The sequence below is a fragment of the Rhodococcus sp. ENV425 genome (genome assembly GCF_002887785.1).
Classification (GTDB): Bacteria; Actinomycetota; Actinomycetes; order Mycobacteriales; family Mycobacteriaceae; genus Rhodococcus; species Rhodococcus aetherivorans.
The window spans coordinates 41,578-87,274 of sequence record NZ_PCZU01000209.1; the positions used below are offsets into that span (position 1 = coordinate 41,578).

Genomic DNA, 45,697 nt, shown 5'->3' on the forward strand with positions numbered 1-45,697 from the left:
GCCGCCGACAGCTGAGCACCGTCGCCCGGCGGCAGATGCGGCTGATCCGTGCCGACCGCGGCTACCTCGTCTTCCTGTCACTGCTGCCGTTCATCCTCGGCGGGCTGTCGATCCTGGTGCCCGGCAGCGACGGATTCGGCCCACCGAGCCCGGGGGCGGAGCCCGGCGAGCTGGCGTTCATCCTCATCCTGCTGATCCTCGGCGCCTGCTTCATGGGCTCGTCGCTCACCGTCCGGGACCTCGTCGGTGAACGGATGATCTACCACCGCGAACGTGCCGCCGGGCTCGCGCCCTCGGCGTACCTGATCGCGAAGATCGTGGTGTTCTGCGCCGCCGCGATCGTGCAGTCGCTCGTGCTGGTCCTCGTCGTCCTCGTCGGCAAGGGCACCCCCGGGCCCGGCAGCGTGATCCCCTCCGGCAGCGTCGAACTCGTCGTCGACATCGCGCTGACCACGTGCGCCTGCGTGGTGGTCGGCCTGGCCCTGTCGGCCGTCGCCCGGTCCGGCGAACAGGTGATGCCGCTGCTCGTCGTGACGGTCATGGTGCAACTCGTGCTCAGCGGCGGCCTGATTCCCATCACCGGGCGCGCCGTGCTCGCCCAGCTGTCGTGGCTGTCGCCGTCGCGCTGGGGCTATGCCGCGACCGCCTCGACCGTCGACCTGCGTGCCAAGGACCCGACCGCCGAGGCCGACGTGCTGTGGCAGCACGCCCCGTCGTGGTGGCTGCTCTCCGCCGGAATGCTGCTCCTCCTCGGCATCGTCTACGCCACGTTCACCTACACCCGGTTGCGGCTGCGCGCCCGGTGAGCGCGATGCCGATGTCTCACACGAGGACGAGCGCGACGGCGACCGCGATGTCGAGGACGGCGCAGAACTCGGCGAAGGAACGGTCCACGGTGACCCGGAGCCGATGGTGGACGAGATCCCACACGCCGTGCAGGAACCATCCGGCCGCGACGATGTACCGGGCGACGTCCGGATCGACGGCGAGCGCGACCAGGCCGAGCGCCCCGAAGGCGACCATGCCGGCCGCCTGGACGAGGAAACGGCGGTCGCGCAGCCGGCCGCGCACCGCGCCCACGACGACCACGACCGCCGCCGCGGCGCCGATCAGCACCGTCGACGGCACGACGTCCAGCGCCCGCACCACGAACCACGCCGTGTAGGAGGCCGGGAACACCACCCACACCGCACGCGGGCGGTCGAGCACGGCCGTGACGAGATACAGGAACGGCAGCAGCATCATCATCTCGGTGAGGATCTCGACGCTCGCCTCGGCGGGCGTGCCGATCAGAGCGAACGCAAGAGCCGCCACCGTCGGCCAGCGCTGCGCCAGGAAGGCCGGCCCGGCCGAGCGGCGCGATGCGGGGCGGGCCGTGCTCACGGCCGTCGTGGTGTCCATGAGGTCTCCCGGGGGCAGTGGTGGGGGATGCCTCCACGATCGGCGGCCGGGGCCGGCCGGGCGAGACCCGGGCGCCGGACAGGTCCGGAAATTTGGGATCCCTGTCCGCCGGACACGTCGCGTCCGGGCCCGGCCCCGGTTACGGTCGACGGTGTGGACGAACGACTCGTGGTGGTCGTCGGCTACGACCGGGCGGAGCTGCTCGACATCGCCTGCGTGACGACCACGTTCGCGGCGGCGAACCGGTTCGGCGCGGTCCCGGCGTACCGGGTCGAGCTGGCCACCCCCGGCGGGGCCGCGATCGCCTGCGACACCGGGCTCGTGCTGGCCGGACAGCGACGGCTCGAGCGGCTCGTCGGAACGCTCGACACCCTCGTGGTCTCCGGTGGTTTCGGGCACATCGACATGGCCGACGACGCCCGGTTCGTCGGCCACGTGCGCCGCCTGGCGCGGGACAGCCGTCGGGTGGCGTCCGTGTGCACGGGCGCCTCCGTCCTCGCGGCCGCCGGTCTGCTCGACGGCCGTCGCGCCACCACCCACTGGGCGTTCGCCGATCGGCTCGCCGCGCGGTATCCGCAGGGGCAGGTGGATCCGTTGCCGATCTTCGTGCGCGACGGGCACGTCGCCACCGCCGCCGGCGTCACCAGCGCCCTGGACCTCGCCCTCGCGTTCGTCGAGGAGGACCACGGCCCCGACATGGCCCGCCGGGTCTCCCGGGCCCTCGTCACCTACCTGCAGCGGCCGGGCAACCAGGCGCAGATGAGCATGTTCACCACGGCCCCCGAACCGAAGGACCGCGGGATGCGGCGCCTCGTCGACCACATCACCACCCACCTCGACGGCGATCTGTCGGCCGCCGCGCTCGCCGCGCGCGCCGGGATGAGCGAACGGCACCTCACCCGGATGTTCCTGCACCACCTGCACGACACACCCGCCCGCTACGTCCGCCGGGTTCGGCTCGAGTCCGCCGCCGTCCTGCTCACCACCACGTCGCTGCCGGTCACGGCGGTCGCGGCGCGCTGCGGCTTCGGCACGGCCGAGACGCTGCGGCAGGCGTTCACCCGTCGCTACGGGGCGTCACCGGCGGCGTTCCGCGCCGGTCACTCGCGTACCGCGGCCCGGCACACCGGGGCCGGCTGAGCGGGTCTCAGGACAGGTACTCGGGGTCCGGGCAGGTCTTGTGCGACCAGTCCGACCCGAGGCGGCCCTGGTGCGAGTCCTCCGGGCACTCGCCGCTGCGCTCGCCCGCGCGCGCCAGGGACACCACGACGGATTTCGAGGTAGGGCAATTGCTCTGGCGTGCAGTCGAATCCAGCGGCACCAGCTCGTTGGTCTCGGGATAGTAGGCGGCCGCCGAGCCGCGCGGCGTGTCGTACTCGACGATCCGGAACGAGCGCGCGCACCGGACCCGCTCGTCGCCGTCCCACCGGGTGAACAGGTCGACCAGGTCGCCGTCGTCGAAGCCGAGGGCGGCGATGTCGTCGCGGTGCAGGAAGATCACCCGCCGCCCGCCCTCGATGCCGCGGTACCGGTCGCTCAGCCCGTAGACGGTGGTGTTGAACTGGTCGTGGCTCCGCAGGGTCTGCAGGATCACGTGCCCCGCGGGCACCTGCAGCACGTCGATCGGGGAGACCGCGAACTCGGCCCGCCCGGAGGCGGTGTGGAAGGAGCGCGAATCGCGCGGCGGATGCGGCAGGACGAAGCCGCCCGGCCGCCGCACGTTCACGTCGTAGCTCTCGCACCCGGGCACCACCCGCGAGATCAGGCCGCGGACGACGCCGTAGTCGTCGCGCATCGCCTTCCAGTCGAGGCCGTACCGGTCCCCCAGCGTGGCCTCGGCGATCCGGGAGACGACCTCGACCTCGGACTTCAGGTGCGCGCTCGCCGGCGGCAACGGTCCGCGGGACGCGTGGACCGAGCACGTGGAGTCCTCGACCGTCACGAACTGCGGGCCCGACGCCTGCACGTCCTGCTCGGTGCGGCCCTTGGCCGGCAGGATCAGCGCCGTCTCGCCGCACACGAGATGCGACCGGTTGATCTTGGTGGAGACCTGCACCGTCATCCGGGCCCTGCGCATCGCCGCCGCGGTGACGTGGGTGTCCGGCGCGGCCTGCACGAAGTTGCCCCCGAGCCCCATGAAGAAGCGGGCCCGGCCGTCGCGCAGGGCCCGGATGGAGTCGACGGTGTCGAAGCCGTTCTCGCGCGGCGGATCGAAGCCGAACTCCCGTTGCAGCGCATCGAGGAAGTGGGCCGGCGGCCGCTCCCAGATACCCATGGTGCGGTCGCCCTGCACGTTCGAATGCCCGCGCACGGGGAACAGACCCGCGCCCCGCTTGCCGATGTTGCCCTGCGCGAGGGCCAGGTTGGTGACCTCCTTGATGGTGGCCACCGCGTTGCGGTGCTGGGTCAGGCCCATCGCCCAGCAGAACACCGTTGCGCGCGAGTCGCGCAGCAGCGTCGCCGCCTCGGTGATCTGCTCCCGCGACAGCCCCGTGGCGGTGGTGACGACGTCCCAGTCGACGCCGGCGACGTGGTGGCGCCACTGCTCGAAACCGTGGGTGTGCCGTTCGATGAACTCGTGGTCGAGCGCGTCCCATTCCACGAGCAGCGAACCGAACGCCTGCAGCAGCGCGAGGTCGCCGTTCAGCGCGATCGGCAGGTGCAGGTCCGACAGGTCGGTGCCGCGGCCGACGACCCCGCGTGGGGTCTGCGGATTGCGGAAGTTGACCAGGCCCGCCTCGCGCAGCGGGTTGATCGACAGGATCGTGGCGCCGTTGCGTTTCGCCTTCTCGAGGGCGGTCAGCATGCGCGGATGGTTCGTCCCCGGATTCTGGCCCTGCAGGACGATGAGCTCCGCGTGGTACACGTCGTCGAGCGTGACGCTCGCCTTGCCGATGCCGATCGACTCCTGCAGCGCGATGCTGGTGGACTCGTGGCACATGTTGGAGCAGTCGGGCAGGTTGTTCGTGCCGAAGGCCCGGGCGAACAGCTGGTAGGCGAATGCCACCTCGTTCGAGGCGCGCCCGGAGGTGTAGAAGATCGCCTCGTCGGGGCTGTCGAGCGCCTCGAGTTCCGCACCGATCAGGGCGAACGCCTCGTCCCAGTCGATCGGCTCGTAGTGGGTGGCGCCGGGCCGCTTGATCATCGGATGCGTGATGCGGCCCTGCCGGCCGAGCCAGTGCTCGCTGTGCGAATCCAGGTCGGCGATGCTGTGTGCGGCGAAGAACTCGGGAGTGGCACGGCGCCGGGTCGCCTCCTCCGCCACCGCCTTCGCACCGTTCTCGCAGAACTCGGCGACCGATCGATGTCCCGGGTCCGGATCGGGCCACGCACAGCTCATGCAGTCGAAGCCCTCGGCCTGGTTCAGCCGCAACAGCGTCTGCGCCGTCCGGATCGGTCCCATCCGTTCGAGGGACCGCTTCAGCGACACCGCCACCGCGGTCGGGCCCGCGGCGTGATCCTCGGCGTCGTCGACCTCGAGGTCGCGCTCGTCGTAGTCCCGATCGTGTCTGCGCATCGCCGGCCCCTCGTCGTCCACACCGTGTCCGCGGTCGTCCACACCGTGTCCGCGCGCCCGGGTGCCCCGCGCACGCGTGTCGGTGCACTGCCTACCCGCGCGGCCCGCTCCCGAAACCGCGTTCACGAAGGTCGGCGGGCATCGCGGCAGCGTCGTACGGTGGCCCCATGAAGTGGTCGAAAGCCCTCGGAATCCCCGCCGCGGCGATGGCCGCGGTCGCCTCGTACGACCTGCTGCAGCGACGCCACGCGCTGCTGCGCAACTTCCCCGTCGTCGGGCACGGCCGCTACCTGCTCGAAGCGGTCGGTCCCGAGTTGCGGCAGTACATCACCACCGGCAACGACGAGGAGCGCCCCTTCACCCGCGATCAGCGTCGCTGGGTGTACGCGTCGTCGAAACTCGTGAACAACACCTTCGGTTTCGGCACCGACAACGACGTCGAATACACCGACGGTTACACGATCATCAAGCACCGCACGTTCTCCGAGACCCCGCCGTCGGCGGCGCCGCACGCCGGGGAGGAGCTGCGGATCCCGTCGGCGAAGATCCTCGGCGGGGCGCGCGGGCGGGCGAAGGCGTTCCGGCCGCAGTCGATCGTCAACATCTCGGCGATGAGCTTCGGCTCGCTGAGCGGGGCCGCCGTCTCGGCGCTCAACCGCGGTGCCGCCGCCAGCGGGTGCCTGCACAACACCGGCGAGGGCGGGCTGTCGCGCTACCACCGCAACGGGGCAGACCTGATCTTCCAGATCGGCACCGCGTACTTCGGCTGCCGCGACGAGGAGGGCCGGTTCGACCTGGCCCGGCTGAAGGCCGTCGTCGAGTCGGCGCCGGTGCGGGCGATCGAGATCAAACTGAGCCAGGGTGCCAAGCCCGGCCTCGGCGGCCTGCTGCCCGGAGCCAAGGTGACCCCCGAGATCGCCGAGATCCGCGGCATCCCGGAGGGTCGCGACTGTGTCAGCCCGTCGCGGCACACCACGTTCCACGACGTCGACAGCATGCTCGACTGGATCGAGCTGATCGCCCACGAGACCGGGTTGCCGGTCGGCATCAAGTCGGCGGTCGGCGACATGGCGTTCTGGCAGAACCTCGTCGACGCGATGTGCAACTCCGACCGCGGCGTCGACTTCGTGACGATCGACGGCGGCGAGGGTGGCACGGGCGCCGCGCCGCTCGTGTTCACGGACGCGGTCTCGCTGCCCTTCCGCAGCGGCTTCGCCCGGGTCTACAAGCTGTTCACGGAGGCGGGCCTCAGCGACGACGTGACGTTCATCGGCGCCGGCAAGCTCGGACTGCCCGACAACGCGGTGGTGGCGATGGCCCTGGGCTGCGACATGGTCAACATCGCGCGGGAGCCGATGCTCGCGATCGGCTGCATCCAGGCCCAGAAGTGCCACACCGACCGGTGTCCGACGGGCGTCGCCACCCAGAACCCGTGGCTCGAGCGGGGGCTCGACGTGGAGCTGAAGTCGGTGCGCGCCGCCAACTACATCCGGGCGCTGCGCCGGGACATCTTCAAGCTGGCCGAGGCGTGCGGCGTCGCGCATCCCGGTCTGATCACCCCGACCGACGTCGAGGTGGCGGACGGCAACCGCCGCGCGATCACGCTCGCGGAAATGTACGGCTACCAGCCCGGCTGGGGCCTGCCCGGCGCGTCGGACCGGGAAGAGATCACGCGGCTGATGCTCGGGGTCGCCGCGGCCGAGGGGGGCGAGGGCTCGCCCGGCGCGCGCACGGTGCCGTGACGCGGGTCGGGTCGCTGTCCAGAATCCGGACAGTTCGGGGCGCCGATCCCGCGTCACGCTGGAGCACGACCACTCGCGACACCGCGGAACCCGCCGGGAGGCAGATCGTGATCGACAAGATGTACGCCACGGTTCTCACCGTCGGCGGTGTCGTGTTCGCCGGCTGCCTGCTCCTCGGCGAGGCGATGGACGCGATGGGCGGCGGGGGCGGCGGTCGCGCCACCGGACTGCGCGCGCTTCCGGGCGACACCGCCGAACAGGCCGAGTGCCTCTGCTAGAGTCTGCCGCGTGTCCGCTACCGCCGTGCCTCGCGTCCGCCATGAACTGGCGCTGATCGCTGTCGGCGTGCGCGCGGTCGCCGACGTCGACTGTCGTCGCTGACTCCCGTCACCAACCCTTGCGGCATCGTTGCCGCCCCCGGTTGCCGAGGAGTCGCGTCGCCCCGTCCGGCGTGACATTCGTCGGCCCGACTCGTTCGGGTCCACGTCTCCACCACCTTCGTCCGTCCTGCGGAGCGTCTCCTCGAACCGGTGTGCCCGGGTCCTCCCCCGGTCTCGCACAGAGACACTCCTGCAGGAAAGGCATCACCTCATGAAGAGACGTTCGGGTCTGTTCGTCACCGCCCTCGCCGCCCTCGGCGCGACCGTGCTGACCGCGTGCTCCGGCGGATCCAGCGACACCGTGGGCGGAGGTGAGAGCAGCGGCGACGGCTCCGGCGGCACGATCAACCTGTACGCGTACGCCGTGCCGAAGCCCGGATTCGACAAGCTGATCCCCGCCTTCCAGGCCACCGAGGAGGGTGCGGACGTCGAGTTCCAGCAGTCCTACGGCGCCTCCGGCGATCAGTCCCGGAAGGTCAAGGACGGCGCCGAGGCGGACTTCGTCAACTTCTCCGTCGAGCCGGACATCACCCGTCTCGTCGACGCCGGGCTCGTCGAGGCCGATTGGAACTCCGGTCCGTACAACGGAATTCCCTTCGGTTCGGTGGTGACGATCGTGGTGCGCGAGGGCAACCCCAAGAACATCACCGACTGGGACGACCTGCTGCAGCCCGGCCTCGAGGTCGTCACGCCCAACCCGTTCAGTTCCGGCTCGGCCAAGTGGAACCTGCTCGCCCCCTACGCGGCGAAGAGCGACGGCGGCGCGAACCCGCAGGCGGGTCTGGACTACGTCACCACACTCGTGAACGAGCACGTCAAGATCCAGCCCAAGTCCGGTCGCGAGGCCACCGAGGCGTTCCTGCAGGGCTCCGGCGACGTGCTGCTCAGCTACGAGAACGAGGCGCTGTTCATCGAGCGCAACGGCGACCCTGTCGAGCACGTCACCCCGCCCACCACCTTCAAGATCGAGAATCCGGCTGCAGTGCTCACGAATTCGAAGAACGCCGAGAAGGCACGGGCGTTCGCGGACTTCCTCTACACCCCGCAGGCGCAGCGTCTGTGGGCGGAGGCGGGCTTCCGTCCCGTCGACCCCGCGGTGGCGGAGGAGTTCGCGGCCGACTTCCCGCAGCCGGCGAAGCTGTGGACGATCGCGGACCTGGGCGGCTGGAAGGCTGTCGACGAGCAGTTGTTCAAGGCCGAGACCGGCTCGATCGCCGTGATCTACGACAACGCCACGAAGTAGAGCCCGGACAGTGAGTATCACCGACAGCGCCACCGGGGTGGGATCGAGGCCGGCTCCCGCCCCGGCGACGCGCCGCCGCACTCCGCTGCGTGCAGCCACCGGCACGGTCGGACCGCTCGGCATCGGAGTGGCCGTGCTGTGGCTGTCCGTCATCGTTCTGTTGCCGCTCGCGGCGCTGGCCACCGAGGCGTTCGCCGACGGTCCGAGTGGCTTCTGGAACGCCGTCACCGCCCCGGCCGCGCTGGCGACGCTGCGGATCACCGTGGTCGTCTCCGCAATCGTCGCGGTCGTCAACGTGGTCATGGGCACCCTCATCGCGTGGGTACTGGTGCGCGACGAGTTCCCGGGCAAGAAGTTCGTCAATGCCCTGATCGACCTGCCCTTCGCGCTGCCCACCATCGTGGCGAGCATTGTGCTGCTGGCGCTGTACGGGCCGGAGAGCCCGATCGGTATCCATCTCAACGCCTCCCAGCCGGGGCTCGTCGTCGCGCTGGCATTCGTGACGCTGCCGTTCGTGGTGCGTTCGGTGCAGCCGGTGCTCCTCGAGGCGGACCGAGAGGTGGAAGAGGCCGCGGCGTCCCTCGGCGCGAACAACCTGACCATCTTCCGGTCCGTGGTACTGCCCGTGCTGACCCCGGCTGTCGTCAGCGGTGCCGGGCTCGCGTTCGCCCGTGCCCTCGGCGAATACGGATCGATCGTGCTCATCGGCGGCAACATCCCGTACGAGACCCAGGTGGCGTCGCAGTACATCCAGCAGCAGATCGAGATCGACCGCCCGGTGAACGCTGCCGCGGTGTCCGTGGCACTGCTGCTCATCGCCTTCGTCGTGCTGTTCGTGCTGCGCCTGGCAACGGGACGCAGCCTGCGCCGGGAGGAGGAGGACCGATGAAGGTCTCCCCGTGGACGCGAATCTCGCTGCGGACGATCGCACTCGGCTACCTGTTGGTCCTGTTGCTCGTTCCGATCGGGGTGATCCTCTACCGCACATTCGAGAACGGCGTGGGTGCGTTCCTCCAGTCGATCAGCACGCCCGCGGCGATCTCGGCGTTGAACCTGTCGCTGCTGATCGTCGCCATCGTGGTGCCCGTCAACGTCGTGTTCGGTGTCGTCGTCGCGCTTGCGCTCGTGCGCGGCCGGTTCCGCGGCCGCGGGCTGCTGCAAGCCGTGGTGGACCTGCCGTTCGCCGTCTCACCGATCGTCGTCGGTGTCGCCCTGATCATGCTGTGGGGTGCCGGCGGGTGGTTCGGAGGTGTCGAATCCCTCGGATTCAAGGTGATATTCGGGCTACCGGGCATGGTGATCGCCACGATCTTCGTCACCTTGCCGTTCGTCGTGCGCGAGGTCGAACCGGTGCTTCACGAGATCGGCCAGGAACAGGAGCAGGCCGCCGCGACACTCGGCGCGAACGGCTGGCAGACGTTCCGGCGCATCACCCTCCCCTCGATCCGGTGGGGCCTGACGTACGGCGTGGTCCTCACCGTCGCCCGCGCGCTCGGCGAGTTCGGGGCTGTCATCATGGTCTCGTCCGGCTTCCCCGGCGTGTCCCAGACCCTGACGTTGCTGGTGCACTCCCGCTACATCGACGACCACAACACCTTCGGCGCCTACTGCGCCGCGACCCTGCTCATGGCCATCGCCGTGATCGTGCTGCTGCTGATGACCCTGCTCGACCGCAAGAGGAGTACCAGATGATCACCGTCATGGGCGCACGAAAGAACTACGGCGACTTCGCGGCCCTCGACGACGTCGACATCGAGATCCCGTCCGGGTCGCTCACCGCGCTGCTCGGACCCTCGGGCTCCGGTAAGTCGACGCTGCTGCGGTCCATCGCCGGACTGGAAACCCTCGACGACGGCATCGTGCGCATCGGCGGCGACGACGTGACCGGCGTGACCCCGCAGAAGCGGGACATCGGTTTCGTCTTCCAGCACTACGCGGCGTTCAAGCACATGACCGTCCGCGAGAACGTCGCGTTCGGATTGAAGATCCGCAAGCGGCCCAAGACCGAAATCGGCCGCCGCGTCGACGAACTGCTCGGCATCGTCGGGCTCGACGGGTTCCAGCAACGCTATCCGGCACAGCTGTCCGGCGGCCAGCGCCAGCGCATGGCCCTGGCCCGCGCCCTCGCCGTCGATCCCAAGGTGCTGCTGCTCGACGAACCGTTCGGCGCGCTCGACGCCAAGGTGCGCGCCGACCTGCGCACGTGGCTGCGCCGCTTGCACGACGAGGTGCACGTGACCACCGTGCTGGTCACCCATGATCAGGAGGAGGCGCTCGACGTCGCCGACCGGATCGCCGTGATGAACCGGGGCCGCATCGAGCAGGTCGGAACCCCGCGGGACCTGTACGACCGGCCCGCGAACGACTTCGTGATGTCGTTCCTGGGCAATGTCTCCAGGCTCAACGGAAAGTTGGTGCGGCCGCACGACATCCGTCTCGGTCGCGAACCCGATCTCGCCCGCGCCCAGGACGCGGGCACCGCCGGGTCCGTGGGTGTCACCCGCGCGACGGTGGAGCGGGTCGTGCACCTCGGGTTCGAGGTCCGCGTCGAGCTGCGCAACGCCGCGACCGGTGAGGACTTCACCGCGCAGGTCACCCGCGGCGACGCACGCGCTCTCGGTCTCGCGCCCGGCGAGACCGTCTATGCGCGCGCGACCGAGGAACCGGCGCTGCCGGAGACGACGCGGGTGCCGATCGGCTAGAGCCACGCCCGCCCACCGGCGCCTCACTCGGCCGAATGTCACACAGGTTCAGTTGGATCGAACCCGTGTGACATTCGGCCATTCAGGCGTGCGGTATCACCCCGCGGACTGCTCGGGTCCTGCGGCGGGTTCGAATCACCCGGATCGGAATCCGTGACGAGCAGGACCCCGCCGGGCGACAGTGATCTCCACGCGCCCCGCCCGCTCGGTGTGCACGCCGATCACTCACCCGAGATCCGTGAAAGGTACTACCCGATGAACGCTTTCCCCGGTGGGTCGGCGTGAGCGCGCCGACCGGGATCCGTCCCGCGCCGGCGAGCACCGCCGAGCCCGACGACGCCGGGTTGGTCGTCGCCCCCGCCCGCCACCCGCTGCGCTGGCTGGTCGCCGCCCTCGCCCTCGTCCTGGTGGCGCAGTTCGTGCACGGCCTGGCTACCAACCCGGGCTGGGACTGGGCGACGTTCGCCCGGTACTTCACCGCACAGTCCGTGCTCTCGGCCCTGGTGGTGACCATCGAACTCACCGTGTGGGGAACGGTTCTCGGATTCGGGCTCGGCGTGCTGCTCGCCGTCGGCAGGCTGTCCAGGAATCCCGTCCTGCAGGTGATCTCCTGGGTGTACATCTGGGCGTTCCGATCCATCCCGCTCATCGTGCAGCTGCTGTTCTGGTTCAACATCGCGTACCTGTACCGAACGCTGTCGCTGGGTGTCCCGTTCGGACCGTCGTTCTTCGATTTCGAGGTCACCGGCGTGATCTCCGGCTTCACCGCCGCGGTGATCGGCCTGGCCCTGCATCAGGCGGCCTACTCGGCGGAGATCATCCGCGCCGGCATCATCTCCGTGGACCACGGCCAGATCGAGGCGGCGCAGGCCCTGGGCATCCCTCGTCGCCGGCAGTTCTTCAAGATCGTTCTGCCGCAGGCCATGCGATCGATCCTGCCCAACGCCGCCAACGAGGTCATCAGCCTGTTCAAGGGCACCTCGATCGTCTCCACGATGGCGATCGCCGAGCTGTTCTATCAGGTGCAGGTCGTCTTCGGCCGCAACGGCCGGGTCGTGCCCCTGCTCATGGTGGCCACCGTCTGGTACATCGTGCTCACCACCGCGTTGTCGATCGTCCAGTACTACGTGGAGCGGCACTACGCGCGCGGCTCGTCCCGCGCCCTCCCGCTCACCCCCTGGCAGAAGACCGTCGCCAAGTTCCGCGAGATCCGCGACTCGGGTATCGCCGCACCCCGGGGAGCCACCCGATGACCACGCCGGTCGATCCCACCCCGTACGCCGTCGACGTCCGGGGCGTGCACAAGTCGTTCGGATCCCTCGAGGTCCTCAGGGGTGTCGACCTGAAGGTCCGCAAGGGCGAGGTCACGGTGATCCTCGGCCCCTCCGGCTCCGGCAAGTCCACCCTGCTGCGCACCCTCAACCACCTCGAGAAGGTCGACCGCGGCACGGTCCGCATCGACGGCGAACTCGTCGGCTACCGCCGCCGGGGCAACAAGCTGCACGAGTTACGCGAGAGGGACATCCTCCGTCAACGGTCGCGCATCGGATTCGTGTTCCAGAACTTCAACCTCTTCCCGCACCTGACCGTGCTCGAGAACGTGATCGAGGCGCCGATCTCCGCGCAGCGCCGCGACCGCGCCGAGGTCGAGACGCTCGCCCGCGAACTGCTCGACCGGGTCGGCGTCGGCGACAAGATCCACGACTACCCCAAACAGCTGTCCGGTGGGCAGCAGCAGCGGGTCGCCATCGCCCGCGCCCTCGCGCTGCGCCCGGCCGTGATCCTGTTCGACGAGCCGACCTCCGCGCTCGACCCCGAACTGGTCGGCGAGGTGCTCGAGGTGATCCGCGACCTGGCCCGCGACGGTGCGACCCTGGTGATCGTCACCCACGAGATCGGCTTCGCGCGTGAGGTTGCCGACACCGTCGTGTTCATGGACGGCGGCGTCGTCGTCGAACAAGGTCCGCCCGCGCAGGTTCTCGACCGGCCCACCCAGGAGCGCACCCGCGCCTTCCTGTCCAAAGTCCTCTGAAGTCCTCCCGAAAGGCAATGATGTCCGCGTTGACCCGACGCACGAGGCTGGTCGCCTCGGCCCTGACCGCCGTCGCCCTGCTGTCGGTCGCCGCCTGCGGCACCGACGAGCCCGACGCGGCCGGCGCCGCCGGCTACAACCTCACCGCCGACCAGAACCGCATCACCACCGACCCCGTACCCGAGATCGCGGCCGAGGTCCCGCAGTCCATCCGCGACCGCGGCACCCTCATCGTCACGGGGTCTGCCGGCACCGCACCCCCGCTGCGGTTCTACGCCGACGACGACAAGACCATCATCGGCTCCGAGACCGACTTCGCGCATCTCCTCGGCGACGTTCTCGACCTCGACGTCGAGCTCACCGCCGCGGACTGGGCGCAGAACTTCGTGCGCGTCGACTCCGGTGAGGCGGACGTGTTCATCTCCAATGTCACCGTCACGGAGGAACGCAAGGAGAAGTACGACTTCTCCACCTACCGCCTCGACAACCTCGCCTTCGAGGTGAAGAAGGACAGCGGGATCGAGGTGAAGGACCCGAAGGATGTCGCGGGTCTGAAGGTCGGCGTGAGCTCCGGCACCAACCAGGAGGCGCTGCTCGTCGAGTGGAACGAGCAGAACGTCGCCGCGGGCCTCGAGCCCACCGAAATCCTCTACTTCCAGAACGCCACCGACTACTACCTCGCGCTCGGCTCCGGCCGCATCGACGCCTACTTCGGGCCCAATCCGTCCGCGTCGTTCCACGTCATCCAGGCCGGTGAGACCGAGATCGCCGGCACGTTCTCCGGCGCGGGCCCGGACCTGCAGGGCGAGATCGCGGTCCTGACCAAGAAGGACAACGGCCTGATCGAGGCGATCAACGCGGCGCTCAACCACGTCATCGAGAACGGCACCTACCAGCAGGTGCTCGACCGATGGGGTATCGCGAACGAGGCGGTCGAGACGTCGGTGATCAATCCTCCGGGCCTGCCGAAGAAGCAGTAACCGGACGACAGCCAGGGAGGGACAGCAATGAGCCGGGTGGAGCCCCGGGCCGACGTCGTGATCGTCGGGGGTGGCGTCATCGGATCGGCGGCGGCGTGGCGTCTGGCCACCCGCGGGAAGTCGGTGACCCTGCTCGAGCAGTTCGAGCCGGGTCATCGCCGCGGCGCCTCGCACGGCAGTTCCCGCATCTACCGGCAGGCCTACGACGGCGAGTTCTACACGGCGCTCGCCGGCCGTGCCCTGCCGCTCTGGCGGCACCTGCAGGACACCACGGGCACGGAGGTACTGACCCTCACCGGCGCGGTCGACCACGGACTGCCCGCCGTCGTCGAGTCGCGTGCCCGGTCGCTGGCCGCCCTCGGAATCCGGCACGAGGTCCTCGAGCCGTGCTCCGCGGAACGTCGTTGGCCCGGGATACGGTTCGACACAGCCGTCGTGCATCATCCCGAGGCGGGCCGGCTGCACGCCGACCGCGCGGTCGCCGCGTTCCAGGAGGCCGCGGCGCAGGCCGGGGCCGACGTGCGGCACGGGATCGTGGTCGAAAGCCTGCACAGCCACGGACACGGCGTCGACGTGGTCACCCCGGACGCGGTGGTGCGCGGCCGGCATGTCGTCGTCGCGGCCGGCGCATGGTCGCACCGGTTGCTCACCCGGGCTTCGGATCCGGCGCCCCGCCTCCCGGCGATGCGGACGACGCAGGAGCAGCCCGCGCACTTCGTTCCCGTCACGGGCCCCGACTGGCCGAGCTTCGTCCATCACCCCGGCGCGTTGCTCACGACAGCCGGCATCTACGGGCTCGGCTCCGAGGACGGCATCAAGATCGGCGAGCACGGCACCGGACCCGAAGTGACGCCCGAGACGAGAACCTTCCGGGCCGACCCCGCCGGCCTCGCGCGGCTCGCCGCCTACGCTGCCCGGTGGCTGCCCGGCGTCGACCCGGGCAGCGCCGTGGCCGACACCTGCCTGTACACCAGCACACCCGACAGCAACTTCGTCGTGGACCGCATCGGCGCCGTCGTCGTGGCCGCGGGCTTCTCCGGGCACGGCTTCAAGTTCGCCCCCGCAATCGGGGAGCTGATCGCGGGGCTCGTCGAAGGCACGGCCGTCGCGCCGGAGCCGTTCCGGTTCGGCACCCGCGAGGCGGTGACCGCGCGATGACCACCGCCCGCCGCATCCAGGTCTGCCCCGTGCGGCAGGACGACCCGCTGGCCGCCCCGCTGCTCACCGAACTCGCCGTCGAATACAGCACCCGCTACGAACGTCCGCTCGACGAGCAGATCCACCCCCTCCCCCCCCACCCGGCCGACGAGTTCGCCGAACCCGACGGGACGTTGCTGGTGCTCGTCGAGGACGGAGAACCCGTCGCCGGGGGCGCGTTCCGCCGTTACGACGCGACCACCGCAGAGCTCAAGCGCATCTGGACGTCGAAGGCGCACCGCCGCCGCGGACTCGGCAGACTCGTGCTGGAGGAACTCGAGGCCGAGGCGGCCCGGAGGGGGTACGCCCGCATCTACCTGACCACCGGGTGGCGTCAACCCGAGGCGGTCGCGCTGTACCTGGCCGCGGGATACACCGCCCTGTTCGATCCCGGCCGACCGGCCGAGGAGATCGGGCCGCACCCCTTCGAGAAGACGCTGATCCGGTTGCGGACGGACTGAACCGCGCCGAGCGGCTCGAAGCAGTGCACGAATCGGACATCCACAGCCGTCGCGACGCGTGCGGACGTCCGATTCTCATGTGGACTCTCCGCCGCCACGATCCTCCCGAAGACCCCCCACCAGGCCGCGGCGGCTTCCTGGATCGCTCCCACCGGTACGAGCGCGCGGAGGAGAACCTGACGCTCATCCGTCAACTCTGGGATTCGTGGCGTAGCGACGACATCGTCGCCGACAAGGCCGGCGGCCGGTTCCTGCGTCGACCCGACGCCGGCGCCTTCGAACACCACGGCAACCACTTCGACGTGCACGGCAGGTTCACGGTTCCGCGCAGCCCCCAGGGACGCCCGGTGATCCTCCAGGCCGGGGTGTCCCCGCAGGGCCGGGACTTCGCTGCCGCGAACGCCGACGCCATCTTCTCCCCGTACGGGAAGCTGCCCGAGGCCACGGAGTTCTACCGAGATGTCAAGGCCCGGGCGATCGCTGCCGGCCGCTCCGCCGACGACATCAAGATCCTGCCGTCGGCGAGCTTCGTGATCGGTGACACCGAGGCCGAGGCCGTCGAGAAGTACCACGCGATCCGTAACCAGCAGGTCACCGGGCAGACCGCCCTGATCCTGCTCGAGCAGATCTGGAATCGGGATCTGTCCGAATACGATCCGGAGGGCCCGCTGCCGGACATCGATCCCGACCCCGACGCCGAGCCGATCATCCAGGGACGGGCGTTCGTCCACCAGGACCGGTTCGAGACCGTCGCACGGCTCCGCGCGATCGCGGAGGAGAAGAAGCTGACGCTGCGAGAGGTCGTGATCGACCAGTTCGAGCGCGGACCCCTCGTCGGTACCGCGGCACGGATCGCCGAGCAGATCGACGCCTTCGTGCAGAACGACGGCTCGGACGGGTTCATCCTCGGTTCGCACCTCGTGCCTTGGGGGCTCGACGATTTCGTCGACGAGGTGGTGCCCCTGCTGCAGGACCGTGGTGTCCTCCGCGCCGAGTACACCGGAACCACGCTGCGGCACAACCTCGGGCTGCGGGTGCCGGCCGATCCGGTGGCGGTCGGCGGTTAACCCACCTCCCGCGTGACACTCACCGATCGGGCGCAGACGCCCCGGCAGACGACGTCGGTGGTGCCGGTCTGTGCGGCCGCCGGCTTCACCACCCTGCTCGATTCGTCGGTGCTGAACATCGGCCTTCCCGCCTTGCGGACCGGTCTCGACGCGGGCGTTTCGCAGGTGCAGTGGATCCTGGCCGCATACTCGCTGAGCTTCGGTCTTGCGCTGGTCCCGGCAGGCCGGCTCGGCGATGTGGCCGGCCGGCGGCGGCTGTTCCTCGCGGGCATGACCCTCTTCGCGGTCATGGGGGTGTGCGGAGCTGTCGCGTCCGACCCCTGGACGGTCGTCGCCGCACGGGCCGGTCAGGGGGTCGGGGCGGGCCTGATCAGCGCGCAGGTGCTCGGGATCCTGGCCGAGAACTACACCGGCCCGGCGCGCGCCCGGGCCCTGGCCGCCTACAGCACGGCCGGAGGCCTCGCCGGGCTGTGCGGTCCGCTCGTCGGTGGGCTGGTGCTCGGCGCTGCACCCGGGGACTACGGGTGGCGTGTTCTGCTGATTCTCAACGTGCCGTGCGCACTCGTCACACTCGTGCTCGCGGCCCGCCGCCTGCCCCCGGATCGGGGACGACCGTCGGCCCGCAGCGGGGTCGATGCCGGGGGCCTCGCGCTGCTCGCGGCGGCCACGACGCTGGTGATGGTGCCCGTGGTCTCCGAACCGGGTCCGGTGGGTGCGGTGTTCGCCGTCGGGGGAGCGGCGGTCTCACTCGCCACCTTCCTGTGGTGGGAACGCCGTGTCGCCGTGCGCGGCGGCAAGCCCGTGCTGCTTCCCGAACTGACCGGATCCGGCGGATACATCCTCGGCACCTTGGTCGCACTGTTCTGGTTCGGCGCGGTGCTGTCCCTGAACACCGTCGTGAGCCTGTACCTCATCGAGGGGCGCGGCTATGCCGCGGTCCAGGCCGCCGCCGTGCTGTCCGCCGCCGCCGCGGCGATGGCCGTCGCCTCGGCCGTGGGGTGGCGGGTCGTCGCGCGATACGGCCGGGTGACGGTCGTCGTGGCGGTGGCGGCCGAGATCGCCGTCGTCGGTGGCTACGCCGCCGCTGTGCGGCACGACGCCACGATGCCGGTGTTCGTGGCGCTGGCCGCTCTGTCGGGCCTCTCGGGTGGATTCGTGGATGCACCCAACCGGGCGCTGACGCTCGAGTCGTCCCCGGCGGGTGGTCACGGTGTCGCGGCCGGGTTCCTGCAACTGTCACAGCGGTTGTCCGCGACGGTCGCCCTCGCCGCGGTGTCCGGCCTGTATCTGTCGGCGCTGGCGACGGACGGGGACGACTTCGCCGGTGCCGCGTCGGCCGGCCTCGCGGTGTGCGCCGCCATGCTCGCGATGTCGCTGCTCTGTGCGCTCGCCGACCGGCGTCGTCGTGCCGGCGCCGGGTTTCGATCACGGTGAGCGAAAGGGTTCTCCGAACTCGTTCGCAACGCGTACGGTCACCGGGAACCATCCAGAGCGACCGAGAGACCCGGCTCGACGACGTCGCAGCAACCCCCTGCCGCAGGTGAGGGTGCTACCGCCGGGAACGATGGAGGAGAAGGCATGGCAGGCGAGGGGTTCGTGGGCGCGTGGGCGCGCCTGCACGTCGACCTGTGCCGTCAGTGCTCGGGCATCTGTCGCCCCCGATCCTGTCGCGCCTGAGCGGCGCAACCCAGTCGAAGAACTACGACCGTCTGCCCGGCCGGTGGCATCGCGAAGCGCGGTGCCATCGGCGCCTCACGAGATCATGGAGTTCCCCGGTGCCTGTTCCGTTCACCTCTGCCGCCCGACGTCGCGCCGTCGCGGGCGCCACCGCCGCAATCCTCGCCGGTGGGCTCGCCGCGTGCGGCGCCGACACGGCGGGCACCTCCTCCGGTGGCGGCACCCCGCAGCCCGGCGGCACCCTGCGCTACGGCCTGTCCCAGGCCCCCACGTGTGCCGATCCCGCGCAGGCCGGCAGCAACCAGACCATCTACGTCGCCCGTCAGATCGTCGACTCGCTCACCGATCAGGACCCCGGGACCGGTGAACTGAAGCCGTGGCTCGCCGAAAGCTGGGAGGTGAACGGGGACGCCTCGGCGTTCACGTTCCGGCTGAAGGACGGCGTGACATTCAGTGACGGCACCCCGTTCACCGCGGAGTCGGTGAAGAAGAACTTCGACGCGATCGTCCAGACCCTCACCGGCGCCAAGGCAGCGCTGGCGGCGAGCTACCTGTCGGGGTACACCGGCACCACGGTGCTCGATCCGCTCACTGCCCAGGTGTCCTTCGCCGGACCGAACGCGCAGTTCCTGCAGGCGTCGTCGACGCTGCAACTCGGCTTCCTGTCCGACAGGGACGTCGCGAAGTCCGCGGAGGAGCGCTGCGCCGGCGACCTGTCCGGCACCGGTCCCTTCGTCTACGAGGACTACCAGCAGGACAAGTCCGCCACGCTGGTCAAGCGCACCGGATATTCATGGGGATCCGACGTTTTCGCGCACGACGGCGAGGCCTACCTCGATCGCATCGAGTTCACGATCGTCCCGGAGTCCGGTGTACGCACCGGCAGCCTCGCATCCGGCCAGCTCGACGCGATCAGCGATGCGCTGCCGCAGGACGCTTCCCAGATCGAAGGCAGCGGCGGACGGATCCTCACCACGCCGAACCCGGGTGTCCCGTTCGGTTTCCAGCCGAACGTCACCCGTGGCGTCCTGACCGATCCGGCGGTGCGCGCCGCGATCGTGCCGGCCCTCGACCGCCAGGAACTCGTCGACACCGTCCTCGGCCCCGATTTCCGGCCCGCGACCAGCACCCTCGCCTCCCGCACCCCCGGCTACGCCGGACTTGACGACGTCACCTACGACCCGGCGAAGTCGAAGTCGATCCTCGACGCCGCCGGCTGGGTTCCCGGCCCGGACGGCATCCGCGTCAAGGACGGCAACCGCCTGTCCTTCTCGGTGCTGTTCAGTTCGGTGTTCGCCGGCAACCAGGCGATCCTCGAGCTCGTGCAGCAGCAGCTGCGCGAGGTCGGTATCGACCTGCAGCTCGACCTGGTCTCCACCCCGGAAGCCACTGCCCGGCAGGGCGCGAAGGACTTCGACGCCACCTACTACAACAGCACGCGCGCCGACGGCGACATCCTGCGCACCACGTTCGGACTCGACGGGCGCAACCTCAACAACCGCGGCCCGATCCCGGCGCTGGACGAGGTCCTGTCCGCGCAGCTGCGCACCACCGACCCGGCCGAACGCGGCGAGCTGATCGAGCAGGCACAGCAGCTCGTCCTCGACAACGGCCTGTGGCTGCCGACCGTGGAGCTGTCCCAGGCCATCGGTGCGGCGGGGGCGGTGCAGGACCTGAAGTTCGAGGCCTCCGCCCGGTTGCAGTTCTTCGACACCTGGCTGAGCGAGTAGACCATGGCCCGGTATCTCGGTTCCCGGCTCGTGCAGGCGCTGTTGGTGCTGTGGGCGGCGTTCACCGTCTCGTTCGGCGTGCTGTACCTGCTGCCGTCCGACCCGGTGAGCATCGCGGTCGACGGCGCCGGCAGCGGCACACCGGTGGATGCGGCCGCTGTCGCGCAACTGCAGGAGCGGTACGGGCTCGACCGGCCGCTGTGGGAGCAGTACCTCACTGCGTTGAGCAACGCCGTCCGGGGTGACTTCGGCATCTCGATCGTCACGGGACAACCCGTGACCGACGCGATCGCCGCCGCCGTACCCAGCACCCTGGCCCTGGCCGCGGTCGCCCTGGCGCTCGCCGTGCTCCTCGGCACCTCGATCGCGTTCGTCGCCACGTATACGCGTGCCCGGTGGCTGCGCAGCACGCTGTTCTCGCTGCCGCCGCTCGGTGTCGCGGTTCCGACCTTCTGGGTGGGACTTCTTCTGCTCCAGCTCTTCTCGTTCCGGATGAAGCTGCTTCCGGCATTCGGCGACCAGGGCATCGAGCATCTGGTGCTGCCCGCGATCACCCTCGCGCTTCCCACCGGTGCGGTGATCGCGCAGGTCCTCGCCGCGAGCCTGCAGACCACATGGCGGCAACCGTTCGTCGAAGCAGCTCGCGCCAAGGGCGCGTCCCGGTGGCGCCTCCAGACCCGGCACACACTGCGGCTGTCCAGCATCCCCGCATTCACCATCGCCGGGGTGACAGTCGGCAACCTGTTGGCGGGGTCCGTGGTCGTCGAGACGGTGTTCTCCCGCGCCGGTGTCGGTCGTCTGACCCAGACTTCGGTTCTGGCGCAGGATATTCCCGTCGTCCAGGGCATCGTGGTCTTCAGTGCGGTGATCTTCGTGCTCGTCAACCTCGCGGTGGACCTGGTCTATCCGCTCATCGATCCGCGCATCGCCGACGGCCGTCGCGGCGGCGGTTCGCCCTCGCATCCGACGCCCGCCGAGGTGACCACCGAACTCACCGGCTTCGCGGTGGAGGAGGAGAGGAAGGCTCATGTCTGACGTCCTGATCCGGGAACCGGTCGCCGCATCCGCGCAGGCCGCGGCCGGGCCACACGGACCGTCCCGGCTCCGGGGAGCGACGAGCGCCCTGCGCCGCTACGGGGTTCTCGTGGTCTCGACGACCGTGCTGCTCCTCGCCGTCGGCTTCGCCCTGTTCCCCTCGGTCTTCGCGTCCGGTGATCCGCTGCAGGGCGTCCCGGCCGACAAGTTGCAGGGGCCGTCCGCGGCGCACTGGTTCGGCACCGACAACATCGGGCGCGACGTGTACACCCGGGTCGTGCACGGTGCGGGTCTGTCCCTGACCGCGACGCTCGTCGCCGTCGGAATCGCTCTCGTCGTCGGCTCGCTCGTCGGGTTGCTCTCCGGTGCGGTCGGCGGAGCGGTCGACGGGCTACTCATGCGGGTCGTCGATGTTCTGCTGTCCATCCCCGCTCTGCTGCTGTCCCTGGCGCTCGTCACCGCGCTCGGATTCGGCACCATGAACGTGGCGATCGCGGTCGGCGTCGGGCTCGTCGCGAACTTCGCCCGCGTCATGCGGTCGGAGGTCCTGCGCGTGCGCCGCGCCCTGTACGTCGAGGCGGCGTTCGCATGCGGTGCCCGCTGGCACACCGTCCTGCGCCGGCACGTGCTGCGCAACTCGTACGCCCCCGTCGTCGCGCTCGCGGCGGTCGAGTTCGGCATGGCCGTGCTCGCTGTGTCGTCGCTGAGCTTCCTCGGCTTCGGCGCGGTGCCGCCCACCCCGGAGTGGGGATCGTTGATCTCCGAGGGCAGGAACTACCTGGCCACCGCCTGGTGGATGACGACGCTGCCCGGCCTGGTCATCGTGGCGGTCGTCCTGTCGGCGCATCGCCTCGGTCACGCCATCGAAGAACGGAGCACTCGATGACCGCGCCCCTGCTGGACGTACGCGACCTGCGGGTCGAGTACGGCAGCCGTCGCGACCCGGTCACCGCGGTGGACGGGGTCGGCTTCACGCTTTCCCGGGGTGAGGTCGTCGCGGTGGTCGGCGAGTCCGGTTCCGGCAAGTCGACGACCGCACACGCGATCCTGGGCCTGCTGTCGGGCAGCGGCCGGATCACCGGCGGCACCGTCACGTTCGACGGGCAGCGACTGGACACCCTGCCCGAACGCGCCTTCGAGAAGGTGCGCGGTGCCCGCATCGGACTCGTGCCCCAGGACCCCACCACGTCCCTGAACCCGGTCGTCCGCATCGGTGACCAGGTCGCCGAGGTCCTGCGTATCCACGGTCGCGCCGACCGGCGCACCGCGAAGATCGACGCGCGGCGCATCCTCGCGGAAGCCGGGCTCGACGATCCCGAACTCCGTGCCAGGCAGTACCCGCAGGACCTGTCCGGCGGGCAGCGGCAGCGCGTGCTCATAGGCATCGCGCTCGCATGCCGGCCGGACCTCGTCATCGCCGACGAGCCGACCAGCGCGCTCGACGTCACCGTGCAGCGGCGCATCCTCGACCACCTCGACAGCCGCATCGCCGAGACCGGTACCGCGGTCCTGCTCATCACCCACGACCTCGGCGTCGCTGCCGACCGCGCCGACCGCATCGTCGTGATGAGCCAGGGCCGGATCGTCGAGACCGGGCCGGCCCGGCAGATCCTCGAGAACCCCCGGCACGAGTACACCCGGGCGCTCGTCGCCGCCGCACCGAGCCTCGCCGGCGCCGCGGCCCGGCCCGGCCGCGGACCCGCGGAACCCCTGCTCACCGTGTCCGGGGTCTCGAGGACCTTCCGCATCGACCGGCGCACGTCGCTCGAGGCGGTTCGCGACGTCTCCTTCTCGGTTCCGCGCGGTCGCACTCTGTCCCTGGTCGGCGAGTCCGGTTCCGGCAAGTCCACGGTGTCCCGCATCGCGATCCGACTGGAATCCGCCACGTCCGGGCAGGTCCGGTTCGACGGGCGGGACATCACCGCGCTGCGCGGCCGGGACCTGCGCGAGCTCCGCCGCCGGGTGCAGATCGTCCACCAGAACCCCTATGCGGCCCTGAATCCCAAACTCCGCATCCGCGACGTCGTCGCCGAACCGCTCGAAGCCTTCGGCATCGGCACGAAAAGCGAGCGCGCCGAACGTGTTGCGGAGCTGCTCGGGCAGGTGGCGCTGAGCACGGCACACCTCGAGCGCAGACCCGCGGAACTGTCCGGCGGACAACGACAGCGCGTGGCGATCGCCCGCGCGCTCGCGCTGCACCCGGAACTCCTCGTGCTCGACGAGCCCGTCTCCGCGCTCGACGTGTCGGTCCAGGCGCAGATCCTCGACCTGCTCGCCCGCCTGCAGGACGAGCTGGGGCTGAGCTATCTGTTCATCTCCCACGATCTTGCCGTGGTCCGGCAGATCAGCGACACCGTCGCGGTGATGCGGTCCGGCGAAATCGTCGAATCCGGGACCACCGCACAGATTTTCGACAGACCACAGCACGAGTACACGAAACTGCTGCTCGATGCCATTCCAGGGAAGGTTCGGCATGCCCGATAGTTCACAGTTGTTGCTCGCCCTCGAATTCCGCGGAACCGGAACGCATCCGCATTCGTGGCGTCGCACGGATTCACGCGCGGAGGACGTGTTCACCGCCCGCTACTGGGCGGATCTCGTGGGCCGCGCGGATCGTGCCGGCGTCGACCTGGCCTTCCTCCCCGACTCGTTCGGCATCGACTCCGGTGCGGACACCGTGCGCGGCCGGCTCGAAGCGGTCGGCGTCGCCGCCCGGCTGTCCGCCGTCACCTCGCGGATCGGGCTGATCCCCACCGCGACGGTGACCCACACGGAACCGTTCCACGTGGCCAAGGCCGTGCAAACCCTCGACCACACCACGGCCGGCCGTGCGGGGTGGCAGGTCGCCGTCTCCGAGGGTGAGGACCGGGCCGCCCTGTTCGGCCGCAAGGGCACCCAGGACACCGGCTCACTGTGGACCGAGGCCGCCGAGGCCGCCGAGGTCGCGGCCCGCCTGTGGGACAGCTGGGAGGACGACGCCGAGATCCGCGACGTCGCCACCGGCCGGTTCGTCGACCGGGACAAGCTGCACTACATCGACTTCGTCGGCGAGCACTTCTCCGTCAAAGGTCCGTCGATCACGCCCCGGTCACCCCAGGGCCGGCCCCTCGTCGCGGTTGCGGCAGCGGACGAGCAGTCGTTCGACTTCGCCGCGGAGCGCGCCGATCTCGTGCGTATCGAGGCCGCCGACCTCGGGTCCGCCGCGAACCTGGCCGAACGCCTGCGCGCGCAGGCCGGTGATCGGCGACCGGCGGTGCTGCTCGACATCGACGTGCTGCTCGCCGCGGACGACGCCACCGCCGCCGCGGACCTGGCCCAGCTCGAGAACTGGGCCGGCGCTGCCTACACCCCGGAGTCGCTGTTCTACCGAGGCGGCCCGGCCGGGCTGCTCGCACTCCTCGGGGACGTGGACGGCCTGGACGGCGTTGTGCTACGTCCGCTGGCCCTCGCCGGCACGGTCGCGGCGCTCACCGAACGGGTCCTGCCGGTGTTGCGGCCGCAGGTCCCGACGTCCACCGGAACCCTGCGGGACCGTCTCGGCCTGCCGCGCCCCGCCAACCGCTACGCCACCGCCTGAGGAGGCCGATCACCATGCCGCAGAACACCGTTCGAAAGCAGATCCACCTGGCCGCGCACTTCCCGGGCGTCAACAACACGACCGTGTGGGCGGATCCCGAATCGAAGAGCCAGATCGACTTCGAGTCCTTCCTGCACCTGGCCCGGACCGCAGAACGCGGACTGTTCGACTTCTTCTTCCTGGCCGAGGGACTGCGGCTGCGCGAGCACCGCGGCCGCATCCACGATCTCGACGTCGTCGGCCGGCCCGACACCCTCACGGTTCTCGAGGCCCTCGCCGGTGCGACGACCCACCTCGGGCTCGCGGGCACGATCAACACCACCTTCAACGAGCCGTACGAACTGGCCAAGCAGTTCGCCACCCTCGACCATCTGTCCGACGGCCGCGCCGCGTGGAACCTCGTCACCTCCTCCGACGCCTTCACCGGCGAGAACTTCCGGCGTGGCGGCTATCTCGACCACTCGCAGCGCTACGTCCGCGCCCACGAGATCGTCGACGTCACCCGGCGGCTGTGGGACGGCTGGCGCCCCGGAGCACCGGTCGTCGACCGCGAAAACGGCATCTTCGCGGCGGATTCCGACATCGCTCCGTTCGACATCCACACCACGCAGTTCGACATCTCCGGGCGGTTCGAGGTGCCACGCAGCCCGCAGGGACACCCGGTGCTCCTGCAGGCCGGCGACTCGGACGAGGGCCGCGAATTCGGCGCCGCCAAGGCCGACGCCATCTTCACCGGCCACGGCGCCCTCGAGGAGGGCCACGCCTTCTACGCCGACGTCAAGGGCCGCCTCGCGAAGTACGGGCGCAGCCACGCCGACCTGAAGATCCTGCCGGCCGCGACGTTCGTCCTCGGCGACTCCGCGGAGGACGCGGCCGAGCGGGCCCGCCACATCCGGCTGCAGCAGGTGAGCCCGCAGACCGCGATCGCGTTCCTCGAGCAGGTGTGGGGCCGCGACCTGTCCGGGTACGACCCCGAGGGGCCGCTGCCGGACGTCGAACCGGAGGACAACCTGAACATCACGCGCGGCCGCGTCCGCCACGCCAAGGATCCGCGCGCCGTCGCGCTGGCCTGGCGGGAGAAGGCCGAGGCCGAGAAGCTCAGCATCCGCGAACTGATCATCGAGGTCACCGCGCGGCAGCAGTTCGTCGGCACCCCCGATCACGTCGCCGCCGAGATCGACCGCTATGTGCAGACCGACGCGAGCGACGGCTTCATCCTGGTTCCGCACCTCACCCCCGGCGGCCTCGACGAATTCGTCGACAAGGTCGTGCCGCTGCTGCAGGAACGCGGCAGTTTCCGCACCGAATACGAGGGCACCACCCTGCGCAGTCACCTCGACCTGCGCCACCCGCACGAGATCGACGAAGGAGTTCAGGCATCGTGACCACCACACTCGACCGAGAGACGTTCACCGAGGACTGGCGGAGCTGGCACGCAGCCCGCGAGGAGGCGCTGCGCCGCCCGGACGGCTGGCTCAGCCTGACCGGGCTGTACTGGCTGGACACCGAGCCCACGATCCTCGACGAGGTGCCCGGATTGTGGCGGGTGGACGGCGAGCGCGTGCTCCTCGAATCCGACGGCGGAACCGAGGTGCACGAGCCGATCGAGGGCGCACCCGGTGTCCGGGTCGCGGCCGGCGACGGCTACGCCGAGATCATCCGCCGCACCGGCCGGTTCGCCGTCCGCATCCACGACCCGAAGTCGCCGGCTCTGACGGCCTTCACCGGAATCCCCGCGTACGAGCCTGCGCCGGAGTGGGTGCTGCAGGGCCGCTTCGAGGCCTTCGATCAGGTGCGGACCGTCACCACCGGCGCCGTGGTCGACGGCCTCGAGCACCACCACAGCGCGGCCGGGCTGATCCGCTTCACCCACGACGGCGCCGAGCACCGCCTCGTCGCCTTCGGCGACGGCTCGGGTCCGCTGCGCGTGCTGTTCACCGACGGAACCAGCGGCGTGACGACCTACCCGGCCGCGCGGATCCTCGAAGTCGCCGCGCCGACCGCCGACGGCTCGGTCACGCTCGACTTCACCCGTGCCGCCAACCTGCCGTGCGCGTTCACCGACGCGGCGACGTGCCCCATCGCCCCGGCGGAGAACCGGCTGCCGTTCGCCGTCGAGGCCGGCGAACGCACTCCGCGCGACGAGGAGGCCCGGTGACGACCGCATCGAATCCGGTGCCGCTCTCGGTCCTCGACCTCTCCCCCGTCAGCGAGGGATCCACCACGGCGCAGGCGTTGCACAACACCGTCGACCTGGCCCGGAGGACGGAAGGGTGGGGGTACCGCCGGTATTGGGTGGCCGAGCACCACTTCGTCGCCGTCGCGTCGTCGTCGCCGGCCGTGCTGATCGGCGCAATCGCCGCCGCCACCAGCACCATCCGCGTCGGCGCCGCCGCGGTTCAGCTCGGTCACAACACCGCGGCCGGTGTGGTCGAGGCGTTCGGCACGCTGGACGCGCTGTATCCGGGCAGGATCGACCTGGGACTCGGCCGGTCGGGACAACGCCGGGCGGAGGCGCTCGCGGCCGCCCGGTCCGGGGCCGCCGAAGAGGAATCGCACCGCGCCACCGAGGTGCGCGACGGCCTGGTCATTCCGCCGCCGTACCAGCCCGGGCCGTTGCTGTCCTCCCCGCGCCTGGCCGCCGGGTTCGCCGCGTTGCAGCAACCGGGGGCGCAGGCCCCGGACTTCGACGGGCAGGTGGACGACATCCTCGCTCTGCTGGACGGGACCTATCGCACCGAGGACGGGATCGAGCTGCACGCCAGCCCCGGCGAGGGCGCGGACGTCGAGCTGTGGGTCTTCGGGACCAGTGCGGGGCCGTCGGCGTCGCTGGCCGGACGGCTGGGTCTGCCGTTCGGTGCGAACTACCACGTCAGTCCCGGCACCACCGTCGAGGCGGTCGAGGCGTACCGCGCGGCGTTCCGCCCGTCCCGCTTCCTCGACCGACCGTACGTGGTGGTGTCCGCCGACGCGGTCGTCGCCGACGACGACGCCACCGCGCGTGACCTGGCGGCCACGTACGGGCACTGGACGCACAGCATCCGGTCCGGCCACGGGGCCGTCCCGTACCCGGACCCGGCCACGTCGGCACCGCTGAGCGACGAGGAGCGCAGCCTCGTCGACGACCGGCTGATCACCCAGTTCGTCGGCGCTCCCGCCACCGTGGCGGAGCGGCTCGAGTCGCTACAGCGCGTTACCGGGGCGGACGAGCTCGTGGTCACGTCGGTGACGCACCGGCACGAGGACCGGCTGCGTTCGTACGAATTGCTGGCGCGCGAGTGGGGGCTCGCCGCGCTCCGCGCCGCATGACCCCGGTGGTGAACCCGCCCGGACGGCGGGTTCACCACCGAATCGAGCATTCCCGACCGATTGTGTAGGATATCGCCCATGGCACCCGAGACCGCAGCGACCGTCGTCGCCCGCTGGTGCCGTCGTCACGTCGATCTGGGCCGGACCTCCTCGGGCATCTGTACGGGCTGACCGCTCACAGCCCCTTCCGCCACGTCGCGCCGGAGTACCACCGGAGCGGCGCATTCTCCAGGAGAAAACCCTTGTCGCACAACGCTACCCGGACCATCGATCGTCCCCTGCGTATCGCCGTCGAGCTTGCCGGGCCCGAGGGACCGCACTACTGGGCCGATCTGACCGCCGGACGCGCCGACGAACCGGCGCTCGACCTGAGCGCCTCGCCGTCGAACGTGGTCCGGATCCGCGCCGCCGACCTGAGGGAGAGCGCGAAGCTCCGCGAACGGGCACGCTCCGAAGCCCGCGCCGACGGTCGCGATCCCGACAGCATCAGCGTCCTGGTCGATCTCGAGGTGCTCGTCGCCGAGGAGGCCCGCGGCGCCCGCAAGCAGTATGCGCTGCTCGACGGCCGTCGTCGCGCAGACACCCTGTCCTACATCGGCACCCCGCACGGCCTCGCCGGACTGATCGCCGACATCCACACCACCCGCGTGGCCGACGGCGTGACGCTCCTCCCGCTCGGTGCCGAGTTCACGATCGAGCACATCGTCGACGGCACCCTGCCGTGGCTCGAATCACGGGGGCTGGCAACGCCGTCGCCCGCTGTGGTGGAGGTCCTGCGCCGCTTCGGCACCGGGGACCGCGGGCTCATCCTGGCCTCCTGACCGTCGTTCGAGACGCGGGGCGAGAGCTTCTTCTCTCGCCCCGCCTTTCGTCGTCCGGTCCGCGCGTCCCGCTCGGCAGCGGCGCCAGGCGCCGTCCGGCGAGGACCAGAATTGGAATCGGACCGATTTCAACCGTGGCCCGCGCTCCGCCCCGCCCTTAACCTCGCAACAATGTCCCTCGCATTCCATTGGTTTCTTCCCACCTACGGCGACAGCCGCCTGATCGTCGGCGGCGGCCACGGAACGCCCGCCGGGGCGGCCCGCGGTGATCGGCGCGCCACCGTCGGGTACCTGGCGTCGATCGCCCGCGCCGCCGAGGAGTTCGGATTCGCCGGCGCACTCACCCCTACCGGCGCATGGTGCGAGGACGCCTTCCTCACCACGGCAATGGTGGCGCGCGAATCCGAGCGACTCGCCTTCCTCGTGGCGTTCCGCCCGGGACTGATCAGCCCCACCCTCGCCGCGCAGATGGCGGCGACGTTCTCACTGCACGCCCCGGGGCGGATCCTGCTCAACGTGGTGGTGGGCGGCGAGGCCCACGAGCAGCGCGCGTACGGCGACCACCTCGGCAAGGACGAGCGGTACGCCCGAGCGGACGAGTTCCTCTCGATCGTCCGACGGCTGTGGGCCGGCGAGACCGTCACCCACTCCGGCACGCACCTGAACGTCTCGGAAGCCGCGCTGGCCACGCTCCCGAGCCCTGTCCCCCCGCTGTACTTCGGTGGATCGTCCGCCGCCGCGGGCCCGGTGGCCGCCGAGCACGCCGACGTCTACCTCACCTGGGGTGAGCCGCCGGCGGCCGTCGCCGAAAAGATCGCATGGATCCGCGAACTCGCCTCCCGGCGCGGACGCACCATCCGGTTCGGCATCCGCCTGCACGTCATCACCCGGGACACCGCCGCCGATGCGTGGGCGCAGGCCGACCGGCTGATCGCGGCACTCGGCCCCGACACGGTGACCGCGGCACAGGCGGGTCTCGCACGCAGCGAGTCCGAAGGACAGCGCCGCATGCTCGCCCTGCACGAGAACAACCGGCGCAGCGGAGACTGGCGCGACGCCCGCAACCTGGAGGTGGCGCCGAACCTGTGGACCGGGGTGGGTCTCGTGCGCGGCGGGGCCGGGACGGCGCTGGTCGGCAGCCATACCGAAGTCGCCGACCGGATCGCCGAATACGCCGCGCTGGGCATCGACGAGTTCGTGCTCTCGGGATACCCGCACCTCGAGGAGCTGTACTGGTTCGGCGAGGGGGTGCTACCGGTCCTGCGGGAACGCGGCCTGTTCACCGGCGGTGCCGACGGCGCCGTGTCCGGAAGCGTTCCCTTCCTTCCCGCCGGGGTCCGCTGAGATGGGCACTGCCGAGGTCACATCCGGGATCGTCGACGGCGACCACGCGCTCGAGACGGCCACGGTGCTGGGCCGGCGATTCGCCGAGAACGCCACGCTCCGCGACGCGAACCGCGAACTGCCGCACACCCAGATCCGCGAGTTCGCCGGATCGGGCCTCGGCGCGGTGACGGTGCCCCGCGCGTACGGCGGGATCGACGTGCCCACCGAGACGCTCGTGGAGATCTTCCGGCTCCTCGCCGAGGCGGATCCGAGTATCGCGCAGATCCCCCAGTCCCACTTCACCTTCCTCGAACTGCTCCGGTCGCAGGGAACCCTGGATCAGCAGGAGTTCTTCTACGGTGAGGTGCGGTCCGGAGCCCTGTTCGCGAACGCGCAGAGCGAACGCGGCCCCCATCCCGTCGACGTGGACACCACGGTGCTCGTCCCGTCCGGTGCGGATTTCACCCTCTCGGGCCGCAAGTTCTACAGCACGGGCGCCCTGTTCGCGGACTGGATCGCCGTGCGCGCCAGTGTGGTCGGCGACGGCGGCACCCCGGGCCGCGGCACTCCGAGGGCCGTGGCGTTCGTGCCCCGCGACGCCGCCGGGCTCACCGTCGTCGACGACTGGGACGGCATGGGGCAGCGCACCACCGCCAGTGGCACCGTCACCCTCGACGGCGTGACGGTGCCCGCCTCGTCGATCGTCCAGTACTCGGGGCTGTTCGACGGGCCCACCACCTACGGGGCACAGGCACAGATCCTGCACGCCGCGATCGACGTGGGGATCGCGACCGGCGCCCTGCGCGAGGCGGTCGTGCAGGCCGGCCGCGCCCGTCCCCACTTCGAGGCGGGAGTCGACCGCGCGGTGGACGATCCGCTACTGGCTCAGCTCGCCGGCGAGGTGACCGTCACGGTGCGGGCGGCCCAGGCCCTGCTGACCGTCGCGGCCCGCGCGGTGGACTCCGCGCGCGCCGACCTCGACGCCGACACCGCCGCGGCGGCATCGATCGACGTCGCCACCGCGAAGGTCGCGGCGACCCGCGCCGCGCTCGACGCCGCGAACGCGGTGTTCGAACTGGGCGGCACCCGAAGCGCATCCGGCGCGGCCAACCTGTCCCGCTACTGGCGCGACGCACGCACCCACACCCTGCACGACGCGACGCGCTGGAAACTGCAGCACATCGGCCGTTGGACGCTGGACGGGACATCTCCACCGCGGCACGGGGTGATCTGAGACGACCGCACGCCCGTTCCCCGGCGCCAGTATTGAACTCTGGCCGATCGCAACCGGTGCCATCGCGGGCCCGATTGTCCATCGTTGTGTCGACATCGACGCCACACCGAGGAGCATGACAGGTGAGCAGTTCAACGATCCAGACGCCGGCCGTGACCGACGACGAACTCCGGGAGCGCTTCCGGCCGATCTTCGACCGGATCGCCGAGGGAGCCGTCCAGCGCGAGCACGAGCGCCGGCTGCCGTTCCACGAGGTGCAGTGGCTGCGGGAGGCCCGTTTCGGCGCCCTGCGGGTGCCGGTCGGGTTCGGCGGCTTCGGTGCCACGATCCGTCAGCTGTTCGACCTGCTGATCGACCTCGCTGCCGCCGAGTCGAACCTGCCACAGGCGCTGCGCGTGCACTGGAGCTTCGTCGAGGACCAGCGGCTCGCGGGTGACGAACGAGCCCGGCACTGGCTCGCGGCCGCCGCGGACGGCACGCTCGTCGGCAACGCCATCACCGAACCGGGCGTGGGTGCCGCCGACCGCTACCGCACGACCCTCACCCGCAAGGGCGGCGACTGGGCCCTCGACGGAATCAAGTACTACAGCACCGGAAGCCTGTACGCCGACCACATCCTCGTCGCCGCGGACCGCGACGGCGAGCGGGTCTCGGTACTGGTGGACGCGCGGCAGGAGGGCGTCGAGCAGACCGACGACTGGGACGGTTTCGGCCAGCGGCTCACCGCGAGCGGTACCACCACCTTCACGGGAGTCGTGGTGCCGGAGGACCGCATCCTCGGGCCCGGCTACGGCGCCCCGGGCCGCACCTACGCGACCGCCTACCTGCAGCTGGTGCAGCTCGCGGTGCTCGCCGGCATCGCCCGGCGCGCCGAGGCCGACGCCGTCGACTGGGTTCGGGCGCGCACCCGCACGTTCACCCACGCCGTGGCCGACCTGCCACGGCACGACCCGCTGGTCCAGCAGGTGATCGGGAAGCTGTCGGCCGCGGCCTTCGGTGCCCGCGCCGCCGTGCTCGCCGTCGCCGACGACCTCGACGTCCTTCTCGACGCGGGCGCCGACGACCCCGAACTGCTCGACCGCGCCGAGGCTTCCGCCGCCCGCGCCCAGTCGGTGGTGATCGGGCTCGTCCTCGACGCGACGGCGCAGCTGTTCGAGGTCGGCGGCGCGTCCATCACCTCGTCGGAGGCGGCGCTGGACCGGCACTGGCGCAACGCACGGACCGTCGCGGCGCACAACCCGCTGATCTACAAGCAGCAGGCCGTCGGCGCCCATGTGCTCAACGGAGATCCGCTCCCCTACGCGTGGAGCGCGGGCCGTCGCCCCGGAGTCATCGCGTGACCCGGCACATCCGCTTCAACGCGTTCGACATGAACTGCGTGGCCCACCAGTCGCCCGGACTGTGGCGCCACCCCGCGGACCGGTCGCACCGCTACACCGACCTCGGGTACTGGACCGAACTTGCCCGGCTCCTCGAACGCGGCCTGTTCGACGGCCTGTTCATCGCCGACGTGCTCGGCACGTACGACGTCTACGGCGGCACCGACGAGGCGGCGCTGCGGCAGGGGGCGCAGGTCCCGGTGGCCGATCCGCTCCTGCTCGTCTCCGCGATGGCCGCGGCGACCGAGCATCTCGGCTTCGGCATCACCACCGGAACAGGATTCGAGCATCCCTACCCGTTCGCGCGGCGGCTCTCGACCCTCGACCACCTCACCCGCGGCCGCATCGGATGGAACGTCGTCACCGGATACCTGCCGTCCGCGGCCCGCAACTTCGGCGAGGCCGACCAGCTCGATCACGACACCCGCTACGACCACGCCGACGAGTACCTCGAGGTGCTCTACAAGCTGTGGGAGGGCTCCTGGGAGGACGACGCCGTCGTCCGGGACGCCGAGCGCGGCCTCTACATCGACCCGGAGAAGGTGCACCACATCGGGCATCGCGGTGCGCATTTCACGGTTCCCGGCATTCACCTGTCCGAACCGTCACCGCAGCGGTCTCCGGTGATCTATCAGGCCGGGGCGTCGCCGCGCGGCGTGCGCTTCGCGGCGGAGAACGCGGAGGCGATCTTCGTCGGGCCGCCGTCCAAGCGGGTCCTGCGCGACACCGTGGCCCGCATCCGGGCCGCGCTCGTCGACGCCGGCCGCGATCCGTACTCCGCGCGGATCTACGCCCTCGCCACGATCGTCACGGACGCCACCGACGAGGCGGCCGCGGCCAAACACGAGGAGTACAAGCGGTACGCCAGCCTCGAGGGCGCGCTGGTGTTCACCTCCGGCTGGATGGGTATCGACCTGTCCCGCTACGACCTCGACGAGCCGATCGGCAACGTCGAGAGCAACGCCATCCGCTCCGCGGTCGCGGCGTTCCAGGAGGCCGACGACGACGGCCGCGAATGGCGCGTCCGCGACATCGCCGAGTGGGCGAGCATCGGCGGACTGGGCCCCCGCTTCGTCGGCTCCGGCGAGTCCGTCGCCACCCGGTTGCAGGAGTGGGTGGCCGAAACCGACGTCGACGGGTTCAACCTTGCCTATGCCGTCACGCCCGGCTCGTTCGAGGACGTGATCACCCACGTCGTCCCCGTCCTCCAGGAGCGCGGTGCCTACCCGACGACCTACACCGAGGGAACGCTGCGCCACAAGCTCTTCGGCAAGGGCGACCGCCTCCCCGACGAGCATCGGGGCGCCCGCTACCGGCTCGGTGCGCCCCTCTCGACCGTGACCGACCGCCACCGCGCCTACGTCGGCTGATCCATCACCGCCCACCACGAGGAGTTTCCATGACCACCACTCGACGTTCCGTCGCCGTCGTCGGCGCCGGACTGGCCGGGACCACGGCCGCGCTCGGCTTCCTCGATGCCGGATTCGACGTCACCGTCCTCAGCGATCGGGATCGCGAGTCGCTGCGCAACGACGTGCCGGCGACCGGAACGGCCGTCTACTTCGGCAAGTCCCGCGAGTCCGACGCCCGGATCATCGAGGATCTGTACGCCGACGGACCCCATTCGACCGGCATGAGCACGCGCCTGTATTCGGGCGACGGCGACACCCGCGCCGAGGTCCTCGAGTTCGACCCGGATTTCCGGTACGTCGCGCAGGGCGTCGACGTCCGGCTGCGGGCGGACGACCGGCTGGGCCGTTTCCTCGACCGGGGTGGCCGGTTCGAGGTGCGCGCGGTGACGCCGGAGAGTCTCGATGCGATCGCCGCCGAGCACGACCTGACGCTCGTCGCGACCGGCAAGGGCGGCCTGTCGTCGCTGTTTCCCGTCGACGCCGAGCGCACCGTCTACCGCGAGCCCCAGCGCACCCTGCTGCTGGTGACGCTCCGGGGACTCGGGCACGGCCCGGACACGTGGGGTTACCGCTCCGAGGCGGGGGGCGCCCACAACCTGTTCAACCTGCACACCGAGTACGGCGAGGCCTGGCTCGGCCCGTACCTGCACAAGGACGCGGGTCCGACGTGGAGCTTCCTCGGCTTCGCCAAGCCGGGCAGCCCGTGGGTCGAGCGGTTCGAGGCGGTCACCGACGTCCACAGCGCCCGTCGCACCGTCGTCGAGCTGTACCGCGACTACTTCCCGCAGGACGCCCCCGAGGTGGAGAAGCTCGAGGTCATCGAGGCCGATCCGCACTCGTGGCTGCGCGGGGCCGTCACCCCGACGGTGCGGCGGGCGGTGGGCCGCACGGCCGGGGGCCACGTCGTCGCCGCGATCGGCGACACCGCCATCGCGTTCGACCCCATCGCCGGCCAGGGCGCACAGAACACCGTGGTGCAGGTGGCGGCGCTGATCGAGGCGGCACGCGGCCACGAGGGCGAGTTCACCGCCGACTGGCTCACGGAGCAGTTCGAAAAGCACTGGGACGCCCGCGGTCACGCCGCCGCGGAGGTGACCCGGCTGTTCCTCGGCGATCCGAAGTACGCCGTGCACGCGGAGTTGCTCTTCCCCGCGGCGACCGTGAGTGAGCCGGTGGCCGCCGCGCTGTTCGGGTTCCTGTCCGAACCCGGCACGCTGCTCGGAATCGACACCCGCGACGACGTGCTGGCGTTCATCACCGCGCATGCCGGCGAGCCGGCCGAGGACGTGCTGGCGCGGTTCCAGCCGAGCGGCGACTTCAGCGCGTCGCCGCTCGCCGGCGCAGCGGTCCAGCCCGCCTGACGACGACCCGGTCCCGACCGTCGCGACCGCTCGCGACGGTTGGGATCGGGTTGATTCCAACGATTGGGTGCGGCGGGTGCGGACGCTTGAATTGGTGCCCATGTCGACCGAACACATCACCCCCGAGATCAAGTTCGCCTACTGGGTGCCCAACGTCAGCGGCGGCCTGGTCACCTCGAACATCGAACAGCGCACCAGCTGGGACTACGACTACAACGTCCGGCTCGCCCGCACCGCCGAGAACAACGGCTTCGAGTACGCCCTGAGCCAGGTGCGGTACGAGGCCAGCTACGGCGCGGAGTTCCAGCACGAGTCCACCAGCTTCTCCCTCGCTCTCCTGCTGGCCACCGAGCGCCTGAAGGTGATCGCCGCCGTCCATCCCGGACTCTGGCAGCCGGCGGTGCTCGCCAAGCTGGGTGCCACCGCAGACCAGCTCTCCGGCGGCCGGTTCGCCGTCAACGTCGTCAGCGGCTGGTTCAAGGACGAGTTCACCCACCTCGGCGAGCCGTGGCTCGAGCACGACGAACGCTACCGCCGCAGTGCCGAGTTCCTGCAGGTGCTGCGCAAGATCTGGACCGAGGACGATGTCGACTTCCGCGGCGACTTCTACCGCATCCACGACTTCACCCTCAAGCCCAAGCCCGCCAACACGCCCGAGCGGCCCAATCCCGAACTGTTCCAGGGCGGTAACTCCACCGCCGCGATCGCCAACGGTGGCCGCTACGCGGACTGGTACTTCAGCAACGGCAAGGACTACGACGGCATCAGCGACCAGATCGCCGACCTGCGCGCCGTCGCCCGCGAGCACCAGCGCGAGGTCAGGGTCGGCCTCAACGGGTTCATCATCGCCCGCGACACCGAGAAGGAAGCGCGCGACACGCTCCGCGAGATCATCGAGAAGGCGAACCGCCCGGCGGTCGAGGGCTTCCGCGGCGCCGTGCAGCAGGCCGGTGCGTCCACCGGGGACAAGAAGGGCATGTGGGCCGACTCGACATTCGAGGACCTGGTCCAGTACAACGACGGCTTCCGCACCCAGCTCATCGGCACGCCCGAGCAGATCGCCCACCGCATCGTCGAATACCGCCGGCGCGGGGTCGATCTCATCCTGGCCGGCTTCCTCCACTTCCAGGAGGAGATCGAGTACTTCGGCGAGAAGGTGCTGCCGCTCGTGCGCGAACTCGAGGCCGCCGATCAGGACGACCGCGAGCCCGTGGTCGTCTGACGCGGCCCGATCACCGCCACGCGGATCGCAGGACCGGCGCCCAGCGCTCGGCGTAGTCCGCGATCCGCGTGTCGGTGGTGTAGGTGGAGTCGAGCAGGTACAGACCCGGCGCCGGGGTGGTGGCACCGAGTTCGACGATCACCGGCTCGAGCAGCAGGTCCGGGGCCATGGCGTGGGCCGGGCCGGCGCCGAGCATGAGCGGCACGGCGGTGACGTCGCGCAAGCCGTCGCCGGTGGCGAACTGGTCGAGGAACAGCTTGAGGATGCCGGTGTAGGTGGCCTTGAACGTGGGGCTGGCGACGACCACGAGGTCCGAGGCGGCGACGGTGTCCACCGCCGCCTTGACGGCGTCGTCGCCCCAGCCGAGCAGGCCGGGTCCGAGGGTGATCACGTCGACGACGTGGTCGGGTGCGGCGCCGGTGAGTTCGGTGGCCAGGAGGGTGGCGGCGTCGAGGGTGCGGGAGCCGGGCTTGGGGTTGCCGGCGACGACGGTGGTCTTCACGCAGGGGCCTTTCCACACACATTCGAGGTATCCCGGCGCGGTGCGCTGCCGGGAGGTTCTGGTCGGACCGCGCTCACCGTGTGCACAGCTCTATCACCGCGTAGGTGGTGGCGACGTCCGGCCACCGGACCTCGGCGAACAGCCGCCGCAGTAGACCTTGCCTCTCGCACTCCGATTCGCGTGCGGCCGCCGAAGGGCGACCTGTGGGGAGGTCGTCGTGCCCGGCCGTCATGCGCACCGCCTCGTCAGCAGTTCCGTGATGTGAACGGCCGGGTGCGGGTCGAAGCGGTATCCGCTGCCGCGGACCGTGGAGATGATGCTGCCGAACTGCTGCAATTTGGTCCTGATCCGGGAGACGTGGACATCGACGTTCCGGCCACGACTGTCCACCTCCCGCATCCCGGTCCCGAGGTCACGCAGGACGGCCCGGGACACCACGGTCCTCGGGTTGCGGACGAGATAGGCGAGGATCTCGAACTCGCTGTGGCTGAGCAGCACTCGCCGGCCGTCGAGCAGGACGTCGCGGGCGGGAAGGTCGATGATCAACGGGATGGGGGTCGGGCTGAGCACCGTATGGGTGCTCACGCCCGGAACCAGATCCTGGGCGGCCTCGCGAAGGGCATCGGCGAGCGCTGCCAGGTCACGCGAGGAGTGTGTTCCGATGTCGGGCAGTCGCAGGACGAGAACGAGTTCGGCACCGGCGTCGGTGACTACGTCATTGCGAGTGTCGAGGATTTCCATGTGAGGCTCCGGTCGAGGAGGGGATCCGACGAGCTGACGGGCGATGCGGTGCGGCGACAGCTCGGACACTCGTTCCGGAGACTCGGCAGGCGACTCATGATTCACTCCTCCAATGCGACGGGGCGGTGGTAGGCACCCTCGTGGTACAGCAACGGAATACGCTTTCCCTCCGCCGGATTCGGGTCCTCGTGCGCACGAACCACGACACCGACGACCAGAGTGCTGTCACCGAGCGGAATCAACCGGTCGACGACAACCCGGAGCCAGACCGGCGTGCCGTGCAGGACGGGTTCACCGGATTCGATTCGGGTCCAGAGCGACTCGTCGGAGAACCGCTCCGCCGCGCTGCGCGCGAAGCGCTGCGCGAGATGCTGCTGATGCTCGCCCAACAGGTGGATCACCAACGACTCGGCCGAGCGGACGGCGCCGATGCTCGACGACGTGTCGGTGATGTTGAACGAGACCAGCGGCGGATCGAGGGAGAGCGAAGCGAAGGACGTCGCAGTGAACCCGACCGGGCCGGAGCCGGATTCGAGAGTGACGATCGTGACCCCGGCGGGGTGCCGCCGAAGGGCCGAGCGGTATTGGTCGCCACGGACGCCCGGAGCGTGCTCCGATGCGGCGGTGGCGGAGTATTCGAGGGCATTCGACATCGACAGGGACATAGCCGTTCCTTGAAGGAGGTACATACCGAGACGGAGGGAGGAGTCGGGAAGACACGTACTCAGGTCAGGAGGCACAGAGACACGAGCGGGTGCGGCACAGGTCCACGTGCCTGCGGCTCCACGCTGTTTCGGTCATAGTGCTCGATCCTCACCTGTCTGCAGTCGATCGTGGCCGGCCCCGACGGTCTTCGTCGGGGCACAGCCGAGGCGGTGCCGGGGTTGCCGGCGCCCCTAGTTCGTCGGGAAACCCCTTTCGCGCAACGCGTCTCGAAGTCGGCGGCGCGATCCCAGGGTACCCGGATCCGTCAGTCGTGCCACGATTCGCCCGGTCCAGCTGCCCGGCAGGCCCTGTCCACGGTAGAAGTCCTCGGCGCGGGTGTCGTACCGGGCGATACCCGCGTCCTGCGCCTCGAGTCGGTAACGGTCCCGGTGGCACACCACGTCGAAACCGAGTCGCGGCTTGACCTCGGCCCGCTCCGCCGGATCGGGGAAGCCGACCGAGAGGCCGACGACCGGGAAGACCCGCTGCGGCAGTTCCAGGACGTCGGCGACGCGCTCGGGCTCGTTGCGGATGCCACCGATGTACACGGTGCCCAGGCCGACCGATTCCGCCGCGACCACGGCATTCTGCGCGGCCAGGGCCGCGTCGACCACGCCGAGCAGGGTGCCCTCGGCGAAGTCCGCGTTGACGAGTTCTCGGCCGTGGACCGTAGCGATGTGCTCCGAGCGGGCGAAGTCTGCGAGCCAGACCAGGAAGAGCGGCGCGTGGCGGACCGCATCCTGATCGCCCGCAAGGGTGGCGAGCGCATCGATCCGCTCGCGGTCGGTGACGGCGACGACGGACCACAGCTGCAGATTGCTCGAGCTGGCCGCGGACGACGCGGCGGCGACGACGGCGCGCAGATGATCCTCGGGGACGGGACGGTCGAGGAACCGGCGCACCGACCGGTGCGCCAGCTGAGTCGCCAGCACCGCGTTCCAGGGGCCGGCCGTGTCGGCAGCACCGAAGCGTCGTTCGAGAGCATCGCGTCGTTCGAGAGCATCGCGTCGTTCGAGAGCATCGGAGCGAGCGACCTCCCGATCCGCGCCGGCGCCGGGGTTCGCTGTGAGTGGGTGAGACGTGGTCACGAGTGGAGCCCTTCTGGCCGGTTCCCGGCCGGTCGACGGATCGCTATCGGCTGCCCACCGGCGAATCGGCGGTGAACCCTCTGGCGCGCTCAGTGTCGGATTCGCTCCACAGCGTCGTCGGCGGTATCTCCGCGCGCACCAGCGGCACGACCTCCTCGGCGAATCGACGCAGGGTGTCCTTCTGGCGTTCGAAGTCGAGCACGTGGTTGACGGATACGGATTGGAGGACGTGGCCGAAGCACTCGTGGTAGTCGAGGATCTTCTCGGCCACGCGATCCGGCGAACCGACCAGGGCCGGACCCCGCTCGACCGCCTCCTCGATCGTGCGGAAGCTGGTGGTCTTGCCGACGGCGCCCGGATCATGTTTCCTCTTGTCGGCCTGGCGTACCGCACCTTCGTAGATGGGCCGGTACTCCTCGATCGCCTTCTCCGTGGTGTCCGCGAGGAACAACCCGCCCGAACCCGATCCGACGTAGGCCTTCGCCGGGTCGTGACCGTGTGCGGCGTAGTGCTCGCGGTATCGATCGATCAGGACCTTGTAGTTCTCCCGGGGCTGCAGGGCGTTGGCCGTCACGATCGGGTCTCCCCACTTCGCCGCCAGGTCCACTGCGCGCGCCGACGTGGCGGATCCGTGCCAGATGCGGAACGGCCCGTCGAACGGGCGGGGCAGCGTCGTGACATCGGCGAGTGCCGCTCGGTACTCACCCGACCAGTCGACGTGTTCCTCCCGCAGCAGCCGGCGCAGCAGTTCGTAGTTCTCGGTGAGGTAGTCGTACTGTTTGCCGATGTCGAGGCCGAACAGGGGGTACTGGAGCACCTCGTTGCCCTTGCCGATGACGATCTCGAGGCGGCCCCGGCTCAGTTGATCGACGGTGCACAGATCCTCGGCGACGCGCACGGGATCGAGCACCGACAGCACGGTCACACCCGTGGACAACAGGATCCGCTCGGTGGCCTGTGCGATGGCACCGAGGACGACGGTCGGGCTGGACGAGAGCACGTCGCCGGCATGACGTTCGCCGACCGAGTAACTGTCGATGCCGAGCTGCTCGGCGAGCACGGCCATCTCGACGACGCGGTTCAGGCGCTCCGCGGGAGCGACGACGTCGCCGGTGACCGGATGCGGCGGGTTGAAGATGATGTCGAGGATCTGGAAGCGCACGAACTACAGAGTCTGCCGTCCCGGTGGGCGTCCGCGAAGGGTTGTCCTCGAGGTGATCGGAACCGTTGCACCCGGCCGGACACGTCGCCGTCGTCGTCTCGGCATCGGCGTCACGGTAGCCGTGCACCGGGGTCCGGACCAGGATTGCGATCGTCGTGATCCGAAATCGGTGCAGGTCGGACCCGCCCGAAAGGGCGTGGGTTGTCCGAGACCCGTCCACTGGATAGCGTGACCGTCCGGCAGCACCGAGGGCGGATTCCCGCCACGAACGGGCCGCGCCCGCGGCCCATCGGAGGAAAGATGGTCGGCACCAGTCACGCGCAGGTCGTGATCGCACGCGTCGTGGGCACGCACGCCCCGGCGTGTTGTTGTCGCTGACAGCCGTCCCACCGGACGCACCCGCGTCTCCCGATACCGACATCTCCTCCGGCCGCCGGTGCCGCGTTGCCCGTTTCCCGGGCACCCGGCGCTCGACGTGGCCCGAAAGGACTCCCTGCGATGCCTCCCTCGACCACCCTGCCCGTCGTCGACCTCACAGGCCTCGACGGCGATGCCGCCACCCGGGCCGCCCTGCTCGACCGGCTGCGTCGGGTCACGCACGAGGTCGGCTTCTTCCACCTGACCGGCCACGGCATCGACCCGGCCCTCGCCGACCGGCTGATCGCGGCGGCACGCGCGTTCTTCGCCCTGCCCGACCCCGTGAAGCTGGAGATCGAGAACTCCCACTCGCCTCATTTCCGCGGCTACACCCGCGTCGGGGGTGAACGAACCCAGGGATACGTGGACTGGCGCGAGCAACTCGACATCGGTCCCGAACGGGCTCCGGTGGCACAGTTCGACCCCCAGCGGCCGTGGGAGGTGCTGCACGGTCCGAACCTGTGGCCGAGCCGGGTGCCGCAGCTGCGGACGCTCGCGCTGCAGTGGATCGAGCAGGCCGGCGCGGTCGGCCGCCGGCTCCTCCGGGCATGGTCCGAATCCCTCTCCGCACCAGCCGATTTCTTCGACGGCGCGTTCGCGGACCCCGATCCGCTGCTGAAGATCGTACGGTACCCGGGCCACGACCGATCGATCACCGGACAGGGTGTGGGCAGTCACAAGGACGTGGGAGTTCTCACGCTGCTCTATCCGGAACCCGGAAGCACCGGCTTCCAGGTGGAGATCGACGGCACCTGGGTCGACGTCGAACCCCTGCCCGGACACTTCGTCGTCAACATCGGCGAACTCCTCGAACTGGCCACCGGCGGCTACCTGAAGGCGACGACGCACCGGGTCCTTCCGCCGGCTCCCGGCACCGACCGGGTATCCCTGCCGTTCTTCCTCAATCCCGCACTGGATCAGGCGTTGCCGCATGTGCCACTGCCCGGCGCACTCGCCGCCGAGGCCCGCGGCGTCGGTGCGGACGAGCACGGTGACGCCTTGCACGCCGTGTATGGGCTCAACGCGCTCAAGTCACGACTGCGGGCCCACCCCAACGTCACCGAGCGCCATCACGCCGACCTCTCGAACTCCCCCCTCCTCGCCGGCCGGCCCGGCGATCTCGACGAAAGCGAACACTCCGAATGACTCTGCGCCGCACCCTGTCCGTGGTCTCCGCCGTCGCCCTGGCCACCGGGCTGGCCGCCTGCTCCGCCTCCGGGACCGGCGAGGACACGCTCGTGATCTCCGCCTCCGCGACACCGCACGTCGAAATCCTGGAACACGTGCGGCAATCCGGTGCGCTCGGCGACGTCGTCCTCGACATCAAGCCCGTGACCGGCGAGGTGGACCCGAACGAGTTGCTCGAAGCCGGTGACGTCGACGCCAACTTCTTCCAGCACCACCCGTACCTCGCCGACTGGCAGCAGCAGAAGGGCGTGGACAACCTCGAGTCGGTCGCCTCCGTACACCTCGAACCGCTCGGCCTGTACTCGAACAAGATCGCCGCGGTCGCGGACCTGAAGGACGGCGACACGATCGCGCTGCCGAAGGACACGACCAATTTCGCGCGTGCGCTCTACCTCCTGGAGTCGGCGGGCCTGCTCGAACTCGACAAGCCGCTGTCCGAAGCGGACATCGCGACGGTCACTGCCGCGAACATCGTCTCGAATCCGAAGAACCTGAAATTCGTCGAGCTCGAACGCGCGCAGCTCGCGCGCACCGTCGACGATCCGGCGATCACGGCCTCGGTCGTCAACTCGAACTACGCGCTCGAAGCGGGGCTCAACCCCGCGGACGACAGCATCGTGCGGGAATCCGTCGACAACAACCCGTTCGAGAACATCCTCGTGGTGCGATCGGAGGATGCGTCCGATCCCGCCGTCACCGCCCTCGCGGACGCCCTCGAGTCGCCCGAGGTCGCCGCCTGGATCGCCGAGAACTACGACGGCGCGGTCGTACCCGTCCACGAGGTCGGCGCGTGATCGTCGTCGACGGACTCACCAAGTCGTACCCGGCAACGGGCGGCACCGGCACGATCGACGCACTCCGCGGAATCGACCTGAGGATCGACGAGGGAGAGGTCTTCGGCATCGTCGGCCCCAGCGGTTCCGGCAAGTCCACGCTGCTGCGGTGCCTGAACCTGCTGGAACGCCCCACGAGCGGACGCATCCTCCTGCGCGGCGAGGACCTCTCGCACCTGTCCGAAGGCCGGCTGCGCGCGTCCCGTCGCCGCATCGGCACCGTGTTCCAGCAGTTCAACCTCCTGCACTCCCGCACCGTCCGCGCGAACGTCGAGTTTCCGCTCGAGGTCGCCGGCGTACGGAGGACGGAGCGACGGGACCGGGCCGAGACGTTGCTCGAGCTGGTCGGGCTCACCGACAAGCGGGACGCCTTCCCCTCGCAGTTGTCCGGCGGGCAGCAGCAGCGCGTCGGCGTCGCGCGCGCACTCGCCGCCGAGCCCGACGTCCTGCTGTGCGACGAGGCGACCAGTGCCCTCGACCCGGCCACCACGGAGCAGGTGCTCGATCTGATCGCGACCGTCAACCGGACCCTCGGCGTCACCATCGTCGTCGTCACCCACGAGCTGTCCGTGGTGCGCCGGATCTGCACGTCGGCGGCGCTGCTGGACGGGGGCCGCATCGTCGAATCCGGTCCCGTGGCCGATCTCGTGGCCGACCCCCTCTCCCGCCTCGGTGATGCGCTGCTGCCGGCGGGCGTCGGCGAGCAGAACGGGGACGTGACCGCGCTCGTCACCGCCCGCGGCTCTGCCGTCGCCACGCCGTGGCTGTCCCGGCTCTCCCGCGACGTCGGGGTCGACGTCGCGGTCGTCGGTGGCCGGGTCGACCGTGTCGCCGGTACCGACATCGGCAAGCTGCACGTGCGTTTCGACGGCGACGTGGATCGCGACGCGGTGGACCGATTCTTCGCCGTCCTGCCCGACGTCACCGTCGCGTGGACGACCGGCGTCGTGGCGAGGGTCGGGGCATGAACAAACTCAGCTGGTACGACGCCCTGCCCGAGGTGTGGGCCGCCACGCTCGACACCCTCTACATGGTGGGCGTCGCCTTCCTCCTCACCGTCGTGGGCGGGGTGCTCGTGGGTGTTCTGCTGCACGTGACCGCGCCGGACGGGCTGCGCCCGATCCGCACGCTGTATCTCGTGGTCGGGGCCGTGGTCAACGTGTTCCGTTCGCTGCCGTTCCTGGTCCTGCTGATCGCGCTGATCGGTGTGACCCGTCTGGTGGTCGGGACTGCGATCGGGCCGACCGCCGCGCTCGTCCCCTTGACGATCGGCGCGATCCCGTTCTTTGCCCGCATCGTCGAGAGCGCGCTGCGAGAGGTTCCGCGTGGGCGGGTGGACGCGGCCCGGGCTATGGGGGCCTCGAACCGGCAGATCGTCACCAAAGTACTTCTTCCCGAATCGCTTTCGTCTCTGATCTCCGGTGCCACCCTCACCGCGGTTCTGCTGGTCGGCTACTCCGCGATGGCCGGGGTCGTCGGTGGCGGCGGGCTCGGCGACTTCGCCATCGTCTACGGGTACCAGCGCTTCAACACCCCGGTCCTGATGGTCGCGGTGGTGGTGTTGATCGTGCTCGTGCAGGCGCTGCAGACCGTGGGAGACGTCGCGGTGCGGGCGCTCGCACACCGGCGATGAAGTTCGCTTCGCGGCGGCGCGGCCGTGCCTACCGCGGCCCTGTCTCATATCGAATCGATATGAGGTGATGCCGAAACACCGTCTATCCGCGACGCACGCCACCCGCCAGGGTGGAGACCATGGCCACTTCTCTCCAGACGCTCTCGGCTCCGGCCGCGGTACGCCTGCGCGCTCCGCTTCCGGGACTCGCCGTCTGTGCTGCGGCGGCAGCGGCGGCCCTCGTCGCCGCCCGGCTCGCCGGGGGCATCAGCCCCCTGCTGATCGCCATCGTCCTCGGCGCACTCCTGGCCAACACGACCTCGCTCCCGGCGTCCACCGAACCCGGCCTGGCCGTGGCCTCGCGCCGGTTGCTCCGGATCGGGGTCGCCCTCCTCGGTCTGCAACTCCTCGTCACCGACGTGCTCGCCCTCGGCTGGGGCGTGCTCGGCCTCGTCGTGGCCGTGGTGGTCGGCGGCATCGCCGGAACGATGGCACTGGGCAGGATCCTCGGGCTCGACTGGACCCAGCGCCTGCTCGTCGCCTGCGGCTTCTCGATCTGCGGCGCCGCCGCCGTCGCCGCGGTGGACGGGGTCGTCGACGCCCGCAAGCAGCACGTGGTCACCGCCGTCGCACTGGTGGTCGTC

Annotated in this window: 44 protein-coding genes and 1 riboswitch; of the genes, 36 read left to right on the plus strand and 8 right to left on the minus strand. The window is 70.3% G+C overall.

Features of this window, described 5'->3' with window-relative positions; all coding sequences use genetic code 11:
• Positions 1 to 806: ABC transporter permease (locus tag CQZ88_RS31245; protein ID WP_258008647.1), on the plus strand; the 806-nt coding region annotated here is incomplete at its 5' end.
• A 16-nt stretch (positions 807 to 822) separates the two neighbouring features.
• Here CQZ88_RS31245 and CQZ88_RS17450 read toward each other — a convergent pair.
• Complete coding sequence (locus CQZ88_RS17450; RefSeq protein ID WP_050036131.1) at positions 823 to 1,401, minus strand: hypothetical protein; 579 nt, start codon at positions 1,399 to 1,401, stop codon at positions 823 to 825.
• Between the two features lie 153 nt (positions 1,402 to 1,554).
• Here CQZ88_RS17450 and CQZ88_RS17455 point away from each other — a divergent pair, with 153 nt between their 5' ends.
• Positions 1,555 to 2,541, plus strand: a complete 987-nt coding sequence (locus CQZ88_RS17455) for a GlxA family transcriptional regulator (RefSeq protein WP_180987036.1) — start codon at positions 1,555 to 1,557, stop codon at positions 2,539 to 2,541.
• A gap of 7 nt (positions 2,542 to 2,548) precedes the next feature.
• Here CQZ88_RS17455 and CQZ88_RS17460 read toward each other — a convergent pair whose 3' ends face one another.
• On the minus strand, positions 2,549 to 4,918 hold the full coding sequence (locus CQZ88_RS17460) for an FdhF/YdeP family oxidoreductase (RefSeq protein ID WP_102800102.1): 2,370 nt from the start codon (positions 4,916 to 4,918) through the stop codon (positions 2,549 to 2,551).
• 167 nt (positions 4,919 to 5,085) lie between these two features.
• On the opposite strand from CQZ88_RS17460, the gene CQZ88_RS17465 reads away from it, so the two are divergent.
• The 29 genes from CQZ88_RS17465 (at position 5,086) to sfnG (ending at position 36,805) form a co-directional block, all read left to right on the plus strand.
• Positions 5,086 to 6,660 carry an FMN-binding glutamate synthase family protein gene (locus CQZ88_RS17465; RefSeq protein ID WP_102800091.1) on the plus strand — a complete coding sequence of 525 codons (1,575 nt, stop codon included), beginning with the start codon at positions 5,086 to 5,088 and terminating at the stop codon, positions 6,658 to 6,660.
• Positions 6,661 to 6,767: 107 nt separating this feature from the next.
• Entirely contained in the window at positions 6,768 to 6,938 is a 171-nt protein-coding gene (locus CQZ88_RS29955) for a hypothetical protein (RefSeq protein ID WP_155951821.1), read from the plus strand.
• A gap of 25 nt (positions 6,939 to 6,963) precedes the next feature.
• Positions 6,964 to 7,041, plus strand: a complete 78-nt coding sequence (locus CQZ88_RS32425) for an Ms4533A family Cys-rich leader peptide (protein WP_368681482.1) — start codon at positions 6,964 to 6,966, stop codon at positions 7,039 to 7,041.
• Between the two features lie 210 nt (positions 7,042 to 7,251).
• Positions 7,252 to 8,283, plus strand: a complete 1,032-nt coding sequence (locus tag CQZ88_RS17470) for a sulfate ABC transporter substrate-binding protein (RefSeq protein ID WP_006943619.1) — start codon at positions 7,252 to 7,254, stop codon at positions 8,281 to 8,283.
• Between the two features lie 10 nt (positions 8,284 to 8,293).
• On the plus strand, positions 8,294 to 9,172 hold the full coding sequence (gene cysT, locus CQZ88_RS17475) for a sulfate ABC transporter permease subunit CysT (protein ID WP_373566454.1): 879 nt from the start codon (positions 8,294 to 8,296) through the stop codon (positions 9,170 to 9,172).
• Positions 9,169 to 9,975 (plus strand): sulfate ABC transporter permease subunit CysW, encoded by an 807-nt coding sequence (gene cysW, locus CQZ88_RS17480; protein ID WP_010594194.1) that lies wholly within the window; start codon positions 9,169 to 9,171, stop codon positions 9,973 to 9,975. The genes cysT and cysW overlap by 4 nt, the downstream gene beginning before the upstream one ends.
• Positions 9,972 to 10,985, plus strand: a complete 1,014-nt coding sequence (locus CQZ88_RS17485; protein WP_102800092.1) for a sulfate/molybdate ABC transporter ATP-binding protein — start codon at positions 9,972 to 9,974, stop codon at positions 10,983 to 10,985. Before cysW ends, CQZ88_RS17485 begins: the two co-directional genes overlap by 4 nt.
• 281 nt (positions 10,986 to 11,266) lie before the next feature.
• Positions 11,267 to 12,238, plus strand: coding sequence for an amino acid ABC transporter permease (locus CQZ88_RS17490; RefSeq protein WP_102800093.1), 972 nt, complete (start codon positions 11,267 to 11,269; stop codon positions 12,236 to 12,238).
• A complete protein-coding gene (locus CQZ88_RS17495; RefSeq protein WP_006943628.1) occupies positions 12,235 to 13,017 on the plus strand; it encodes an amino acid ABC transporter ATP-binding protein in 783 nt (260 codons plus the stop codon). Before CQZ88_RS17490 ends, CQZ88_RS17495 begins: the two co-directional genes overlap by 4 nt.
• A gap of 20 nt (positions 13,018 to 13,037) precedes the next feature.
• Positions 13,038 to 13,997, plus strand: a complete 960-nt coding sequence (locus tag CQZ88_RS17500) for an ABC transporter substrate-binding protein (RefSeq protein ID WP_029546669.1) — start codon at positions 13,038 to 13,040, stop codon at positions 13,995 to 13,997.
• Positions 13,998 to 14,024: 27 nt separating this feature from the next.
• Entirely contained in the window at positions 14,025 to 15,155 is a 1,131-nt protein-coding gene (locus tag CQZ88_RS17505) for an FAD-dependent oxidoreductase (protein ID WP_102800094.1), read from the plus strand.
• On the plus strand, positions 15,152 to 15,655 hold the full coding sequence (locus CQZ88_RS17510; RefSeq protein ID WP_102800095.1) for a GNAT family N-acetyltransferase: 504 nt from the start codon (positions 15,152 to 15,154) through the stop codon (positions 15,653 to 15,655). The genes CQZ88_RS17505 and CQZ88_RS17510 overlap by 4 nt, the downstream gene beginning before the upstream one ends.
• A 77-nt stretch (positions 15,656 to 15,732) precedes the next feature.
• Positions 15,733 to 16,722, plus strand: a complete 990-nt coding sequence (locus tag CQZ88_RS17515; RefSeq protein ID WP_251549921.1) for an LLM class flavin-dependent oxidoreductase — start codon at positions 15,733 to 15,735, stop codon at positions 16,720 to 16,722.
• A 12-nt stretch (positions 16,723 to 16,734) separates the two neighbouring features.
• Positions 16,735 to 18,156, plus strand: a complete 1,422-nt coding sequence (locus tag CQZ88_RS17520; protein WP_251549926.1) for an MFS transporter — start codon at positions 16,735 to 16,737, stop codon at positions 18,154 to 18,156.
• Between the two features lie 45 nt (positions 18,157 to 18,201).
• A riboswitch (SAM riboswitch) is annotated at positions 18,202 to 18,293 on the plus strand.
• A 204-nt stretch (positions 18,294 to 18,497) separates the two neighbouring features.
• The gene (locus tag CQZ88_RS17525) at positions 18,498 to 20,129 is read left to right on the plus strand and encodes an ABC transporter substrate-binding protein (RefSeq protein WP_029546675.1); all 1,632 of its coding nucleotides are present in this window, start codon (positions 18,498 to 18,500) and stop codon (positions 20,127 to 20,129) included.
• Positions 20,130 to 20,132: 3 nt separating this feature from the next.
• Complete coding sequence (locus CQZ88_RS17530) at positions 20,133 to 21,164, plus strand: ABC transporter permease (protein ID WP_029546676.1); 1,032 nt, start codon at positions 20,133 to 20,135, stop codon at positions 21,162 to 21,164.
• Entirely contained in the window at positions 21,157 to 22,050 is an 894-nt protein-coding gene (locus CQZ88_RS17535) for an ABC transporter permease (protein WP_072636660.1), read from the plus strand. The genes CQZ88_RS17530 and CQZ88_RS17535 overlap by 8 nt, the downstream gene beginning before the upstream one ends.
• On the plus strand, positions 22,047 to 23,648 hold the full coding sequence (locus tag CQZ88_RS17540; protein WP_102800096.1) for an ABC transporter ATP-binding protein: 1,602 nt from the start codon (positions 22,047 to 22,049) through the stop codon (positions 23,646 to 23,648). The genes CQZ88_RS17535 and CQZ88_RS17540 overlap by 4 nt, the downstream gene beginning before the upstream one ends.
• Positions 23,638 to 24,741 (plus strand): LLM class flavin-dependent oxidoreductase, encoded by a 1,104-nt coding sequence (locus tag CQZ88_RS17545; RefSeq protein ID WP_102800097.1) that lies wholly within the window; start codon positions 23,638 to 23,640, stop codon positions 24,739 to 24,741. The genes CQZ88_RS17540 and CQZ88_RS17545 overlap by 11 nt, the downstream gene beginning before the upstream one ends.
• Before the next feature lie 14 nt (positions 24,742 to 24,755).
• Positions 24,756 to 26,126, plus strand: coding sequence for an NtaA/DmoA family FMN-dependent monooxygenase (locus CQZ88_RS17550; RefSeq protein WP_102800098.1), 1,371 nt, complete (start codon positions 24,756 to 24,758; stop codon positions 26,124 to 26,126).
• Positions 26,123 to 26,899: a DUF1684 domain-containing protein gene (locus CQZ88_RS17555; RefSeq protein ID WP_050036143.1), complete on the plus strand. Its 777-nt coding sequence runs from the start codon at positions 26,123 to 26,125 to the stop codon at positions 26,897 to 26,899. The genes CQZ88_RS17550 and CQZ88_RS17555 overlap by 4 nt, the downstream gene beginning before the upstream one ends.
• A complete protein-coding gene (locus CQZ88_RS17560; RefSeq protein ID WP_065923300.1) occupies positions 26,896 to 28,050 on the plus strand; it encodes an LLM class flavin-dependent oxidoreductase in 1,155 nt (384 codons plus the stop codon). Before CQZ88_RS17555 ends, CQZ88_RS17560 begins: the two co-directional genes overlap by 4 nt.
• Before the next feature lie 242 nt (positions 28,051 to 28,292).
• Positions 28,293 to 28,871 (plus strand): hypothetical protein, encoded by a 579-nt coding sequence (locus CQZ88_RS17565; protein WP_006943653.1) that lies wholly within the window; start codon positions 28,293 to 28,295, stop codon positions 28,869 to 28,871.
• A gap of 171 nt (positions 28,872 to 29,042) precedes the next feature.
• Positions 29,043 to 30,215: an LLM class flavin-dependent oxidoreductase gene (locus CQZ88_RS17570; protein ID WP_072636664.1), complete on the plus strand. Its 1,173-nt coding sequence runs from the start codon at positions 29,043 to 29,045 to the stop codon at positions 30,213 to 30,215.
• 1 nt (position 30,216) lies between these two features.
• A complete protein-coding gene (locus tag CQZ88_RS17575) occupies positions 30,217 to 31,431 on the plus strand; it encodes an SfnB family sulfur acquisition oxidoreductase (protein ID WP_043796860.1) in 1,215 nt (404 codons plus the stop codon).
• 122 nt (positions 31,432 to 31,553) lie between these two features.
• On the plus strand, positions 31,554 to 32,771 hold the full coding sequence (locus CQZ88_RS17580) for an acyl-CoA dehydrogenase family protein (protein ID WP_029546684.1): 1,218 nt from the start codon (positions 31,554 to 31,556) through the stop codon (positions 32,769 to 32,771).
• Positions 32,768 to 34,180: an LLM class flavin-dependent oxidoreductase gene (locus CQZ88_RS17585; protein WP_006943659.1), complete on the plus strand. Its 1,413-nt coding sequence runs from the start codon at positions 32,768 to 32,770 to the stop codon at positions 34,178 to 34,180. Before CQZ88_RS17580 ends, CQZ88_RS17585 begins: the two co-directional genes overlap by 4 nt.
• A gap of 29 nt (positions 34,181 to 34,209) precedes the next feature.
• Complete coding sequence (locus CQZ88_RS17590; RefSeq protein WP_102800099.1) at positions 34,210 to 35,583, plus strand: styrene monooxygenase/indole monooxygenase family protein; 1,374 nt, start codon at positions 34,210 to 34,212, stop codon at positions 35,581 to 35,583.
• 100 nt (positions 35,584 to 35,683) lie between these two features.
• The gene (sfnG, locus tag CQZ88_RS17595; protein WP_029546686.1) at positions 35,684 to 36,805 is read left to right on the plus strand and encodes a dimethylsulfone monooxygenase SfnG; all 1,122 of its coding nucleotides are present in this window, start codon (positions 35,684 to 35,686) and stop codon (positions 36,803 to 36,805) included.
• A 10-nt stretch (positions 36,806 to 36,815) separates the two neighbouring features.
• Here sfnG and CQZ88_RS17600 read toward each other — a convergent pair whose 3' ends face one another.
• From CQZ88_RS17600 to CQZ88_RS17620, 6 genes are all read right to left on the minus strand, one after another.
• Positions 36,816 to 37,307 (minus strand): NADPH-dependent FMN reductase, encoded by a 492-nt coding sequence (locus tag CQZ88_RS17600; RefSeq protein ID WP_102800100.1) that lies wholly within the window; start codon positions 37,305 to 37,307, stop codon positions 36,816 to 36,818.
• A 228-nt stretch (positions 37,308 to 37,535) separates the two neighbouring features.
• Positions 37,536 to 38,048, minus strand: a complete 513-nt coding sequence (locus tag CQZ88_RS17605) for a winged helix-turn-helix domain-containing protein (RefSeq protein ID WP_029546688.1) — start codon at positions 38,046 to 38,048, stop codon at positions 37,536 to 37,538.
• A 101-nt stretch (positions 38,049 to 38,149) separates the two neighbouring features.
• Positions 38,150 to 38,713, minus strand: a complete 564-nt coding sequence (locus CQZ88_RS17610; protein WP_029546689.1) for a flavin reductase family protein — start codon at positions 38,711 to 38,713, stop codon at positions 38,150 to 38,152.
• A gap of 64 nt (positions 38,714 to 38,777) precedes the next feature.
• Complete coding sequence (locus CQZ88_RS32430) at positions 38,778 to 38,849, minus strand: putative leader peptide (protein WP_353852504.1); 72 nt, start codon at positions 38,847 to 38,849, stop codon at positions 38,778 to 38,780.
• A gap of 95 nt (positions 38,850 to 38,944) precedes the next feature.
• The gene (locus tag CQZ88_RS17615) at positions 38,945 to 39,685 is read right to left on the minus strand and encodes an NADPH-dependent oxidoreductase (protein ID WP_051359275.1); all 741 of its coding nucleotides are present in this window, start codon (positions 39,683 to 39,685) and stop codon (positions 38,945 to 38,947) included.
• A gap of 199 nt (positions 39,686 to 39,884) precedes the next feature.
• Positions 39,885 to 41,003, minus strand: a complete 1,119-nt coding sequence (locus CQZ88_RS17620; RefSeq protein WP_029546691.1) for an LLM class flavin-dependent oxidoreductase — start codon at positions 41,001 to 41,003, stop codon at positions 39,885 to 39,887.
• A 498-nt stretch (positions 41,004 to 41,501) separates the two neighbouring features.
• On the opposite strand from CQZ88_RS17620, the gene CQZ88_RS17625 reads away from it, so the two are divergent.
• The 5 genes from CQZ88_RS17625 to CQZ88_RS31250 all read left to right on the plus strand — a co-directional run.
• Entirely contained in the window at positions 41,502 to 42,566 is a 1,065-nt protein-coding gene (locus CQZ88_RS17625) for an isopenicillin N synthase family oxygenase (RefSeq protein ID WP_029546692.1), read from the plus strand.
• Positions 42,563 to 43,402, plus strand: coding sequence for a MetQ/NlpA family ABC transporter substrate-binding protein (locus CQZ88_RS17630; protein WP_029546693.1), 840 nt, complete (start codon positions 42,563 to 42,565; stop codon positions 43,400 to 43,402). Before CQZ88_RS17625 ends, CQZ88_RS17630 begins: the two co-directional genes overlap by 4 nt.
• The gene (locus CQZ88_RS17635) at positions 43,399 to 44,409 is read left to right on the plus strand and encodes a methionine ABC transporter ATP-binding protein (protein WP_029546694.1); all 1,011 of its coding nucleotides are present in this window, start codon (positions 43,399 to 43,401) and stop codon (positions 44,407 to 44,409) included. The genes CQZ88_RS17630 and CQZ88_RS17635 overlap by 4 nt, the downstream gene beginning before the upstream one ends.
• Positions 44,406 to 45,074 carry a methionine ABC transporter permease gene (locus CQZ88_RS17640; RefSeq protein WP_029546695.1) on the plus strand — a complete coding sequence of 223 codons (669 nt, stop codon included), beginning with the start codon at positions 44,406 to 44,408 and terminating at the stop codon, positions 45,072 to 45,074. The genes CQZ88_RS17635 and CQZ88_RS17640 overlap by 4 nt, the downstream gene beginning before the upstream one ends.
• 119 nt (positions 45,075 to 45,193) lie before the next feature.
• Positions 45,194 to 45,697, plus strand: a 504-nt coding sequence (locus CQZ88_RS31250) for a putative sulfate exporter family transporter (protein WP_258008649.1), incomplete at its 3' end; no start/stop codon positions are given.

Bases quoted from the DNA above. Each gene is read 5' to 3' on its own strand.
- CQZ88_RS17450 (WP_050036131.1), bottom strand. From the start codon at position 1,401: ATGGACACCACGACGGCCGTGAGCACGGCCCGCCCCGCATCGCGCCGC.
- CQZ88_RS17460 (WP_102800102.1), bottom strand. From the start codon at position 4,918: ATGCGCAGACACGATCGGGACTACGACGAGCGCGACCTCGAGGTCGAC.
- CQZ88_RS17465 (WP_102800091.1), top strand. From the start codon at position 5,086: ATGAAGTGGTCGAAAGCCCTCGGAATCCCCGCCGCGGCGATGGCCGCG.
- CQZ88_RS17470 (WP_006943619.1), top strand. From the start codon at position 7,252: ATGAAGAGACGTTCGGGTCTGTTCGTCACCGCCCTCGCCGCCCTCGGC.
- cysW (WP_010594194.1), top strand. From the start codon at position 9,169: ATGAAGGTCTCCCCGTGGACGCGAATCTCGCTGCGGACGATCGCACTC.
- CQZ88_RS17485 (WP_102800092.1), top strand. From the start codon at position 9,972: ATGATCACCGTCATGGGCGCACGAAAGAACTACGGCGACTTCGCGGCC.
- CQZ88_RS17495 (WP_006943628.1), top strand. From the start codon at position 12,235: ATGACCACGCCGGTCGATCCCACCCCGTACGCCGTCGACGTCCGGGGC.
- CQZ88_RS17500 (WP_029546669.1), top strand. From the start codon at position 13,038: ATGTCCGCGTTGACCCGACGCACGAGGCTGGTCGCCTCGGCCCTGACC.
- CQZ88_RS17505 (WP_102800094.1), top strand. From the start codon at position 14,025: ATGAGCCGGGTGGAGCCCCGGGCCGACGTCGTGATCGTCGGGGGTGGC.
- CQZ88_RS17510 (WP_102800095.1), top strand. From the start codon at position 15,152: ATGACCACCGCCCGCCGCATCCAGGTCTGCCCCGTGCGGCAGGACGAC.
- CQZ88_RS17515 (WP_251549921.1), top strand. From the start codon at position 15,733: ATGTGGACTCTCCGCCGCCACGATCCTCCCGAAGACCCCCCACCAGGC.
- CQZ88_RS17530 (WP_029546676.1), top strand. From the start codon at position 20,133: ATGGCCCGGTATCTCGGTTCCCGGCTCGTGCAGGCGCTGTTGGTGCTG.
- CQZ88_RS17535 (WP_072636660.1), top strand. From the start codon at position 21,157: ATGTCTGACGTCCTGATCCGGGAACCGGTCGCCGCATCCGCGCAGGCC.
- CQZ88_RS17540 (WP_102800096.1), top strand. From the start codon at position 22,047: ATGACCGCGCCCCTGCTGGACGTACGCGACCTGCGGGTCGAGTACGGC.
- CQZ88_RS17545 (WP_102800097.1), top strand. From the start codon at position 23,638: ATGCCCGATAGTTCACAGTTGTTGCTCGCCCTCGAATTCCGCGGAACC.
- CQZ88_RS17550 (WP_102800098.1), top strand. From the start codon at position 24,756: ATGCCGCAGAACACCGTTCGAAAGCAGATCCACCTGGCCGCGCACTTC.
- CQZ88_RS17570 (WP_072636664.1), top strand. From the start codon at position 29,043: ATGTCCCTCGCATTCCATTGGTTTCTTCCCACCTACGGCGACAGCCGC.
- CQZ88_RS17575 (WP_043796860.1), top strand. From the start codon at position 30,217: ATGGGCACTGCCGAGGTCACATCCGGGATCGTCGACGGCGACCACGCG.
- CQZ88_RS17590 (WP_102800099.1), top strand. From the start codon at position 34,210: ATGACCACCACTCGACGTTCCGTCGCCGTCGTCGGCGCCGGACTGGCC.
- sfnG (WP_029546686.1), top strand. From the start codon at position 35,684: ATGTCGACCGAACACATCACCCCCGAGATCAAGTTCGCCTACTGGGTG.
- CQZ88_RS17605 (WP_029546688.1), bottom strand. From the start codon at position 38,048: ATGGAAATCCTCGACACTCGCAATGACGTAGTCACCGACGCCGGTGCC.
- CQZ88_RS17610 (WP_029546689.1), bottom strand. From the start codon at position 38,713: ATGTCCCTGTCGATGTCGAATGCCCTCGAATACTCCGCCACCGCCGCA.
- CQZ88_RS17625 (WP_029546692.1), top strand. From the start codon at position 41,502: ATGCCTCCCTCGACCACCCTGCCCGTCGTCGACCTCACAGGCCTCGAC.
- CQZ88_RS17630 (WP_029546693.1), top strand. From the start codon at position 42,563: ATGACTCTGCGCCGCACCCTGTCCGTGGTCTCCGCCGTCGCCCTGGCC.
- CQZ88_RS17640 (WP_029546695.1), top strand. From the start codon at position 44,406: ATGAACAAACTCAGCTGGTACGACGCCCTGCCCGAGGTGTGGGCCGCC.